We start from the raw sequence: 57,671 nt of genomic DNA, 5'->3' as shown, positions 1-57,671 counted from the left end.
AAGATCGTTTCTTGGAAACTGCAGCGCGACAATTTGAGGAACAGCATAAGGATATTCATATCGAAATGAAGGAATATAAAGCGTCGGATCCAGTTGCAGAAGGTGGCATGGGGGTAGAGTCCATCTCGCTGGGAGACGTAGAAAAGTACGTGCAATCGGTGACGACACAAGTCATTTCCGGTAAAGGGGCCGATCTTATTCTCATGAGCGAATTACCCCAGGACAAATTCGTCGCCAAAAAACTGCTGGTGGACTTGAATGATCTATTGGCCAAAGACAGCTCGTTCGATCGAAAAGCTCTATTCTCTAATATTTTGCAGGCATCCCAAGACGGAGATGGTTTGTATGCCATGCCACTCTCTTTTTCGCTCTCCCTGTTTCAGGGAAATACAGAGTTATTGAAGAAGTCGAATATTTCAGTTGACGTCAATAAATCGTGGAGCTGGAGCGAGTTCAAGGATCTTGCCCAAAAACTGAAGGAGCAAGGTGATGCCGAAAAGCTTATTAGCCTGGATCCCTTGTCGCTGCTCTTTGATTTCATCGAGGACAATTACGCTCAGCTCGTAGGGCAGGGCCAGCCGAACTTCGACTCTGATTTATTCCGCAATATGATGACAGATATCAAATCGATGTATGACGAAGGCTTGCTCAGTGACGGAATGTCGTTCGATAACAGTAATGCGGCATTTCAAATGGTGAATGTATTCAGTCCGGAGCAGGCACTGACGAAGCCTCAGGGTATGAATTATTACCAGAAGCCGAACGTGAGCGGGCAAAAGGTTGGTGCACCGTTCCAGCCTACGTATAGTTTAGGGATAAATAGCAAATCCGACGTTCAGCAGGAAGCATGGGCATTCATCAAGTTTTTGCTTTCTGATGAAATGCAAGCTTCCCCGAATCTCACGGGAATACCAATGAATAAAGGGATCACAGATAAGAAATTTAAGGAAACTCTCCAAAAAATCGAGAACGGAACGCTGGAAACCATGATCCCACTAGACATGCTGCCGGATGGCGAAACGGTAAAAAAACGGATTGAAGCGGTAGAGAAGCTGATCTCGGAAACCAATTTTCGAAGATCTAGCGATATGAAAGTGATAACGATCGTCATGGAAGAGTTCAATAGCTTCATGAGCGGACAGAAATCGGCAGAAGAAGTAAGTAAACTTATCCAAAACCGAGTGAAAACGTATTTGAACGAGTAACGGAAGAGGGGGAGATCGTTAGTCGATCTTTCCCTATCATGAGTTATAGAGGCAGTGAAGAAATGGGGGAGCAGCAGATGTTACTGCAGGGAAAACAACGCTGGGCAAGTATAGGGCTAATCCTATTCTTTGTGCTGCTGGCCGGTCTAACATTATTCAGTAATACCCTAGAGACGGCAATGCTGCCGAAAGTGACCACCGAGAATCCTTCAAGTAAGCGTCTGGTGCATCATATTAAAGGCAGCGGCATCCTCACACCCAAGAAGCTGAAGACATTGAACAGTGATAACGGCTGGCTAATCAGCGAAGTGCATGTGAAGGAGAATGATCGCGTAAAAAAGGGCCAGCTGCTAGTGACTTTCGACAGCACCAAGTCACAAGAAGAGCTGCTTGAAGCGGAATACCAACTCAAGAAACATGACTTGAACCGGGAAAAGCTGAAAGAGCAGTACATTGTCGCTGGAAATGCCGGAGACGAAGAAGGGATGATCAGTGCCAAACGGGAACTGGATATCAACACCTTGGATCGGAACAGTCTCCAGCGCAATATAGAACGGCTAAAACGTGAGCTAAGTAAAAGCCGGACCATACATGCTCCGTTTGATGGAAGGATTATTGAATTACCGGCAGAGCGAGGAATGATGATTGGACAGGGACAAAAACTCATGACAATCGTCCAGCTAAGTGAAGGATATGAATTTTCTTTCACATTAGACAAGGATGCGGCAGCAATGCTGCAGCAAGGTGAGAAGATTCCTGTTCAATTGAAAGGAAAAGAAAACAAGAAATTCACCGGTACACTATCCAAAATAACAATCGCCACTTCAGGCCCAGGACCAAATGACGGGGGAGAGGGCGAGCGAAACGCGCCTGAGAGCTCGGATAAGCGGAAAATTGTTATATCGTTGCCGGCGGAAGGAACGGAGGGAGATGAAGAGGCAGCAGTAGTTGTACAGAAGGAGCCTGCAGAGCAAGGATTGGTGATCCGGAGTGAGCTGATCAAAAGTGATGGAGAAAGCAGCTATGTATGGGTGGTCCGTGAAAATAGAGGCACGCTTGGAACGACCTACAGGGTTCAAAAGGCTTATGTTGTCAAGGGTGACACCGTGGATAAAGAAACGATTATTTTGGGCGGGCTTTTGAAGGATGAGCAATTGATTGCAGAATCAAGTGAGCCCTTGCAGGAGGGCAATCGGATAAGACTAAAATGAGAAAGACTGAAAGCGGGAGGGAGTGTAATGAACAAACTTAGAACGACTGGTGCGGCCATACTGCTCTGTACAACTCTTTTCATCCAGACAGCGGGCTATGGGGGTTACACGACTACTGCAAGTGCTGCTCCAACTGCACCTCAAGGTTTTACACTGGATCAGTTAGGGACAATCGCCCTGAAAAACGGGGTTAGCGTCAAATTGACCGATGTCAATCTGATGGAACAGGACAACGGTAATATATTGACCTACTCATTGAGTTATACCAATGGTACCAATAACAGTGTTCTTTTAAAAGACTATTTCAATAAAGTGACTACTCCGGGAGGTACCGTTGTCCAGGGCAATACAGTGACCAGCAGTACCTATGCTAAATCTATTCCCGCTAAATCTACCCAGAACGTCACTTATTATGTGAATATCGGCAAGGCTAATAAGATTAACGGGATGAAGATATCCTTATATACTTGGGATTTCAACAGTGCAGATTTCCGGAGACAGCTGGGGACCTTTACCGTTCCTGCTGCCTATTCTATCATCGTTCCCCAAGATCAGAGTAAAAATCTTACACTGAACAACCAGCCGGTTAGCACCAAGGCCGAGAGCTTGCAAATCTACAAATATAATGGGAAAGTATATGCAAAAGTAGGCATCAGCTTCTCCAATCTTGGAACGAAGGCCCTTGAGGACTTGAATTTAAAAGGATACCTCGCCTCGGCGGGAGGCTCGATCTTTAAGCTGTCCTTGGATGATACGGCAGGAGCGAATCATAAAGTGCAGCCCAAGGAGAAGAAAACAATCTTTTTCCTGACAGAAATGCCTTCCTATATTAAAACAGATAAAATGCGCCTACAGTTCTCCCAGGAGGACAGTGCGCTGAAGATTGAGCTACCGGTGGCCAGCTATAATCTTCCGGCAGCTACTACGCCAAATCTCGTGGTCCCAAGTACCGTGGTGAAGAAGATTCTGATTAGCAATAACACTGTAGAAACTGAGCTGAAAAGTGCAAAAGTAGCTGCAAGCGGCAATTCGGCCAAGTGGGCGCTAAAATTCCGGGTGAAAAATAGCGGCAATAAATCCGTTACGCTGCCTGCATATAAGCTTGAAGTGAAAGCGTCGGAAGGCTTCAGCTTCCCGGTAGATTCCAAGGCATTCGCAAGTCTGACGCTAAAGCCACTGGAAGAGAAGACTATCGACCTGACTGCTGAGGTACCATTATCAGTAGATCAGGCTAAGCTACAGTTACAGTTGGTAGAGCCTGCTGCGGAGGGGAAGATTATTTTCCCGACTGCTTACTATCAGATTCCGTATTCGTTGCAAAGTAACCAGTGGCAGGATTCAGAATATATGGTAGATAACAATCATGGCAAGTTCGGTGTGAAGTTTGTAAATATTCAACGGCTGCCATGGCTTGATAAAGATCAAATGGTGGTCAAAATCAACATTCGCAACCTGCAACCGACTTCCGTGCAGCTCCCTACCCTTAAAGGGATTGTCATGGCTGAGGACAACAATGTCAGTGGTACTTCGCAGGTGGTGACGGAGGATACCCAAACGATTCTGGCTCCGAATGAGACGGTGGCCGTCTATGTGCTGTTCACAGTTCCTTATGCGTATACATTTAATCATTTAAAGATTGAACTCCAGGAAACAGTAGGAGAGGAGAAGGAGAACTTCCTGACCTTGAACACTACCCAACTGTATAACCAGGTAAAAGAGATCGAACCTCTTAGCCCCTTCAAGCTAGAGTTAGTAGGGAAGAAAGCAGAGGTCGTTGAGCTACTTACCACTGTCTATCCGGGCACGGGCTCCAATATTATGTATACAGAGCTGGTTATGACAAATGAGGAGAAGCGCAGAGCCGATCAGGCGCAGCTTGTGGCGTACTACAAAACGCAGGACAATTACTACTATGAAGCCAAGGTCAGCCAGTCGGAAACGCCACCGGGTCCTAACGGGAAAAGCTTGGTGACCGTCTGGAGCAAGATTCCCGCGAATGTGGACCCATCAAAGCTGGTACTCTATCTGGGCGAAGGGGTGGCTGATGGCAAGCTAACCTCTCCTGGTGGCAAACCGACCGGTTTTATCAACACGGTGTCGCTAGGACTGAACATGGTTACTGAGGAGCCGCAAAACAATCTGCTGGGCATAAATATGTCTCCATATACGTTATCCATTACGGATGCGAATGCCACAGTTACTGTTGGCAGCGATACACTGAATGCGGTGTTGAATTATAATCTTGAAGTCAGCAATTTGTATGAAGCCGGTCCATATGAGCATAAGCTTGTGCTGGAACTCGTTGATCCACTGGGGCAGTCGATGTCTCAGACGCTGAATTTTGGTACAGATCTTCAGGTAGGGAGCTTCAAACGATATGCGATGACGTTAACTAGTAATGGATATAAGACGCTGGATGGAGGAGCAATCCGGTTGAATGTATACGATGAGTTCCAAGGACAGCGGAAGCTGTTGGCGACACAAACGTATAAGCTTACTACATTAAGAAAGAAAACCGACCAGCTATAATGAAATGGTGTTATTAAAAAAGATAGAGAAGAAGCCGTGAGGGAAGTCTCACGGCTTCTTTACGTGCTATATAAGATGAATAAAAAAGCACTAATTAGCTCTATTATTGATACGGAAAGTGCGTGGGGTCAGACCGATCTCCCGTTTGAACATGTTGCAGAACTGGGCGTCATTCACAAAGCCTGAAGCAGCAGAGACTTCAGAGATGTGCATTTGTGTGTGCTTGAGCAATGATTTGGCATAGTCCAGACGCTTTAAAAGAAGATAACGCAGCGGCGAACAGCCATAGCGTTCTTTGAATAAATGGCGGAACCGATCATAGCTATAGCCGGACATCTCTGCCAGGGAGCCAATCGGCAGTTTTTGCCGATAATGCTCGTCCATATAATTCATAACATATTGTACACGGTCCTCCGAAAGCGAGGGTGATCCTGTAGCTCCCAGCAAGCGGAGTAAGTGAACAGTGATTTCGCTCATCTGAAGATTCAGCAGCTCCGCGAAACCGTCACGCTTCCGGCAAAACTCCTCTTTCATCCGGAGCAAGTTCTGCAATACAGTCTGTTCTTTATCATCTTCATAAACCCCGGCCAGCGCATTCATCTGCGGGTTATCGCAATGAAAACCTACGAATAAAATATCGGCCTCAGGCTGATGGTTCTCGTCATGCTTGGTATTTGGCGGGATCAGTGAGAAGGATGAGTTACGAAAATGATAGCTTCGCGTCCCAACGTTACAGGTTCCCAATCCTTTTATATAGTAAACCAGTTCGTAGCATTCATGCTGATGCGGGGGGATATAAGTTCCAGATTCATGCTCTGCGCTTACAATATATAGAACACGTACCATGTTGATCCTCCTTGTTGAGTCTTTTAGCCGAATCGTACAAAAATATGACCGAAACTATATAATTATTTGTAATGATATTTGTTATGATCGTATCAGTTAAACCGAATATTCGCAACCTGACCGGCCATCTCGTTCGGAAATTGATTCGGTTTATGCAGGAGAATATCATGAAAACATCCATTTTGTAATGAAAAAAGGAAAAATTCATGATTATCATTATTTGGTTTACATTTTCAAACTAGAAATAGACTGACGTAAATTGTGCAAATCTTTGACTATCGGAAAAGACGGGTCCTGACAGAACGACCAACTACAAACAGGGGTGTGACTAGGGAAATGAAAAAGAAGGTTCTGGCATTAATGCTACTGACAGTAATGGTACTGGTAACGGCATGTGGTAGCGGTGCATCCAATAATGGGACGTCCACAACGAATGGAAACCAGACGGCAGAAGGCGGAGAAACGGCTTCGGCTGGTAAACTGAAGGTCGTATTGATTATTCCAGGCACGCTGGGAGATAAATCTTTTTTTGATGCGGCGAATAACGGTCTCCAGAAAGTGAAGGAAGAGCTCGGTGCAGAAACCAAGGTCGTTGAGATGGGTACAGATAAAACCAAATGGGAGCCTACGTTCAATGACATCGCGGCTGGGGACTGGGACGTAATCATCTCCGGTGGCTCTGAGATTACAGAAATGTTCAACGCTACAGCAGAGGCTAATCCGGATAAAAAATTCATCAACTATGATACGGACATCGATGAGGCTCCGGCTAATATGTACAACATGTCTTACGCGACTAACGAGGTGTCTTTCCTTGCAGGCGCAGTTGCAGCTTTGGCAACACAGTCTGGTATGCCGAATGCCAACAAAGATAATGTAATTGGTTTTGTAGGTGGTATGGACATCCCTGGGATCAATGCTTTCCTGGTAGGATACATTCAAGGTGCACAGTATGTTGACCCAAGTGTAAAAGTAGCAGTGTCCTATGCAGGTGACTTCGTCAACCCGGCCAAAGGCAAGGAACTTTCGCTGATTCAATACAACTCCGGTGTAGACGTGATTTTTAATGTAGCTGGTGGTACAGGCCTCGGCATCTTCGATGCAGCTAAAGAGAAGAAGAAATATGCGATTGGTGTCGATTCCGACCAAGCGGCGCTGATTAAAGATACTGACGCTGAAAAAGCCAATCTTATCATTACTTCGGCAATCAAAAAAATTGATATGGCGATTCTAGGGGCAGTGAAAAAGCTCCAGAACGGTACCCTTGAAATGGGTAAACGAGATGTACTGAGCTTCGTGGATGACGGTGTGGGAATTGCCGAGAACGATATCTACAAAAATGTTCTGCCAGCGGACCTCCAAGCCAAAGCGGATGAAGTGAAGCAAAAACTCATTAACAAAGAAATCAAGGTAGATAACGCAATGGGGATGGAAACCTCGGAAGTAGAAGCGATCCGTAATGCGGTTAAACCTTAATTCTATAAAAGATCAATATTCCAAAATATAAGTTTCGACACTGATTGTCATGACTTCCAAGTTGAAAGGCGTTGAGACCTATGCAAACCGCTCTGCTGGAGATGCGGGGAATTACCAAAGTATATCCAAACGGCGTTGTTGCGAACAAAGATGTTCATTTTTCGCTTCGTGCAGGCGAGATTCATGCGATTGCCGGTGAAAATGGGGCGGGCAAGTCAACACTCATGAAAATCATTTTCGGTATGGAAGAGCCGAGCGAGGGCGAGATTTTTATCAAAGGCGAGAAGGTGCGGCTGCAATCTCCTCAGGATGCTATTGATCGCGGGATCGGCATGGTGCACCAGCATTTTATGCTGGTGCCTTCATTCACCGTGGCCGAGAACATGGTGCTGGGGATGGAGCCGCGCCGGGGTGTTGGCATCAACTACGCCGAAGCTGTACGGATGACCGAGGAGACGGCGCGCAAATACAACCTCGCCGTGAATCCCAAGGCGAAGGTGGAAGATCTGACCGTCGGCATGAAGCAGAAGGTCGAAATTCTGAAAGCCTTGCTGCGCGGCGCCAAGATCTTGATCTTGGACGAGCCTACGGCGGTGCTGATGCCACAGGAGACAGAGGAGCTGTTCCGCGAGCTGACGCAGCTTAAGGAGCAGGGCCATACGATTGTTTTTATCTCGCATAAGTTGAAAGAGGTCAAAGCCATTTGTGACCGGATTACGATTATGCGCAGCGGACGGAGTGAAGGGGTATTTCAGACGGCTGATGTTACCGAGCAGGAGATCTCACGGCTGATGGTTGGCCGGGATGTGGTGCTGAAATACGATAAAGAAACAGCTCCGGATGGTGGTCCGGTACTGACAGTTGAGCAATTGAACGTCAACGATCAGCAAGGTAAGACATTACTCACAGATATCAGCTTCGCGGTACATGGCGGTCAGATTGTCGGGATTGCCGGAGTCGAGGGCAATGGGCAGACACAACTGGTTGAAGCCTTGACCGGTGGACTTACCGGGGTGTCCAGCAGTGGGGCTGTGAAGGTAAAAGGAAAGGACATCCTTAATTCGAGCCTGTTGGATATCCGTCAGCAGGGCGTCGCTTATATCCCTGAAGATCGGATGCGCCAGGGTGCCGCGGGAGAGGCTAGCATTTCCGATAACCTGATCTCTACTCGCTACCGCTCCAAAGAGATGAACCGGGGCCCGTTTCTGAATGGATCAAAGATTGCCGCACTGGCAGCTTCGCTCGTTGAGGAATTCAAGGTGCGCTGTTCTGGTCCTGCTCAGCAGATCGGAATGTTATCGGGAGGCAATATGCAGAAGGTGGTTGTTGCCAGAGAATGTTCAACAGGTCCTGATTTATTGATTGCTGAGCAGCCTACTCGGGGTGTTGACATTGGCGCCGCTCAATTCATTCATAAGAAGCTCTTGGAGCTGCGGCAAGCTGGCAGTGCTGTCCTGCTCGTGTCGGCAGACTTGAACGAAATCCTGGAGATCAGTGATGTTCTCTTGGTCATGTATGAGGGGCAGATTGTCGCTTCCTTCGAGAAGCCTTCTGCAGTAAGTGAAGAGGAGCTTGGATTATATATGCTGGGAATCAAGCGGCAAAATGAGCGGCAGACCGGGGAGGCCACAGAACATGTTTAAATCCAAATATTTCGAGGTCATCCGGACAACCGCAGTCATTGTGATCTCACTGGCGATTGCCTTTCTAATCATTTCGCTCGTCAGCGACCATCCGGTCAAGACCATCGGGATTTTTCTGCTGGAGCCGCTTTCAACTAAAGGACATATCGGCAATGTCGTTGAGATGGCCATCCCGCTCATGTTTACGGGGCTAGCGGTATCGCTGCTGTTCCGTGCGAACATGTTCAACTTGGGTGCGGAAGGTATTTTCTATTTCTCGGGCGTCGTAACTTCTGTGCTGGCGATCCACTTGACCCTGAACAGTTGGCTGCATCCGCTGGTGGCGATTGCCGCCGGATCAATTGTCGGAGCGCTGCTGTCGGCGATTCCGGGGATACTTAAGGCCAAATGGAATGCCAATGAGCTGGTGACCTCTTTGATGTTCAACAATATTTTATTCGGCATCGGATTGTATCTGTTGAACTATCATTTGCGGGATGCCAAGGCCTTCGCCAACGTTTCTTACAAATTCGAGAAAACGGCGCAGCTGAGCAAAATTTTTCAGGGCACACGCATTCATACCGGACTCATTATCGTGGTCGTGCTGATTGTGCTGGCACATCTGTTTCTTTATAAAACCAAATGGGGCTATGAGCTGCGCATGACGGGAATCAACCGGGAGTTTGCCCGCTACTCCGGCATGAAGACAGCCAAAGTTATTATTATGGTCCACCTGATCGCCGGATTTATCGCAGGTATGGGCGGATCGGTGGAGGTGCTCGGGATGTATAGCCGCTTCCAATGGACGTCTTTGCCGGGTTACGGACTGGATGGGGCGCTGGTGGCGATGCTGGCTAAGAACAATCCGTTGTCTGTCATCGCATCAGCGCTCTTCCTGGCTTATATCCGGATCGGTGCGGATCTGATGTCCCGCCTGTCAGATGTCCCGTCAGAGATGATCTCGATCATCCAAGCGGTAATTATTCTATTGATCTCGGCGGAGCAGTTCCTGAAGTTCTGGAAGAACCGGATGCTGCTGAAGGAGGCCAAGGAAGCATGAACAGCCTGCTTAATGTTATTTTGACAACAGACTTTGCGTTCTCGGTTCTCCGGGTGACCACCCCGATTCTGTTCGCGGCCCTGGGGGCCCTGATCTCCAATCGTGCAGGCATCATTAACATCGGGATGGAGGGCATCATGCTTGTCTCGGCCCTGGCCGGTGTTATTGTCAGCTCCTATAGCGGGAGCGCTTGGGTAGGACTACTGGGTGCGGTACTGGCAGGAACGCTGATTGCGGGAATTCTGGCTTTTTTCACCCTCCAATTCAAAACCCATATTATTCTCGGCGGGGTAGCGATCAACATGTTCGCCTCGGGCGGTACGGTGTTTCTACTGTATCTGCTTAGCGGAGACAAGGGTTCATCTACTTCGCTGCCAAGCAAGGTGCTGCCAAGTATCGATATCCCTGTTCTAAAAAATATTCCTGTGCTGGGCCCGATCCTGTCGGGACATCACATTCTGACTTACTTATCCATCGTAGCGGTCTTCGTCGTCTACTATCTGCTCAACCGTACGCCGCTGGGGCTGCGTATCCGTTCGGTCGGAGAGAATCCGCATGCGGCGCAGTCGGTCGGTGTCAGTGTCGTGAAAATCCAGTATATGGCGCTGCTGCTCAGCGGATTTTTTGCCGGACTGGGCGGGGCCTACATGTCGATGGGCTATCTTTCACTCTTCACACGGGACATGGTGGCTGGACGCGGCTGGATTGCCATTGCGGCAGAGTCGATGGGGCGAAGCACAACGGTAGGCACGGCGCTGACGTCATTGTTGTTCGGGGCAGCGGATGCCCTTTCGAATGCCTTGCAAGTTCTTAAAATTCCAGCCGAGCTGATTGCTACACTGCCTTATGTAGCGACAGTCATCGGACTGGTCATCTATGCGGTCTCCGAGACGCGGAAGAAGAACCGCAAAGTGAAAAGTCCGGTCGTTAAGTAGAAATAGTGGAGAGAGCATATACAGACAGACTTACAAGATGAGGAGCGAGACAATATGGCTACACCTATTATTATCGATTGTGATCCGGGTCATGATGATGCGATTGCCATTCTGCTAGCCTATGCACACCGGGATCAGCTGGATATCCGGGGAATTACGACGGTGGGCGGCAATCAGATTCTGGATAAAATCACGGATAACACGCTGAAGCTGCTCAGCTTTATCAACGCCGATATCCCGGTGGCCAAAGGTGCTGCTGCACCGCTGCTTGGCAAGCTTGTAACCGGAGAAGCAGCGCATGGTGAGTCAGGCATGGATGGTCCGTTGCTGCCACCTAGCAAATTCCGTCCGGTAGAGCAAGGTGCGGTGGAATTCATGCTGAATATCATTCGTTCTTCCGAAGAGAAAATTACACTGGTGCCTACCGCACCCTTAACGAATATCGCCCTGCTGCTTACGGCTTACCCTGAAGTGAAGGAGAAGATCGAGAAGATCTCCCTCATGGGCGGGGGCTTGGCCTACGGCAATGTTACCGCAACTGCGGAGTTCAATATTTATGTAGACCCGGAAGCGGCACGCATCGTGTTCGAATCCGGTATTCCGATTACGATGAGTGGCCTGGACGTGACGGATAAGGCGGCTATCTTTGAAGAAGAGATCGAGGCACTGAAACAGCGGGGGCCGGTCTCGGTTATGGTAGGTGAACTGCTCGACTTCTATTCTATCTTCGGTAAAAAAATGGGCTTTGTGGGCAGCGCCCTGCATGATCCTTGTGCCATTGCCTGGCTGCTGCATCCGGAGCTATTCACCTCTGAGAAGCTCTATGTAACCGTGGAGACAGAGGGCAAATTGACCCGGGGGATGACTGTTGCGGACAGACGCAAGAAGCCTGACCGTCCAGCCAACACGGAGGTACTGCTGGGTGTGGACCGCGAGGCATTCATGAAGCTGCTGTTCGACTCACTGGAGCGCCTGGATCAAGAGCTTCTGCGTTCTGCGGAAGGGAACTAGCTTATGGCAGGTTGGGAGACACTGCGCGAGACCGTGCGTTTGGAGCTGATTCAGCGCGGGGAAGAAGGCTGCCGCACGGATGGTTTCGCCGGTAAGCTGGAAGCAGCCGGAGACGATGAAGATAAGCTGATGCAGGTCTACGAGGAACTGATGCAACTGGAAGTAGCTGAGGATTTCCCTTATCAGGAGCCTTCCGGGCTGGAGGACATTCGCGCGCTTCGTCCAGAGGGTCCGCGTAAGCTGGACACCGGGTGGAGCGAGTCGGAATGGCGCGATAAATTCTACGGCGCTTGGCTCGGGCGCAGCATCGGCTGCGCACTTGGCAAGCCGCTGGAATACTGGGATTATCTCTATGGCAAGGACGGTCGTCCCGGCTGGGAGAATGTCGAGCTGTGGTTCCGCGGGGCCGATGCCTGGCCAATTAAGGGCTACACGCCGGGACATTCGCGGGCTGCCGCAGAGTATGGACTTGGCTTAAGCGAATGGACTTTTGCGAGCACAGCCGAGACTATCTCATACATGGAGAGCGATGATGATATCCGCTATACGGTGCTTGGCCTCCTGCTGCTGGAGCAAAAGGGGCTGGATTGGGATTCATGGGATGTCGGCAAGCTGTGGCATCGCCACTTGACGTATAGCCAGGTCTGCACGGCGGAGACGCAGGCCTATATGAACTTCATGCAGGAGACGAGTCACCTGCATGGCGGGAAGCCGGCGGATTGGAGCCGGCGGCAGGAGCGGGTACGGATGCATCTGAATCCGTACCGCGAATGGATCGGCGCCGCCATTCGCGCCGATGGGCTGGCCTACGGCGCAGCGGGCCACCCGGAGCTCGCGGCGGAGCTGGGCTGGCGGGATGCCTCCTTCTCCCATGAGAAGAACGGCATCTACGGCGAGATGTTCAACGCGGCGATGATTGCCGCCGCGTTCGCTGAAAGCGATAACGAGCGGATCATTGAGATCGGCTTGAGCGAGATTCCACACACTAGCCGCCTCGCCAGCGATGTGCGGCGCGGTGTAGAAATTGCCCGTTCTGCTAAGAGCGAACGGGAGTTGGTCAGCACCATTTGGGATACCTTCAGCCATTATGATGCGGTGCACACGAACAACAATGCGGCTCTGGTGGCCGCGTCGCTGGTGTATGGCGGGGACGACTTCGAGAAGGCTGTCGTGACTTCCGTGTATGGCGGAATGGACACCGACTGCAACGGTGCGACGGTCGGCTCCATTATGGGCGCGAAGCTAGGGGCGAGTCAGTTGCCGCAGCACTGGACCGGACCACTGAACGATACGCTGTACGCGGATCTGCCCGGCTTCCATCCGATTGCGATCTCGGAATGTGCCGAACGGAGTTATCAGGTGTTCCTGAAGCTGCGCGGGGAATTTGAGGCGTCTGCTAAGGCATAAATCGTTGAGGACTTGGAGACTATCTGGCTTCGAGGAGTAATTCTAAAGACTGCTGTTCAATTGCAGTCTCTAGAATTACTCTTTTTTTCATAGGGAATGGTGGAATAGATAGAGCCCATTAAAAAAACAAACATAGCTAAGAAAAGAGAGAGCTTATAAGAAGGATCAAAGTGTAATTAACGGCATTTTCGTACCTTAAATCCTTTGGAGCTAGGGGATAGTAGAGATTAAGTGCAATATTGTACCTTAAATCTTCCAGAATACCCCGTCCAGTGTGTTTTTTCGAAAAATAAGATACAATAATGCTCTTATTTCCCTCATTTTCCTATTTTGAAGAAAAATAAGGTGCAAAAATGCTGTTAGTTGGGCAGATGGCTCTCTTTTTCATTGTTAAGACGATGGCGGGTGAAGGGGAATATACTGCTTCTAATGATATCGCTGGGTTTGAACAGCCATGGTTAGAGGTCTTGCTGAAGACGATCTATGTTCCGGTGCCAACTTTCCTATGGAAGGGTGAAGGCTGCTTTCATACGCTTTTTCCACTTACACAGTTCCAAACTTCCTCGTCCGTTCATCTTCGCTTTTTGTTAATTTCTTTTGTTCGGTTTATATAGGTTGTTTTATGTAAAATACTTGCCAGGTACCTGCAACTTGAATATGATAGGAGTAAGAAAACTATTGATCTACAGGTTCATACTGTCATTAAACATTATAACGTTATAATGAATGAGGTGGGAGAGTTGGAAGAAAGGCTCGTGCTTCGTAATTTAAAAAGCATCAATGGGCAGGCCCTGGATATCATCATAGAAAATGGCCGAATTGCAGACATTACGGAGCCTGGGGCAGGTTGTGGACAGCAAGAGTGGGATGGGGCTGGAGCATTTGTGACCAGTGGGTGGATTGATATGCATGTGCATGCTTTTCCCGAATTTCATCCTTATGGTGACGAGATTGATGCAATAGGCGTGAGACAGGGCGTCACCACGATTGTCGATGCCGGGAGCTGTGGGGGTGACCGGATCGCTGAACTGGCTGCCAGCGCGAGTACCGCCAAGACCCGTCTGTTTGCTTTTCTGAACATTTCCCGAATTGGGTTGCAGCGAGTGGATGAATTGTCCCAACTGGAATGGATCGACAAGATTAGAGTTCAGGAAGCCGTGCTGAAGAACCGCTCATTCATCGTCGGATTAAAGGCAAGAATCAGTCAAAGCGTTGTGGGAGATCAGGGTATTGAACCGCTGCGCAGAGCCCGGGAATTGTCTGACGAGACCGGGTTACGACTCATGGTGCATATCGGTTCCGGTCCCCCGGAGATCGAGGAGGTAGTGCCGCTGCTAGAGCGCGGAGATATCATCACGCATTACCTGAATGGAAAGAGCAATAATCTGTTCGACGAAGAAGGTCAACCACTGAAGGTGCTGCAAGAGGCGATTACACGAGGCGTTCATCTGGATGTGGGTCATGGGACAGCAAGCTTTTCCTTCAAAATCGCTGAAGCGGCGAAGCGTCACGGCATTCCGCCTGATACCATCAGCACCGATATTTATCGCGGCAACCGGCTGAACGGTCCGGTCTACAGCTTGGCGAACGTGTTGTCCAAGTTTTTGTATCTGGGCTATTCACTAGAGGATACGCTTGCGGCAGTCACTACACGGGCAGCGGATTGGCTTGGCAAGCCGGAGCTGGGCCGGATAAGGATCGGAGAACCTGCCAACCTTACATTGTTCACCGTAGAGAGCGGGCCAGCCGTACTGGTGGATTCCGAAGGAGAGCAAAGAAATACAGATCAACTCATCCAGGTTAAAGGAGCTGTTGCACATGGTGAATTCATTGAATGCGAAGTACGGGCTTAAGCGTGTTATTAATGCCAGCGGACGAATGAGCATACTGGGGGTATCGGCACCCACTAATACCGTTATGGAGGCTATGAAAAAAGGCGGGCAGAGCTATGTGGAAGTTGCCGATCTGGTCGATAAGGGGGGCGATTATATTGCACGTATTCTCGGCTCCGAAGCCGCAGTGATCGTGAACTCTGCTTCCAGCGGAATCGCGCTGTCGGTAGCCGCCTTGGTAACGCAAGGCAACCGCCGTATCAGCGAGCGTCTGCATCAGGATAAGATTCTGCGAAATGAGATCATTATTCTGAAAGGCCACAATGTGCAATACGGTGCGCCTGTGGAAACGATGGTGTACCTGGGCGGAGGCAAACTGGTCGAGGTTGGCTATGCCAACGAAGGCCGAGGCGAGCATATTGAGGATGCTATCAGCGATACCACCGCAGCGATTCTCTATGTGAAATCACATCATGCGGTTCAGAAAAACATGATTTCTGTGGAAGAAGCCTGGGAAATCGCCCAGCGGCGGGGTGTTCCTCTCATTGTCGATGCGGCAGCCGAGGAAGATATCCACAAGTACGTGAAATGTTCTGACCTAGCCATCTATAGCGGCTCTAAAGCGATTGAAGGTCCGACCTCCGGCATCGTTGCCGGGCGCCGAACGTACGTTGAATGGCTGAAGGTACAGTTGCATGGCATAGGGCGGAGCATGAAGGTGGGCAAGGAGACAGCCTTTGGACTGCTACAGGCGCTGGACGAATACATCGTTAAGGAAGACCGCAGCGAACAGGAAAAAGCGGTACTCCAAATCCTGCTTACACTGAATGAAGTGCCTGGTGTAAAGGTGACCATTGTGCAGGACGAGGCGGGACGTGAGATCTATCGGGGACGTGTGCACCTGGATCAGAGGCAAACTGGAATTAGCGCTGTGACAGCGGTGGAGAAGCTGAGAGAGGGCGATATCGCCATATATACACGGGACTATGGTGCAAGGCAGGGCTATTTTGACATTGATCCGCGTCCGCTGCTGGGCGATGACATACAGGTTATCCAATCGGAAATTTATAAATTGGCAGGAGGAAAATAACATGTCCAATATTGCAAAGCGTTTTTATAACAACCGGGTGGCATTAAATGTACTAGCTAAGGATATTGAGAACGCCAAAGATATTTATGAAGCGGCGGAAGGATATGTTCTGGTAGGCGTCCTCTCCAAAAGCTATAAGACAGCAGAAGAAGCTGTAACGGCGATGCGCGAATACGGCAAAGAGATTGATGATGCCGTGTCGATTGGACTTGGTGCCGGAGATAACCGCCAAGCGGCCGTAGTTGCCGAGATTGCCAAGCATTACGGGGGCAGTCATATCAATCAGGTGTTCCCCGCCGTGGGAGCTACCCGTGCCAATCTTGGGGGAACAGATAGCTGGATTAACAGTCTGGTATCGCCTACCGGCCGTCCGGGCTATGTGAATATTTCGACAGGTCCGCTGAGTGCAGCGGGAGAGGAACACGCCATTGTACCGGTTAAGGCAGCGATTGCACTGATCCGGGATATGGGCGGAAATGCGATCAAGTATTTCCCGATGCAAGGTCTGGAGCTTGAAGAGGAATATCGTGCTGTAGCCAAGGCCTGCGCCGAGGAGAACTTTGCGCTGGAGCCAACAGGCGGCATTGATATGGAGAATTTTGAAGCCATTTTGCGCATCGCTCTGGAAGCCGGAGTGCAGCAGGTTATCCCCCATGTGTATTCTTCGATTATCGACAAGGCATCCGGCAAGACGAATATAGAAGACGTGCGGACTTTGCTGCAAATGATGAAAAAGCTGGCTAACGCCTATGCCTAAAAAGATTGCCGCCTTCGGCGAGGTTATGATGCGCCTGCAGGTACCGGGTCATGATCTGCTGTCCCAGAGCAATATGCTGCGCTACTCTTTTTCCGGGACGGGTGTGAATGTACTGTCAGCGCTGGCCAACTTCGGACATACGGGCTGTCTGATCTCACGCTTGCCACATAACCCGGTCGGAGACGCTGCGGCTACCGAATTGCGTGGACTGGGAATCTCTACGGAGTTCCTCCAGCGCGGAGGAGATTATATGGGGATGTATTTTCTCGAAAATGGATTCGGAGTACGCCCCGGCCGGGTAACCTATACCAACCGTTTGGAGAGCAGCTTTAATACAGCACCTGAAGGCACATACGATTACGGTGGGATAGCCCAGTCCATCGCTGCCATTCATTTCTGCGGCATTACGCTGGCTATGAACGATGCTGTCCGAAGCCATATGAAAGCACTGGCCTTGGCGGTGAAAGCGCAGGGAGGTCTGGTGATTTTCGATTCCAACTACCGCGCTTCGCTCTGGGGAGCAGAAGGTCATACCCGGGCTAAGCCATACTATGAGGACATGCTGAAGCTGGCGGACATCGTTATGATGACTGAAAAAGACGCCTTGTGGACACTAGGGATGAGCACGGACAAAGAGGGACGTAAGGCGCAGCTTGAAGAACTCATTCCGGCTGTAGCCGACGAATATGGCATTAAGGTCATTGCCGGAACCCACCGGGAAATCCACGGCGACAATTCACATTCATTGCTCGGCTACATATACAAGGATCAAAGTTTGGTGTTCGCTGATCCCCTAAGGTTCTCTGTATATGATAGAATCGGTGCAGGAGATGCCTACGCGAGTGGAATTATCCATGGGGAATTAGAGGGCTGGCCCGCAGAGCAAACCGTCCGGTTCGCGGCGGTGGCGGGTATGCTCGCCCATACGATCTCCGGCGATACGCCGAAGGCTTCGGAAGGAGATATTCTCCGTGCGATGACGGAAGCCGTAGGCGATGTGGAAAGGTAGTGGAATTTGACATGAGTTTGTCGAGGCAAGACAGACCGTTGTACCTGCAAATCAAGCATATTTTAAAAGAACGGATTCTTTACGGCGTATACCCGCTAGGGTCCATCATTCCTTCCGAGCCGAAGCTGGAAAAGGAGTTTGCCGTCAGTAAAATTACCGTTCGGGGTGCCGTTCAAGAGCTGGTTCAGGAAGGTTTTCTGGAAAAAGGCAGCGGGAGAGGCACCAAGGTCATCCGCAACAAGGAGACCTCCCGGCTGTCCAAGTGGAAGCATTTCACGGAAATTCTCGTGGAGGCAGGGCATACCATCCGCAAGGAGTGGTTGCGTGCAGAAGTGCATCCATGTGCAGAGGGCACTGAGCCATATCGGCTGTTCGGCGGGCGTTGTCTGAAGCTGGAGCGTATTTTTTTCCTTAACGATGCTCCCTACATTTATTATACGCATTATCTGAGCATGACCGTGGAGGACTTAGAGCTATCCAGCTTTAGCGGACGATCTCTCTATGAATGGCTTGAGGAGCAGGGCATTTCACCTGACAGGCTGCGGGATGAATTCTCTGTTGCCCTCGCCCCGCCAGAGGTGGAGCAGAATCTGTGTCTGCCCAGCAATAGCCATGTGCTGAAGAGAACGCGGTATTCCTTTAACGAGCAGGGAACAGCTATGGAATGGAGCATCGGTTATTACAATACAGAATTGCAGAGCTATGTAGCTGACTATGACGTATAGATCTACAAGCTGTGCAGGTGTGTAATTGTGCAGACGTTGTTTAAGTATGTGGTATATCAGTAAGCAGTTCGGGTTATAATCAGTAAAATCCTCTTCGCGATTCATTCTCGCGGCGGGGATTTTTTTGTATTCGTGGTGCTTTTCCAAAAGAGGATATATCATTTTTAGAAAATTAATGACACAGACGATAAAATACCTTATTATTTAAGGAGATTTTGAATAAAACAGTTTTTGAATATTTATAGTACAATATTTACCTGATCACTTGCTGCTGCCGTAAGGCATGGGAAGGAGGGGATTCATATGCTGTCACTGAGCCGTATAAGCAAGAGCTTTGAAGTCAAGGATGGCGTGTATCAGGCGGTAGATTCGGTGACGCTTGAGGTTGAAAAGGGTTCTATACACGGAATTATCGGGGCAAGCGGGGCGGGAAAGTCCACTTTGCTGCGATTGATTAACCTGCTGGAACGGCCGGATGAAGGCAGCGTTAGCCTCAATGGCCGAGAGATGACCGTGCTGCCGGAGAAGCTGCTGCGACAGGAACGACAGAAGATCGGGATGATTTTTCAACAGTTCAATCTTGTAGCGAATGTGTCGGTCAGCCGGAATGTCTCCATCCCTCTGGAACTGGCTGGTGTCCCGAAGCGTGAGCGAACGGAGCGGGTGGAGGAATGCTTGCGCTTTGTTGGACTGGCAGATAAAGCCGGGCAGTATCCTGCCCAGCTGAGTGGTGGACAGCGGCAGCGGGTTGCCATTGCCCGTGCACTGGCGAATCATCCGGGGCTGCTGCTATGCGATGAGCCAACATCATCGCTTGATCCGGCAACGACTGCGGAGATTCTTGGGGTGCTGAAGCATATCAACGAGAAGCTTGGGGTCACGATTGTCATCGTCACGCATGAGATGGATGTCGTCAAAAGACTGTGCAGCCATGTCTCCGTGATGGAGGATGGACGAATAGTAGATACCTTCTCCCGGGCGGACGGAGAGTTCCTTCCTGCGGCAAGCAGCTCCGGTTCCTACCGGGAGCAGATTCTTGGCAAAGCGAGGGAAGATCATGCTTGAGAATGCCTTCAAATACCAGGAACAAATGTGGCAGTCTATCGGGGAGACCTTCGTCATGGTCGGCATTTCCGTGGGAGCGGCGGTGCTGCTGGGTCTCCCGCTGGGAACGCTGCTCTATTTTTGCCGGAAGGGTCAGCTGTATGAGAATAAGAAGTTGTCTCTGGTGCTGAACACGCTGGTGAACATCGTGCGCTCCTTCCCATTCTTGCTGCTCGTTGTTGCAATGATTCCTGTGACTCGTCTGATTGTGGGAACGGCTATTGGAACGATTGCGGCCACAGTTCCGTTGTCCATTGTCGCCATTGCCTATTACTCCCGTCTGGTGGAGCAGGCATTGCTGGAGATTCCGCGCGGAACTACGGAGGCGGCGTTATCGATGGGAGCTTCGAGGCTGGGACTGATTTTTAAATTTCTGTATGTCGAGGCCCGTTCAGGGCTGGTGCTGGGATTAACCACCTCAACCATCAGCTTCATCTCGTTCTCCACAGTGATGGGTGTGGTTGGAGGCGGCGGGGTTGGTGACTTTGCGATCCGCTACGGTTACCAGCGTTATGAGACCGAAGTGATGGCCTACGCGATCGTGGTCATGATTGTACTGGTACAGATCGTCCAGTTCAGCGGAAGCACTATAGCGCGGCTGCTGGACAAGAAATAAAGCTTGTATCTATATACAAATATTAAACTGGGGGTAATCAAACTAATGAAGAAGTCTATAATTGCGCTGTTTGCAGTAATGGTATTGATCGTGGCAGGTTGTGGTAACAAAAATACATCCGTGAATGATGCAGCACCGGCACCGACAAGCGCCGAGCCTGTAAAAATTAAAGTGGCCTCGCTTATTCCACCGATGACGGATATTCTGGATATCGTTAAACCGCTGTTGAAAGAAGAAGGCGTGGACATGGAAGTTGTGGTGCTGTCGGATAACGTACAACCGAACGAAGCCCTGGCGAACAAGGAAGTGGATGCGAACTTCTTCCAGCACGTTCCTTACATGAAGCAATTCAATGACAGCAAGGGTGCACATCTGGTCCCTGTTCAACCGGTGTACAATGCGATCTATGGCGGTTATTCCAAACGGTACAAGAACATCGCTGATCTGCCTGAAGGTGCTACACTCGTCATGGCGAATGACCCGTCCAACATCGGCCGCTCCCTGGTGATGTTCGAAGCTGCCGGACTGATCAAACTGAAAGAAGGCGTAGGTATTCAGGCTACACAGGCTGATATTACCGAGAATCCGAAGAACTTCAAGTTCAAGGAAGTAGATCTTCTGATGCTGTCCCGTATGCTGGATGATGCCGATCTGGTAGCGATGACTCCGGCCTATGCCAAACCACTGGGATTAACGCCGACAAAGGATGCGCTGATTACAGAGAGCGAGGATTCCGAGTTCGCGATTACCTTGGTAGCACGTGAAGACAACAAGGACTCCGACGCCATCCAGAAGCTGGCCAAGGCGATCAGCGGCCCTGAAGTGAAGAAATTCCTTGAGGACAACTACGCGGATATCGCGCTGCCTGCTTTTAAATAAGATCTGTATATTAAAAAGATGATGTGAAAAAGATGATATGAAAAAGGGCCAGCCCGGTGTATTCCGGGTTGGCCCTTTTGTGTGGAACAGAACTATAGGACGCTGTTGTCCCCACCTCTTAATCAGCTTCGCGCAGCCGCTCCACAATCGTAGATTGGGATAATGTTTTATATGCTCTCAGGGTTACTGTGTAAGCGATGATTAGCAGCACCGGCACGGTGAGTATAAAGGGCAGCCAGCTCATTCTAAATACAGTAAAGGCCATAGCATTGGTAATGCTTTTAGCAACGGTATGGGTCAGCAGTACACCTAATGTTGAGGTTATAAGTACAGTGAAAAGCACGTTGTACAGCCCTTCATAAATCAGAACGCGCTTAAGCTGCTTTTTAGTCATGCCGATGCTCTCCAGAACGGCAAACTCGTTTCTACGCGAGAGGACACCTGTAAGCACGGTATTAATATAATTCAGGACGCCGATCAGAGCGATGACGAAGCTGAGACCATATCCTATCGTTTTGAAAATAGTGATGAATCCGCCAAGCTCGGTTTTGTAATCCTCTCTTGATTTTAAGCTCAGCTCATCTGTAGATTGGACGATAGCTTTGGCAGCTTGCTTCACGGCGCCCAACTTGGCTGGATTGACATGAAGTGTGGCGGAAACGATCATAGCCGGATCGCTGTCCGTGGCTGGATTCTCCAGTAGCTCCGAAGACGGTAGGAAGGCGTTGAAGCCATACGCAGAATAATGTTTTGTTGTGGCCGCATAAATACCTTCCTGCTTCAACAAGGCCATCACTTCGTAGCTTTTGCCTAGATCCGGGAAGGATAGGATATCTCCTGGATGGTAATAGGTATTTATCTCGGAATCATCCGAAAGATCAGCGTTTGAAATGAGTATATATTTGCCGGAATCGAACTTCATCTGGTCAAATTCGCCTGCGATCATATCTTTATCTACCAGCGTATACCAACCCGGGTCTATTCCGTACAAATCAACAGGTATCTTCCCGGTCTTCATCGTCCAAGCGATAGGGGAATCAGGGGCAGCACCAACAGCCAGCGGCTCCAGTACAGCACGGGAGGTATCATCAAAAGGAATACGCTGATACCTGTAATAAACTTTATCCACGGATTCAACGCCGTCAATGCTACCAAGCTGATCAGAGAATGCTTCCGTAAGTCTATAGGGATCACCATTATGTCCACCTGTGATGCTGGTCAATACTTCATTCTGAATAAGCAAATCACCGGATATAAAGGTTGCCAGATATTTGTTCACATCCAGCGAAGAGATTACCGTGAAAATCGTACTGAACAAGACGATGCTGAGAAAGAGTGAAGAGAGCATCAACCCTAATTTCTTTTTACTTCTGAACAAATTAGAGAAAGCCATATGATGCAGCTTCGCTCCATGTTTGGACTTCTTGGTCCTAGTCTTTCTACCACTGTTGATTCCGGCAAATTTCACAGCTTCTACTGGAGAAATACGCGAGGCCATTCGGCCTGGCTTGCTTGACGCAATCCGTACCGTTAGATAGGAGAAGACGGCTGCTCCTACAAATATCCAAGGACTTGAAGAATATACGGTCCCGACAGAGCTGCTTGAAAAGCTATTGCCCATGGGTGTAATCAGGCGGCCTAATAGGTAGCCAAGTCCAAGCCCGAACGGTAGGGAGACCAGATAGAGCCAATGGGCCTGAGTGTGAATTATTTTTCTGAGTTGCCGGGGTGTGGTGCCTATGGTCTTCAGGAGTCCGTAAAATTTCACATCACGCACTACGGAAATATAAAAGATATTGTAAATCAGCAAATAACCACTGAACATGGTGATCAGAATAACTATGATATAAGGAATGGTATTCAAGAGATTGTCAAAAAGAGATACACTGGCATACGCAGGATTCACACCATATTCTACTTTTAATCCAGTGTCAGCTAAGATCCCCTTGATCTTCTCTTCGATATGGAATGAGTTGTCCAGCATGACGCCCAGATCGGATGTGTTAACATAAGAACCTGTTGCTTCAGAGTGGTCAGGATCAATTCCGGAAATGTTTTTGTCCGTAAAAGCTTTGGATACGAAAGCCAATCCGGACATCGCCAGATTCTTATCTGTTTCGTAGTATCCTGAGACTGTGAAGTTCTGGCTAATGACCTTCTCATCGGTATCAATGTCTAGCCGCACCACTGCACCCAATTGATGTTTCGCCCCAAGCATGTCCAGCTCCCAGGTGTTCAAGACAATCTCGTTCTCGCCTGACGGCAGTCCACCCTCTATAAAATCGACAAAGGTATGCTTGGCATAGCTGTCGTCAACATGCAGCACCTCAACACGGTTATTTTTGAAAAGAGGGCTGCTAACTTCACCCACCTTAAGAGATACTCCATACTCTTTAATAGAAGGATGTATACGAAGCTGCTCCAGTTCAGCAGGATTTAAATATTTAAAGCCTCCATGAAAATCACCGCCGGTGGTCTGCATCTGTGCGCGTTCAATTGATTCATTGATGCTGAGGGCCATGGTGAACACGGCCGTAATCAAAATCGTCGTCAACACGATCGCACAGATGATGGCCCAATTGCGTGCCGGGTTAGCTCGCAGGCTTTTTCGGGCCAAGCGGGAGATCACTTTGCGATTATTCGTGACGATCATACGCCGCTCACCTCTGGATTTCCCGTAGAACCGGAGGCGATCATACCATCCTCAATTCGCATAATTCGATCCGCAGTCTGGGCAATTTGCTCGTTATGCGTGATCATCACAATAGTCTGGTTAAATTTCTCACTCATCTGCTTCAACAGAATCAGCACTTCCTGACTGGTCTTGCTATCCAGATTGCCTGTCGGCTCGTCCGCCAGAATGATTGACGGTTTGGTCGCTAGTGCTCTGGCAATGGCCACTCGCTGCTGCTGTCCACCTGACAGTTGAGAGGGGAGTTGCTGAAGTTTCGCTTGTAAACCCAACGTACGGACAACCAGATCAAAATAAGGTTCATCTACACGGCCCCCGTCGAGCTCAATCGGCAACACGATATTCTCCCGGACGTTCAGAATAGGCACCAGGTTATAACTCTGGAATACGAAGCCTACCGATCTGCGCCTGAAAATCGTCAGCTTCTCATCGTTCATGGCAAAAAGATCATGACCGTCCACATAGACTTTGCCCTCAGTAGCCCGATCCAGACCGCCCAGCATATGCAGGAGCGTGCTTTTGCCGCTGCCGCTGGTGCCTACAATGGCGAGAAACTCGCCTTTTTCTACGGTGAGAGATATACCGTCCAGCGCTTTAACTGTATTTTCACCCTTGCCATAATGCTTCTTCAGATGCTCCATTCTTAAAATCGGCATGCTTATTCCTCCCAAGTTAAGTAAAGGTGTTCACTCTCTAGAGAGTAGCAAACAAATCTGACAGGACCGTGACTGGAATCTGTCGGTTCTGACACATTCACCTATGGGGAAGGAATATGGAGAACGTTGTGCCTTGGCCTGGAGTAGAACTCACCTTGATGTAGCCGCCCTGTGCGGAGATAATTTCCCTCGCTAAAAACAATCCGATCCCTACACCCTCTGCATCCCGGGCATTTTTACCACGGTAGAAGCGCTTAAAAATATGAGGTATATCCACAGGGTTGATGCCACTGCCTGTATCTGAAATCTTGATGACTGTGAACATCTCGTTGCTTTCGGCTGCCACGTGGATTTTCCCTTCCGGTGCTGTGTACTTTACGGCGTTCTCCAGCAGGTTGAATAGGGCTTCGCTGGTCCACTTCGTATCGTGGCGGGCTGCAATCCCGGAATCACAGTTAATGCTGATAGTGATCCTTTTACTTTCTGCATGATTAAACACTTGCGCTACCGCTGCGGTGATGGACGAAAGGATGCCATTAACTTCTGGATGAAGGGCAATCATGCCCGACTCCAGCCGGGACATTTTGATTAACGATTGAATAAGCCAATCCAGCTTGGCTGACTGTGTCTTGATTTGGCTGGCGAAATGCCGCGGCTCTGCAGCTAGTAGGGGCGTCTCCTCAAGAAGCTGGCTGTAGACCATAATGTTGGAGAGCGGGGTTTTGGTTTGATGAGAAATGTCAGAGAGCAACTCCTTGATGATGTTCTTCTCGGCAGCCATATTCTGTTCGCTTGCTTTAGAGGTCTCTATGTATCGGATTAGTTTATGTTCCAGCGAAGATAAAGAAGTCTCTTCATATAGTGTTAGCTGGTCATGTCCATGAATGGCCCCGTCGACAATATCGTCCACCTTTTGGATGTGAGCAGTGAATTGATGCTTCAGGAACCACACCCAGGCAGCACCAAAGAGAATTATTAACACCATGAACAGAAAAGAGACATATAAGAGCTTAAGATTCATCCCATAGAACGAGAGAAGGATGCCTGTATAGACGGATACGATGATAATGAAGAGAACGAAGAAAAAGAGGTAGATCACTTTGCTCTGCAGCACGTATTTCTTCATCCTGGAGTCTGTCCTTTCATCCACATATAGCCCAGACCATAAACAGTTTTAATATAAAAAGGAGAGGAGGCATCGTCTTCAATCTTGCTCCGCAGTCGCTTAATCGCTACAGTCAGCGCGTTCTCGTCCACGAAGTCGGCGTCCTCGCTCCAGATTCTATTGATCAGCTGTTCCCTCGTCAAAATGTTCCCGGGGTTAGCGACCAGCACCTTCAGCAGCTTTTGCTCCGTTCTGCTCAGACTCAACGGCTGATTGTGCTTATAATATTGCAGCTTTCCAAAATCGAAGGATAGTGGACCCATTGTTATTTGTTCTTCATTGCCGGGGGCTGTTCTTCTCAGTACAGCAAGCACTCTGGCACGCAGGATCATTAAGCTGAACGGCTTGGTGATGTAATCGTCTCCCCCGAGCTCAAATCCGGTGACAATATCAGGCTCAAGATCATTGGCGGTTAAAAAGATAATCGGCACTTTGGATACCGTGCGAATGCTCTCGCAAAAGTCCAGCCCGCTTCCATCGGGCAGATTAATATCCAGAATAAGCAGATCAATACTGGCGGAAGCCATGATGGCTTCCGCTGTTGCTATATCATAAGCCTGTTTGATGATAAATCCGCTTCGGGAGAGCGTCAGCGCAATTCCCTTGTTCAGACTGAGGTCGTCCTCAACTATCAATAACGTTGTCATTTTTATTCCCCTTTGAGTGCCTGAGATTAATCCAATGGACAAGAAGTAGATGATTAATTATATCTTTCCATAATTTTCTTGTGAAGCTGTAAAATTGGCCTAAACCCGCATTTTTCCGCGTAAATGAGCGCACTTTTAAGCCTGTCCAGCCCTCTAACAGCCTGCAGTCCCATACCTTCCCCGACTAAGGTCCAGTACCAAAAACCGTCTCCGGTCTGTTTTGAAAGAACGCAGATTGCCCTAGAATAAGAGCATAAGGTTAAGGAGAACGAAAGGCGGTGAGAAAAAATGCAAAGAAGACAAGGAAACGGGCTGGCGATTGTACTGATCGTAATTGGTGCCCTCATGCTGATGGGAATTGCGCTTCCTCTGATTCACGGGATATTCAGATTATTGTTCCCGGTATTGCTGGTTGTTCTCGGGTACTACGGAATCAAGAGAGGTCACAAGCTTATTGGTTGGGTAGTATTGTTCGTCGGTGTCATGTCCCTGATCGCGAAGCTTTCCTGGATCATTGGACCGCTTCTGGGAATCGCTTTGGTAGTCTGGGGCATCTCGGTATTGAAGGGAAAGAGATCTGGTACCTACTAATAAATAAATTTACTTAATGAATATAAGCAGGGAGGGAGCAGGAAATCATGAGTGTTTTTCGCCGCATGAGAGATATCACTGTAGCTAACTTAAATGAACGTCTGGAGCAAAGCCAGGATCCCGTGAAGCTGATCGATCAATTTCTACATTCAACCCGGGAGGAAATCAGCGAAGCGGAAAGACTTTACCAGCAATATGCCTCGCACACGAAGCAACTGCAGAATCAGGTAAATCAGGCGACTGGCATGAGAGACAAACGTGAGGAACAAGCACTTCTGGCACTCAAAGCCGGTGAGGACCACCTCGCGAAGCTCGCTTTGCAGGAAAAGATCATTCACGAAGAAAAGCTGGAGCAATACAGCGGACTTTTGGAGCAAAGCAAGGAATCCCTGTATGAGCTTGAAGCGCAGCTGAATGAATTGAAACTGGAATATCAGACCGTATATAGCAAACGTCAATATTACTCCGCAAGGATGGAGTCACTGCGCTTGCAGCAACGGATGAATCAAAGAGCCAGTGCTTATGGCAATGGCGGTGATGTTCCCAAGATGTTCGGACGTCTGGATGACCGGTTGAATGATTGGGAGCTGGAAGCTAAAAGCCTGCGTGATCTCCGGCGCATGGGTCAGGAATATGCAGTGCAAGCCGGTGAGACGGTAGCCACTGTGCTCGAAAGGGAAATGGCCCGCTTAAAGGAGAAGCTGAACAATGACGGAAAGGAGTAGTACTATGACCCGATTGTATCGTTCAAGAAGAGACAAAGTCGTAACCGGGCTAGCCGGCGGTTTATCGGAAACCATAGGTATTGACTCCACTTTATTCCGAATTCTGCTGCTGATCAGCATTCCGTTCACAGGCGGAACGGTCATTCCGGTATATATCATCGCTGCACTGATCATTCCGAAAGAGCATTACCAGAGTCCATTCGGTCCTGGTGGCCCATTCGGAGGTCCATACGGCGGACCACACTCCGGCAGACCGGAACATGGCCCGCACGGACATGGAGGATATGGTGGTCATGGAGGCCAAGGTGGAAATGGCGGGAACGGCGGATACGGCCACTACGGAAGTCAGTCGAGCTACAACCCTAATTTTGAAAAAAACCAAGCGTATTCTGCTCCAGACTCCGGCCTGGATGCCATGATGAAGGATATTGAGAAGAAAGCCCTGCAAAAAGAAGTGGAAGAGCTTAAACAAAAACTGTCTAAATATGAGAAGGGAGAAGTGTAATCATGGGAGTATTTCAAAGAATTAAGGATATGACTAAGGCGTCGGTAAACGACTTGTTGGATAAGGTAGAGGACCCAATCGTAATGCTCAATCAATACCTGCGCGATATGGAGGCTGAGATTCACGAAGCGGAAGTAACGGTTGCCAAACAAATGGCCAATGAGCGCCGCATGAAACAACGTGTAGAGGAAGCCGCTAAAATGTCCGCACAACGCGGAGCCCAAGCTGAACTGGCGCTGAAGAACGGCCAAGAGGAAGTGGCCCGCAAGCTGTTGGAAGAAAAAATCTACTTCGATCAAAAAGAAGCCGAGTACAGCCAGCTTCACGGTCAAGCTGAAGTTCAAGCCAAAGATCTTGTACGTCAGCTGCATGACATGAAGGATGAGTTCTACAAGCTGCGTAACAAACGCAATGAACTGGTATCCCGTGCCCAAATGGCTAAAGCCAAGAAGCAAATGTCGCAAATCAGCAGTGTGCATTCCATTGAGAGCGGCAGCGCATCCCTTGGATTCCACCGCATGGAAGAGAAGATCATGCAGCTCGAAGCGGAAGCGGATGTCCTGCGTGCACCATACAGCCCATCTACAGCCTACAGTCCGGTTGATGCTGAGAAGCAACTGAAGGTTGAAGAACAACTCGCCGCACTTAAAAACAAGCTGAATGGCCCATCCTCGGCGCCTTCCATCAGCAAAAAAGAAGATTAAAGCCTGTTCCCCAAATATAGGCTGATATGATATGCTGAACTAGGAAAAGCCATACGGTATGGAGTCCCCATACCGGTATGGCTTTTGTAGCGGTTATCCGCTTACAGAAATTTGGTTACTGGCAGAAGGCTTTGCAGGCTTTAATTCCCGATGCAATTAGAATTATTTTGCAGCTAGGCGGGCGGATCAGGGGATGCGGGAAGTACAGCGGATGTTGGTCTAGCTACTTTAGAGGGAGAACACTACTATTAGCAATAATGAGCTGTGCTTCGCAAATCCAATTATTATTTATCGGTTAACGTGAATTCAAGATTAGATATAAGATTTAGATAATGAATCGTACGATTTTGGCATGGTATTTGTAATTAAGAGCATTTTTGTACCTTATATTCCTCGTTGTCGGGGGAAATGAGCAAATAAGAGCATTTTTGTACCTTATTTTCTGGAAAATCCGCTGTAACCGGTAAATCAGAAAAATTAACGTACAAAATTGCCCTTAATCTATGCTGATCCTCAGTTACAGCCAATTTAAGGTACAAAAATGCCTTTATTTACACTTTGGAGATGCTCTGGAGGAATCTTTTTATTCAATTAGTTTTGCTTCGCAAAACTTAAGTCTATGCTTACGAAGCTATATAAGTTGAACTAAAGAAAGAAACGAAAAGGGGAGAAGGAGTGGAGGGGAAGATTGGAACTGTAGGAGCGCTAGCGATCGCCTTTGTCTCCGGATTTCAACCGCTACAAGCGGTTAAATAGAAGAAATCTGGAGACAACAGCGACCGGAAGGCCAAGCTTCACCGGAACGACGCCGATCCTTATGTTAATATCTTAAGTTCAATATATAGTTTTGCTACGCAAAACTTTTAGGAGGTGCAAAAATGGATAAGCGGAGCCGTTTGATTGCCATAGGTCTCATCGGCGTTGGCTGTATAATGATATTTGGCAGATGGATTGGCTTTTTCTCCATTGTGGCCCTCCTGTTCCTGCTGCTGGGTATTTACCGCACGACGACAGGCAAAGTGAAGCAAGGTTATACCTTGCTTGGCATCGGCGCGGTCATGCTGCTACTGGATCATCTGGTGTTGGTGCTCGGCATATGTCTGATCTCGCTGGTCATCTTTTTTAGAAAATCCAAGAAGCTCCAGCACCAGACAAGGTTTATGCAGAAGCAAAACTTTTCCTCCAGATTTGAATGGGATCGTGTGCCTTGGGTGATGCAGAGTCTTAGTGCCTGGCATGTGCTGGGAGAGGCGGATCTGGATCTTTCTCTTGCTATGGCGGATGACCGGGAGACGATCATGCTCTTTCACGGGATTTTCGGCGATATTGACCTTCATCTGTCAGAAGGCTATGGGGTGGAGATTGAGGCCTTTGTCCTGTTCGGATCGATAGACCTTGGCCTTCAGCGGGATACGGGCATGCTCAACCGGCTGAACTGGAAATCACCCAATTATGAGACCAGCGAACATAAAGTGAAATTTAACGTATCCTATTTAATAGGGGATTTGGATATCAGATTGTCTTGATCATAAGGAAGGGGGCCCCCGGGTGGGAAAGAAGAACACGAATATGATTTCGCGCAGCATGGGTGAGGGGGCTCTGTTCTCCCTTGTCATGCTGCTCGTTATTCTGTATATCATGTATACATATGGTTATTTGAAGCCGTTCGAGAATTGGACGGTTGGGGTACGAACGGCGATTACGATGGTTCTGCTCCCTGTAGGTTTCGGTATGGGCTTCGGGTTCTATCAAGGTTTTCGCGTGAAGCGTAAGCTTGAGCGCCTTCGGGAGACCTTGGTCCTGTGGGAAAAAGGCAACCTGACGCTGTCCATGCCGCAACTTGGCGACGATGAACTCGGCAGGCTCGGTGAACAGCTGAGCCGGATCAGCGTCAAATGGGAAAATCAGGTGAACACCCTCCAGCGGCTGTCCACCAACAATGCGCAGCTTGCTGAGCAGGCGCGTGTCTCAGCGATTATCGAGGAGCGGCAGCGGCTTGCACGGGAGCTGCATGATGCGGTTTCGCAGCAGCTTTTTGCCATCTCTATGACGGCTACTGCGGTGGGGCGTACGCTTGAGAAGGATTTTGACAAAGCTCAGCGTCAGATTGCCTTGATCGAAGAGATGTCGGCAGTGGCCCAGTCGGAAATGCGGGCTTTGCTGCTGCACTTAAGGCCAGTATATCTGGAGGGCAAGGGATTGGAGCAGGGCCTGCGGGAGCTAGTCCGTGAGCTGCAAGAGAAAATGCCCATCGAGATTGTGTTCGAGATGGACCCTGATGTGCATCTGATGAAGGGGATCGAGAACCATTTGTTCCGCATTGTGCAGGAAGCCATCTCCAACACGCTAAGGCATGCCAAAGCTTCCAAGATGGAGATTCGATTACACCGCCGCGGAGATACGGTGCGGTTAACGCTGCGAGATGATGGTGTGGGCTTTGAGTTGGATGAGAACAAGCAGACCTCTTATGGTCTGTCGAATATGCAGGAGCGTATTATAGAGACTGGAGGTTCCATTCAGTTCATCACCGCGCCGGGCAAAGGAACACGCATTGAGATTACTGTACCGGTAGTCAATGAATAGGAGGGAAGGGTAGCAATGGAGGAAATGGAGACATCCATCAAGGTACTGCTAGTCGATGATCATGAGATGGTCCGGATCGGATTGGCTGCGGTCCTGGGTACCGAAGACGGTATTGAAGTAGTTGGAGAAGCAGGGAGCGGGGAGGAAGGCATACGCCTTGCCCATGAATACAATCCCGATGTTGTGTTGATGGATCTTGTTATGGACGGTATGGACGGTATTGAAACGACGAGGCAGTTGATGAAGACATTTCCCGATTGTAAAGTCATTGTACTCACCAGCTATTTGGATGATGAAAAAATGTACCCTGTAATCGAGGCAGGAGCCTTCAGCTATCTGCTCAAAACCTCACGGGCGACTGAAGTCGCGGATGCTATCCGCGCTGCGGCCCGGGGACAGTCTGTATTGGAATCCCAGGTGGCTTCCAAGATGATGAATCGCTTCCGCAACGATGCGAAAGTAGAAGCACCGGCGTATAAAGAGCTGACGGAACGTGAGATGGAAGTGCTACGTCTGCTGGCTCAGGGTAAATCCAATCAGGATATCGCCGACCAGCTTATTATTGGAATCAAGACTGTGAAATTCCATGTGACGAATATTCTCGCCAAGCTGGATGTGGAGGACCGCACCCAGGCGGCCATTTATGCATATAAAAACGGACTTGCGGAGTAATCCGCAGGTTTTTTTTATTGCAGGTGAATCAATTTCATAAATCCATAAGTGAGCGTCTCATCATCGATATCAAGTTGTACATGGTTTAGGTATGACTTGATATTGTACCTATTCGGATTGAAATCCGAATTATGAAATGGATTCAGGTTTAAAATCTCTCATCCCCGGCCATCCTGTTTAGTAGATTGCTAGACCGGATGGAGAGGAAGATGGACGATGGGGAACGGGAACAAGGGAGCAGGGAAAGCGACACTGTTGGTGCTATGTTTGAGTCTTGCGGCGATCCTGGTGGCAGGATTCATTAATGAAGCGGAGGCTCAACCGCTTAAGGAAGTGGCCTCAGTACGCGCTGCTGTTGAAGGCGCTGATGTGACAGACATTGGCGGAGTTAGCGGCATGGAAGAGTCTCTTTCTCTATTATCATTGCTAGGCCAGCAGGCTACACAACCTGGCACCCCTATTCGTCTTGTTCTGAAATGGCAAGGTGAGTACAGTGAGGGGGATGACGTCCGTGCCGCAGGTCCTCTTACTGCTGTGGAGTTGGCCGAAGACCTTGGGCTAACCATTCCTACTGCTGTTGAAGAACATGGACATCTGATCTACCGTGCTACGTCCTCGCTGACAGAGGATACTTCGATTTCGCTCTTCTGGAGTGAGCTGGGTGAGGGCCACAGCTATGTGATAGCCACTTTGGAGACAGCAGATTTGACTAAGGCAGGAGATTGGCAGAATAAAGCTATACAGGTGGGTAAACACATGCTGAAGAGTGGGATTGAAGCTGAATGGAATGCCTCCCTGCAAGGGACGGCCAAAGAGCAAGGGGAGCCTAAAGAGGCGTTAATAGTGACTGAAAAGAACTTTGCTACCCGGGTTGCGGGGCTGGCTGAAGCAGAGAGTTACGAAGACGAAGCTACCTACAGTCGTTCTTACAAGGTGCCAGGGTTGCAACGCTTTGTCGTCAGCGGCAATCACAACCTGGCGATGCAGGCGGCTGTCCATAGAGATGGTATCAACAATGAGAACAGAATAACCATCGGTTTTCCCCTGATTACGATAGAATATTAAGAACGACATCATATAAGTTGAATTATAGTCCATAATAAGAAAAGGTGATCGCTTTTGTCGATATCCCGAGGGTAATTGTCAGGAATGTGATAGCATCCTTTTTCGGAATATGATAAAATGGCATCACGCCGTTAAAGTGTTAATGCATGTATCCGGCGTTGAGAATGATTGTCAACTAAATTACATACAGAGAGATGAGGAGCCATGGCTGAAAATCAAACCCTTGATGCACTGCGTACACCCGGTGCTGTATTTTTTATCTTTGGGGCTACCGGAGACTTAGCCCGGCGTAAGCTGTTCCCGGCTATTTACAGTTTGTACCGTGAAGGCAAGCTGGCACATGATTTTGCGGTAATCGGCGTGGCGCGTCGTCCGCGTACTCAAGATGAATTCAGAGAAGACGTGAAAGAATCGATCGGTGAATTCTGCCGTTACCAGGCAGAAGACGAGAGCGAATGGAACGGCTTCGTCCAGCATTTTGAATACAAATCTCTGGACATCAATAATATTGACGGGTTCCGCGAGCTGAGTGCCCAGACAGAAGTGCTTGAAGGCAAGTTTGAAATTCCGGGCAACCGAATTTTCTATCTCGCGCTTGCACCTGAGCTGTTCGGCAGCGTGTCTAACAACTTGAAAACCGGCGGTATGCTGGATAGCAGAGGCTGGAATCGCCTTGTCATCGAGAAGCCGTTTGGATATGATCTGGAATCAGCAGAGCAACTTAATGAGCAGATTCGTCAGGTCTTCAAGGAAGAAGAGATCTACCGGATCGACCATTATCTCGGTAAGGAAATGGTGCAGAACATTGAAGTGATCCGTTTTGCGAATGCCTTTTTTGAACCACTTTGGAACAACAAGCATATTGCCAATATCCAGATCACACTCGGTGAGACCGTGGGTGTCGAAGAGCGCGGCGGATACTATGATCATGCCGGCGCTCTGCGGGATATGGGGCAGAATCACATATTGCAACTCCTGACCATGATCGCCATGGAGCCACCTAGCCGCTTGCTGGCTGAGGATATCCGTGACGAGAAGGTCAAGGTACTCCGTTCACTCCGTCCTTACGCTAACTCCGAAGAGGTACGTGAGAACGTTGTACGTGGCCAGTACACAGAAGGCTCGCATAAAGGTAAGACCCTGCCGGCATACCGTCAGGAAGATAAGGTAGATCCGGAGTCCAAGACGGAAACGTATTTCGCTGCCCGCGTATTCGTGGACAATTTCCGCTGGGCTGGAGTTCCGTTCTATATCCGTACAGGCAAACGCCTTCCGGTGAAGACGACGGAAGTGGTTGTAGAGTTCAAGGGCATGCCGACCAACGTCTATCTGGGTCAAAAGCATAAACTGGAACCAAACCTGCTCGTAATCCGTGTAAACCCGATGGAAGGCATCTATGTGAAGATCAATGCCAAGAAACCGGGCTCGGAATCCGAAATTCAGCCACTGGCAATGGATTTCTGCCAAAGCTGTATGGTGGGTATCAACTCACCGGAAGCTTATGAGCGTCTGCTACATGATGCAGCTCGCGGCGATTCCACTTACTTTACGCGCTGGGACGAAGTATCGTCGGCGTGGTCGTTCGTGGACCGTATCGCCAAGGCTTGGAAGGAAGAGTCCAGCGAACTGGCCTCCTACCCAGCAGGCTCATGGGGCCCTGTCGAAGCGGATCAACTGCTGGAACAGGAAGGCTTCCACTGGTGGCCGGTGAACGGCCAAGAAGAAGACAATGTAGTATGGCGGCTGAATAACTAAGTAACGAAGCTGCACATATGTGTATAAATCTCCCTGCGGAAGCTCGCAGGGAGATTTTTTGAAAATATAAGAATTTATATGTTTTACGCTATAAATTATCCTTATAATTCTCGCTGAAACGGATACCGTCCCTTAGAGGACGGCAGAGACGTTTCTATTTGAATAACAGGAGTAATCGCTTGGGTGCAAGACATCAGACGCATATTTTCACAAGAAACGGATACTTGTCCTTGTTCAAAGGTTAAAGTAGTCGTTTCTTTTTACAAAGAGGGCTTTTATGTAGATAATCTCTGCCCGATTTTGTTATACTTTAAAGGATGCTTGCATTTCATTAATTCTCCAAGTGAAGGGAAATGTAAAATGAGCAAATCACCGATTTGATGCAAACCTGGGGCAATTGAAAAAGCACCATGAATTTTATATATGAAGGGATATGTGCAATGAGTAAAGCTACGAATCAGGATCTGCAGAAGGAAGTGGATAAGCGCAGAACGTTTGCGATTATTTCCCACCCGGATGCCGGTAAAACGACTTTAACGGAGAAGCTGCTGTTGTTCGGCGGCGCGATCCGGCTGGCAGGAACGGTTAAAGCACGGAAGGCCAGCAAGCATGCGACAAGTGACTGGATGGAAATCGAGAAGCAGCGGGGGATTTCCGTTACTTCCTCTGTTATGCAATTTGATTATATGGATCATCGGGTGAACATTCTGGATACCCCTGGTCACCAGGATTTCAGTGAGGACACCTACCGTACCCTGACGGCAGCAGATAGCGCGGTCATGCTGATGGACGTGGCGAAGGGTGTGGAGGCACAGACGATCAAGCTGTTCCAAGTCTGTGCCAAACGTGGCATTCCGATCTTTACCTTCATCAATAAGCTGGACCGTGAAGGCCGCAGTCCGTTTGACCTTATGGAAGAGCTGGAGCAAGTGCTGGGTATCCGTTCTGTGCCGATGAACTGGCCGATCGGTTCCGGACGTGAGCTGTGCGGAGTATATGACCGGATGAAGAATCAGGTGGAGCTGTTCCAAGGCGATGATCACTCTGTGATCAAGGTGCAGAAGGTTGAGAGTTACCGTGATCCGATTATTCGCGAAATGGCCGGAGAATATTTGCATGATCAACTGTGCCAGGATCTGGAGCTGCTGGATATAGCGGGCGATGCTTTTGACTATGAGAAAGTATTGCGGGGAGAACTTACACCTGTATTCTTCGGTAGTGCGATCAACAATTTCGGGGTACAGACCTTCCTGGATAACTTCCTTGAGCTCGCACCAAAGCCGGAACCACGCCGTAGTAATGCGGGTACCGTCGATCCAACGAGCGAGAAGTTCACGGGTTATGTATTCAAAATTCAAGCCAATATGAACCCGGCTCACCGTGACCGGATTGCCTTCCTGCGTATTGTGTCCGGTAAGTTTGAGCGTGGCATGAGCGTGAAGCATGTGCGGGCAGGCAAGGATATCAAGTTGTCCCAGCCGCAGCAATTTTTAGCACAAGACCGTGATATTGTCGAAGAAGCCTATCCGGGCGATATCATTGGTTTGTTCGATCCCGGGATTTTCCGGATCGGGGATTCGCTCAGCCAAGCCGGTGATATTGAGTTCGATGAGCTGCCAACGTTCTCACCGGAGATTTTTGCCAAGGTAAGTATTAAGAATGCCCTTAAATCGAAGCAGTTCCAGAAGGGTGTCGACCAATTGACCGAAGAGGGCATGATTCAAGTGTTCCGTACGGTTAGCTTTGACGATATCATTCTGGGCGTAGTTGGACAACTGCAGTTCGAGGTGTTCGATTACCGTATGAAGGGTGAGTATGGCGTGGACGTACAGCTGCAGCGGATGACTTATCAGTTCGCTCGCTGGATCGTGGACGAGAATGAGCCGGACCCAAGTAAATTCCGGATTAACTCGACGCTGGTCAAAGACAAGAAGGGTAACTACGTGGTGTTGTTCGAGAATGAGTACGCGATGCGTACAGCTATGGAAAAGAATCCGACAGCGAAGTTCTTGGAGACCGCCCCTTAACTTTTAGCAAGAAACTGCATTTCCCATAATCATCTGCTGTGATATTGATGAAAAACCTCCGCGCTCAGGTTGCTGGCTAGCATCCTGATGTTGCGGAGGTTTTTGGCTGATGGCACTCCAGATCAGGAAGTGGTCAGAGATCCGGGAGTCATCGACTTGAGATTTTCGTGCAGCAGCTCGATGACCTTATCTTGCTTGGCAGCGTCGAGGTGCTTCCAAGTGATCTCGAACATCACACCGAGGCCGGGAAGCGCAGCTTCAGGACCGTCGATAGAACCTTCGATCATGTTGCGGAGATCACCTTCGGATTGTCCGTGCACTTTATGAATAACCGCCTGCCGCAAATCAAGTGTAATTGGCATCATACAACCTCCTTAATAATTGAGCAAAGGGTTACAGGATATAATGTACCCTGTCTGGGAGCTGAAAATTCAAGTTTTTAAGGCCTTATGCTATACTGTGGGGAGATGCAGACAGCAACGGGAGGTACATGGATATGGCCAAAAAACAATATGCCATCATCGGCATGGGGCGTTTCGGCTCAAGTGTAGCCAAGGCGCTTAGCGGCATGGGGTTTGATGTGCTGGCAATTGATGCGGACGAGCAGCGGACACAGGAAATATCGACCATCGTGACCCACGCGGTGACCGCGGATTCCACGGATGAAGAGGCGCTGCGGGCGCTTGGCATTCGTAATTTTGATGTGGTTGTGGTCGCGATCGGGGAGGATATCCAGTCCAGTATTTTGACCACACTGATCCTGAAGGATCTGGGGGTTCCGGCGATTCTGGTCAAAGCCAAAAGCGAGCTACACGGTAAGGTGCTGAGCAAAATTGGAGCGGACAAGGTTATCTATCCAGAGCGGGATATGGGGATGCGTGTGGCGCATCATCTGGCTTCCCCGAACATTCTGGATTATATTGAGCTGTCCCCGGATTACAGCATTCTGGATATGAAGGTGTCTGGGCCCATGCTGGGCAAAAACCTGCTGGAGCTCGACATCCGAGCAAAATATGGCTGTAACGTCATGGCAATCCGCAAGGGTGAGGAAATGAATATCTCTCCTCGTGCGGAGGATCGTTTGGCTGAAGGCGATATTCTTGTTATCGTTGGCCGGAAAGATAATTTGGCGAAGCTGGAAATGGCTTATTTGTAGAGGAGCTGGAGGCGTGGGGATCTTAGAACCTTTGGGGCTATTCCGAGGAAGGTTTGGATTTACGATCGCTGTTGTCTCCAGATTATATGATTAACCGCTCTTCGGTTGAAAGTTGGAATAACGGGAATATCTCCTGTTATTTTCATTAAATTATCTTCTATTCTAAAAATAACTGGAAAAACTCCTGCTAATCAACTTATTCTGCTCAATTAAGGGATGCAAGAGGCGGATTAACAGGATAAATTCCCGTTATTTATGATCAAAGCCTTGAAAGGGAAGAATTAACGGTAGATTTTCCCGTTATCACAGCCCTTTGGATTCTGGAGAAACGGTAGTGTTCGCCTCTAAAGCCCGATCTCAACCTCAAATTCTCTTACGATTAAAAATAGGGCTTAATAAGCGCCTACTACTGATTTTGCTGTTGATTCGAAAATGAAAGGAAGACCTTATGGAAATCATGTCTCCGCAAAATACGCGGGTAAAAGAATGGGCCGGGCTGCAGGAGAAAAAGCACCGTGACAAGGCTCATAAATATATCGTTGAGGGCGTTCATCTGGTACAGGAGGCACTTCTGGCGGAAGCTGATGTGGAGATTCTGGCTTTTGACCTCGACAAGGGAATGCCAGCCGAGCTGAAGGATCACCTTCAGGCTGTGCAGGGCATGGAGGTGGTCGGTGTATCGGCTGCGGTCATCGCCAAATGCAGCAGCACTAATACACCGCAGCCGGTGTTCGCCATCGTGCGGAAGGAACAGCACGGGGCGGAAGCTATCCTGTCTGTGAAGGATAGCTTCGTTGTGGTCCTTGACGGCGTCCAGGACCCTGGCAACGTCGGCACGATTATCCGCAGCGCCGATGCCGCCGGTGCGGATGGGGTGATACTCGGTCAAGGCTGCGCCGACCTGTACAATCCGAAGACCATCCGGTCTACGATGGGCTCGATGTTCCATCTCCCGATTATAGAGGGAGATCTCGCAGATATCCTGCCGCAAGCGCGCGAGCGGGGGGCGCTGCTGGTAAGCACTTCGCTGCAGGGCGAAGAATCGTGCTACAGTCACGATTTTCGCGGCAGCCAGTGGCTGCTGATCGGCAGCGAAGGCAAGGGTATATCGCCACAGACTGCGCAGCTTGTGGACAAGAGTATCATCATCCCGATGGCTGGCCGGGCTGAATCGCTAAATGCAGCGATGGCAGCCACGATTCTGCTGTTTGAGGGGATGCGGCAGCGGGGGAATAGACAATAATTCCTGTCCACTGTGAGTAACGGTTATACTTGAGACTGATTTGGTCGATAAATAAGACATTTTTGGGTATATGGTTGAGACAAATATTAAAACCAGTATTAGCAAACCCCTTGCTATTACTGGTTTTTTTGTTTTTCTATAGTATATGAGTACAAAATTTGTTGGTAATAGATAGATATGAGAATAGAATAGTGAAAATTCGGGTTACTATTGATACTTTTCGGAAATGAGGGATGTTCTTGGAATGGGAAAACCGCACTTGGGTCAATGAAGATGTTTTATACAGTCCGAAGCGTAAGGTAAATAATCGTAGAAGTCATTTTTACCCACATATTATTGGGAGCTTTTACAGTACCAAAAATTTAAAGCCGGTGGCGTATGAATCTTTGTCTGAACGAATGTTTTATTACTACTTAGAAATAGATACAGAGGTAAAAAGATATTATGTACAGCCTATAGAAGTGCCTGTCTTCGATGGTAAAGAAGAGTGGATCCATGTTCCAGACGTTCTAGTGTATAAACAACGCTTCAATCCGTTACTGTATCAAGTAAAACTTGAGCCTGAAACAACTCAAAATGATAATGTAGAACTCTGTAATAGATACTGCAGAGCAGTAGCACTAGAACAAAATTGGGAATATGATGTTGTCTATCCAATGCAACTTCCCAAAGATGTACAATACAATCTCAAACTTCTTAAAAGCTTTCTGAAAGAAAGAAAATATTACCCACAATGGACTGAAAAAGTAACCTATAGACTGCGCTGCATTGAATCCTGCTCCATAGAATATCTTGCCTCTAGTTTCATTAATACTATTGATCCTCTTTTTATTAAACCGCTGATATTTAATCTCATAGCCAAAGGAATATTTTTTGCTGACATAACGGAGAGAATTAGTTCGCAAAGCATTATTATATTAAATTCTCAAAACCTTTCTTCTTTGAAAAGCTTAGAGGGAGGAAACATGTATGGCGTTTAGCCAACTCAGGCTTTATTCTGAATGTCACCTATACGGAAAAATATTTAAGATAGTTAGGATAGAACATCCAAATCTTTGGATAAGACGACAAGATGGAGAAGATCTCCAAATAGCTTTTGCTGATCTTGTGAATCATCCCACATTCGTGCCTGAAGGGACCATGAAGTTCGAAAAGAAGAAAGAAAAGAAAGCATATGATAATGTAATAGCAAAATTAGATGATAGCAAAAGAGATGAAGTTACTAGGCGATATGAATTGATTCAACCGTTAATTGTTCTTGAAAAAATAAAAGCTGGTGATATTCAGGCAATAGCCAAATTTCACGATAGGTGGAAGGAACTGCTGCTTGAGGATGAAGAGGTAAATAGCTTAAACCAAGAGACGTTAATTGACCGAATAGAAAAACTTAATAAAAAACGTATAGAACAAGAGATCAGGATGGGAATTGAACCAAAACGTGGTGTATCAAGAGCAAGTATAATGCGCTACTTATCGGAGTATCGCCGTGCAGAATCAGAAGCTGAGTCACAGGGATTGGCGGGGCTAATATCTAATCAAGGAAGAGGATATACTGGCCGGAAAGATAATAAAAGTATGACCATTTGTCATCCTGATAATCCTGAAGTCATACTGGATACAATCTTTGTTCGACTAGCAGATAAACAAATTGAAATTCTTAAAGAAACTATAGAAAGAGATTATTTAAATAAGTATCGTGTTTCCAAAGCAACCATTCATAGGTATGTAGAACGAAGATGCGGCAAGGTAAACGAACCTGAAGTGAGTTATAGTACAATATCGGATATTATCGATCGTATTGATAAAAAGGCCGTTGAGCGACTTCGATATATGAAAAGAGCTAAGCAAATATATGATGAAGTAGCTCGGGGTTATGCGGATCGTGATGCTATTTGTCGTTTAGATGTTATTCAAATGGACCATACCCGTTTAGATATGCAAGTCATTGATGATGCAACTGGTTTAGTTATTGATCGTCCGTGGCTAACAATAGGAATTAGTGTTTATGATCGAGGCGTTTGGTGTTTGTATTTATCTCACGAAGGTCCGTCAATAAACGTGGTAAGAAAAGCGATTCAACATGGAGTTTTTGCTAAAAACACAAAAAAAGAGTATGGAACAGAACTAGAGTGGGAAGTATTTGACATCCCAAATATTATATATGTTGATAACGGAATGGATTTTAAAAGTAATGATATTAAAAGGTTAGTAAACGAAACTCTTGAGTCGGAAATTATGCATAGACCAATTAAGATTCCTCATTATGGTGCAGTCGTGGAAAGATTGATCGGTACGATTAACAGTGAGCTTATCCACAATATTATGGGGACAACGAAGAGTAATATTTTTGATAAAGGGGAGTTAAACCCTGAAAAGGATGCGTTCTTAACTTTAAGCCTGCTTCGTAAAATTCTTGTCCACTATTTTGTTGATATTTATCCTTTGCGTCCACATAAAGGCCTGGTTAACAATATGTCGCCAATGGCGAAGTATAGAGAAAGTGTCAGCGAAGTAGGGTATCCTGATTGGATTGATAAAAGTGACGAAGAAAGGTATAAAATTGATTTCTTGTTAACAGACCAAAAACCATATACAAGAGATGGAGTACGTTGGGACAACAAAATATATAAATCTGAAAAATGTAGCGACATTATTGGGACTAAAACAACAAAGTATACAGTGAAATACGATATTGATGATGTATCGAAAATATATTTATTGCATCCAAAAACAAAAGAGTTTAATGAGCTTTATTGTGAAACTCCGCCTTACGAAACAGTAGCGGGGGTTAATCAATATACCTACAAAAAATTACAACAGTTCATACGGGAGGAAGGAAAAGAAAAGTTAAAGCTCTTACCTGATAAAGCTCATATGAACAGGGCTTGGGAGAGATTAGCACAATATATTAGCGAGGGATTGAAAGACAAGAAGAAGATTAGACAGGTAGTTGCCAGAATGGAAGGAGTAAAAGTAGAAGTTACTACTGCATTTGAGGCTCAGCAAGCTGTTCAAATTCAACAAGTGCAAATTGCTCAAAACATCGAAGAAGAACTTTATTTAATTGCAAAGAAAGCAGAAGAGTCTAGTAAAGGGGCATGTTAAATGGAACGAAAACAAATCAGGGCATTAGGCCGTCGAGTCAAAAAAATATTTATTGAACATGACGAAGTAAAACGCATCTGGAGCCGATTCGACGGTATGAGAACATACATTAAATTAGATCAATTTGAGGATGAAGATGAAGAAGAAAATGACGATGACGATAAAAGAAATCTGTTTCTTACTGGATTATCCGGTGTTGGAAAATCACAGATCGGAAAAAGGTATGCTAAAAGTGTTCCTAGATACACAGAAATAATAGATGATGAAGAAATCGATATTATACCTGTTATCTATGTAGAGCTCCCCTATCCATTTACCCAAGCAGAATTCTATAAAGAAATACTAAAAGCCTTAGGGACTGAAAATTTTAAAAAGGAACCTACGGTTAATGAGTTGAGAAATCGAGTGTTTCACTTGTTAACGAAGCAAAGGGTTGAAATGATTATCTTTGATGAAATGAATTTTATAATGCGGACTAAAAACTTTGACAACCAGTCAGCAATGGAAATGCTGAAAAAGTTATCTAATCAACTTCAACTATGCATTGTTTGCATGGGTACTCCACAAATTGAGAAACTTCATACGATGGAGGATGAATATGTTCGACGATTTGGTAGAGATCGTATTGAGCGTTTTGAGAAATGTGATGAGAAATTCTGTGAGTTATTAGAACGTATCGAAAAAGCTATCGAATCGCCAAATCCTATAGGTCTGCATGATCAATCCACAGGTTTGCCACAGCTGTTGCATTACTATTGCCAAGGTCGAATTGGATATTTGCATTTAATTTTAAAGGAAAGTTTTAGATTACTTAACGTATATGAAGAAAATGTACAGGTTGAATATTCAGAAATTCGATTAACGGTCGACATAATAAAGCAAGCGAAATTTAATTTATTCCGCAAGAATGATCACTTAATTACACCGGACAATGTGGATAAGAAAGAATACATGGTTTAAGGGAGATGATTTGTATAGGCCACCTTACTATTCGTCCAATACCTAGGGAAGGCGAATCCTTAAACAGTTATTTGATGAGAATATGTAAGGCAAATATGATATCTTACATGGATTTATTAAGGTATGTTCAACCTGTTGAAAATAAAGATGTATTTTACAGACGTTCTATTCGAATAGATATCATGCCGCAGCAAAAACATGATATGAGCAAACTGGCAATTCTCCTTCGACTATCTGAAAATAAGTTGTTTGAAATGACCTATGATTCTTTGAGGTTAAAATTAAATCAATATGGATTGTACTTAGGAGATGACTTTCTCACGTTGATGCCTTTATTGTTAGAATCAAAACTACGAAAGTTTTGCCCTCTCTGCCTAAAAGAAAACTTTGGATTTCAATTGTTATGGCAAGTAAAAAATATTGATTGCTGTATAAAACATAATATCAAGCTAAGTACTAATTGCCCATCCTGTAATCAAAAACAGAATTACTTCCATAATAATTTAGGATCATATCGTTGTAATCATTGCGATAGTGCTTTGTTTTTTGAAAATGAAACATTTGAAAGAATCGATGATTATTTCGCTATGCGAAAATTTTTGGACTGGCAGTATATATTAGATCCTCAAACGCAATTGTTTCCAGAATCAGATATTGGAGTGGAAAAAATGCTATGTATTTCTTTTATTTATTTTCTGCAGTTTCAATTGGAAGAATTTCCAACCAACTACAACTACAATCTTGTTAAAAAAAAATTAAGACATGATTATCTGCATAGCATTATTAGATATATCAATGATAAAAGTTCTCCTCAAAAAGTAACCTTCTCCTATTTAATGAATGTGCTTAGTAAAGAAAATTTAAGATTGGAGGATTTTGCAAAGGTAAAGGTACCGAAAAGCTATACTAATTCATTATTTTACCAGGAGGAGATATCCGATAAATTTAAATGTCTAACTCCATGGTGCGTTAGTTATCAAGAATCTGATAGTTTAGTAGAAATTCCATTTCTTTCTTACTCTTATCATAAAAAAGAGAAGTATTCAAAGAATTGTATCTGTAAAAATGTAGCATTAGATATGGATATAATCAGAGTACTAAACAGTGGGAAGAAAAAGAAGGAAGATTAGTTTGGATTGATAAAATAATTCATATGTTGTGGTTTAACAAGAGTCGAAAGGAAATATTGAAAAATTTAAATATTTCTAGTAAAAAAATTTAATGAGGCAGTTGGTTATGCTTTGCGATACAATTTAATACCAGATTTCATGAGAGAGAAATATAAAAAACATATCCAATCAATTTTTAATATAATCGAATGCTTCTTCCCAGAGGGAGTTATGACCCCATCATATAGAGTAATACAGCAGTATGGTTGGCACGAAATTGAGTACTTTTATCACTATTATAATCCTGCAGTTCAAAGATTTCGCTGGGTTGAATACGTACAAAAAACTAATTATCAAAACAAACAGAAAGTAAAGGAACTCCAACCTCAGATAGAAGAAGCGATAACAAATATTATTCTGAACGAAGAAATCACTAACAAAGAAATTGCAGCTTCGCTTGATATTGTATTCACCAAGTTTCGACAGCATGGCCTTTTAAAAAAGACAAATGATATTAAAAGAAAGTTTAAAAATGATACTACTCAAATTGAATTACTTGAGAAAGTAAACCAGTTTGTTGTTTTTACTGAAGAGAAGAATTTACCCGTAAAATGCAAGGATGTTTACGAATATTTAGGGAAAAGCTCTAATGCAATTAAGACTGTTATGCCATCGCTAGCAGTTTATATTACAGAACAATCTGAGTTAAGTAAAAGGAAATACCAAGAATATAAAATGAAAGAACTTATGATTGCTGTGGACGAGTATATACTGGATGAATACAATAATATAGGAAAAATACCTTCAATACGTAAAATATCTAAAGAGTTTAAGGTTAATGGAAAACTTCATACTAAGTACCGCCTTGTATTAGAGCACATTCAGCAAACCATTTATTCTCTAAAACAGAAACATAAGTTTTAGATGTTTTAGATTGAAAATTTCTATCAAAAATGGGGTTAAAATACACTCCACGAGTGAATACTAGTAAAAAACTCTTGGAGTGAGTCTAATGTCCAAAAAAAATAGATTTACAGTAAGACCTCTATTACAAGAAGAGGAGTCATTATTTGGTTTCTTACTACGTTATAGTACAGCAAACTCAATTAGTCTCTGTGATATTTTAAATAAATATAAAATTAGTAAATATAATCTGCATTCTGGTGACTTTCATAAAATAGATAGTATCCCTGAAAGTATCATTGACTTGGAAAAACTCAGTTTTGATACTAAGACTCCCAGGGAAAAACTAAGAGCATGTAGCTTTTATAATATCGTACTCAAATTTAAAGGTAGTAGTAAAGACTATCATAGTCAATTTTTAAAAGGCTATTTTCGGAGCATTCTCCACTACTGTCCGGATTGTTTTAAGGACAAGCGTATTTTGAGGCTTGCTTGGAAATTTGATTCGATTATAATTTGCGAAAGACATCAAAGGCCGCTTTTAGAAGCGTGTCATTCTTGTCAAAATACAATCCAATATAAAGATATGCAAAAAGTGAGTTTATGCCCACATTGTTTAAATGATTTAAGCAAAAGTAAAGATATAGAACCCGTTAGTAGTATTCCTGATCAAATAAAATCAGATCAAGAGTGGTATAAGTCAGCTCTTTTAAACCTTTCAAAAAATCATTTAGATATTCAATTGCATCAAAGTGAACTCGCCATGAAAATATTGTATATCCTTAATGGTTGCAAACTTGAATTTAATAGAAAAGAAACTAGAAATAAAGTTAAAGAGGCGACTTTGATTCATTATTTGCAATGTGCGAGAGGAACAACTCAAAAAAGCACACTCCATTTGAGAAGTATATTAAGCATTTTAAAAGTTCATAGCGTGGAGGTAGGTACTTTTTTAGAATTGGAGGTACCAACTGAGTTTGTAGCTTCTATCTTGAATCCTAATAAAGTAGAGAAAAAAATATATACATGTATTGCTCCTTGGTGTTTGAGCTACGGATTAGAGGGAAGGTTACTTACAACTCCATCGAAAAATATTCAGCAGCATGGCCAAATATTAAAACAGTACTATGTTTGTTCGGATTGTGGTTGTGAATATGCATCAGATGTAAACAATAGTATGATCGAACGGACTAATTTTATTAAAGGCTATGAGATCCTTTCGAAAAGAAATGTGAAAAACTTAACTTGGCCGGAAAGAGAAAATTTATTTGGAATAAAAAGAAATAAAATACTCAGGATTCTTTCCTATTTTTCATCGCGGGAGATTTTCAGTGATCAATTTAAGTATGGTGAAGAAGATATAAGTGATGAAAGAATAATGGAGTTTATTGAAAGCATACATTCGGGTGAGAAGATTTATGATATCCGGTACTGGAAATGCTGGGGAAATTATGAGTTGTATTTACTTCATAGATATCACCCCAAGGTAATTAAAGCAATAATTAAAAATATTAATTTGCCAAGTGCGAATTCAGTATGCGATGAAAATTTGGCTAAACAGATTAATAACATATTTAGTCGAATGATTGAAGAAAGTGAAGAAATCAAACTGTTTAGTGTTGCAAAAGCAGTCGGATGTTGCGCTACAACTATTAGAAACAAGGGTTGTTCGGAAATTGTAAGCGAATTTAGAAAGATGCAGCAGAGACTTTTTAGAAAAGAAATAATTAATAAAGTAGAACGCAACATTGACGAATTTTTTATCCAACATGAAGGAGGGAAAATACTCTCAAAAGAATTGTTCAATAATCTTGATGTCTGCCGCGGAACAATCAGGAAAATTCAACCTGATTTCTGTAAAGAAATAGATAGAAGAAGAACAGAATGGAATGGGATAGAGGAATTAAAGGAAGATAAAAGGATTATTTAAATCGGCTAAATATAATCGGTTTATTTATTTACAACTTAAAAATAATATCCCGCGGAATATGTTTATAGTAGAATAATCTAAATGGTAAAGGATTATGTTTTTTGTATTATAATAAACTTCTAATAATACATAAGCAAATAAGAAAACGAATGACAAAAAAAATTCTAAGTTGTACTTTAATTTTAAAAGTATGTTTGTTTGCAGTTAAGTTTTAATCATGATTACTCCCTAAGAATTTTTTGGGGGGCAAGTCATCGATGATGACATCAATTAGTGTGTTCTCTCCATCTCTGGGATTAGTGAGCATGTTGATCAAGGTGATGGCACGCTCTAACCCGGATAGTTTACCTTTATCGAATTCAGTGAGTTGATGTTTCTTTTTTCATGTTCTACTAAATTGTGTAGGGCGAATAGTATATCCTCCTTTTGAATTAACTCGTTACTCATATATCATCAATACCCCTTTCAATTAAATTTAGTTGAATTCAAAAAAGAAACCTATAAATATCAAGTGTTGTTACATTTATTGTCTTTAAAGTCAATGCGGGATTTTGTTGTAAAATAACGGCTCAACCCAATAATCAGTGCTTGACAGAAAATAGAGCCCTGCGGAGAGACAAAAGGTTTCTAGAGAAACGTTAATGTTCGCCTTTAAAGACCGATTTCAACCAAAACCTCAATTATAATAGAGGGAATCGAACTTAAACAACGATCAGAAGTACCCTTTGTCCTGAGGGCTATGCCTCAGTTTAAGTCGAGCGCTGGTTTATAGTTTGAGCCTTTAAAATTTAATCAATTTATTTAAAGGAGTATAAATTAAATAATGAAAAAAACCAGAGCACATAATCTTGAAGAAATCTCTCAAAATCATTTGGAAAAAATAACGATAGAAAGAAATTGGATATATAGAAAAAAAGATAAAGACTACGGCATAGATGGGGAAATTCAATTTGTAGACTCTGAAAATAATGTGACGGAAAGAATAATGTTAATACAATTAAAAGCAACAGACACTCCAGTTAGAAATAACGTTGTAAAAAAGGCAATTAACGTGAAGAATTTATTGAGCTATGAAAAACAATGGTTACCAGTATTTATAATGTTTTGGATTAACCCAATTCAAAAATTTTATTATGTTTTCGTGCAGAAATATATCAAAGAAGTTTTAGATCAGAAAACGCCAGGCTGGAGAAGTAAGAAAAGTATTACCTTATCTGAATTTGAAAGCTTGGTTGACCCTGATGATTTAAATACTTTAGCGTTAGATGGACAACTGTATATTATAAAGAACAAAATGGGTATTTCCGATGAAAAAGCAGTTTTTTACTGGAATGAAGGCATACTATCTTCTGATAAACAAATTGTGAAAGAAACTGCAGTTGAAATTATAAGTATGGCTAAAAAAAGAAAATTTAAAGAAGCTAGAGAGTTAATTAGAAAAACGAGAATGAAATATAATTTAAGTGTCAAAGAAAATATATCTTTGTATACATATGAAGGGGTGATACACAGTGATTTATGTGAGTATGAAAAAGCAATAGAAGTTCATAAAGAAATTTTGGAAATTATAGATGAGAAATCAAGTGAAGAATTACTTGAAATAAAAATAATTACATTTGGTAATATAGGAATCGCATATAGGCTTACTGGGAAAATAAAAAAAGCTGAAAAATATTTTTTGAAGGTTTTAGAGAATCATGAACATGTAGATAAATTATTCTTGGCTAATGCACAAAATAATTTAGCAGTTTTGTATAAGAATACTGGTCAATTTGAGGATTCTTTGAGACTATATATGCTTGCTTTGGAATTATACGAAATAATGGATAGTAAATTTAATATAGGCATAGTATTAGGTAATATTGGTGTATTGTATAGGCGTTTAAAAGATTATGAAACTGCTATGAAATATGCTGACATGTCTATAAATATAAGTTTAGAAATAGATGATAAGAATAATATTTCTAATCAATATGGTAATAAGGCTTTAATTTTTGACGAATTAAAGTTTTACGAAGAAGCTATTTATTGGCACGAAAAAACTTTGAAGATAAAGGAAGAAATACAGGATAAAAAAGGAATTTATTTATGTCATGGGAATATAGGCAAGGCTAATATGAATAAAGGTGAATATTTAATAGCTGAAAGAGAAACGCTGAAATCGATCTCTGGTTTTAATGAGATTGGGTATATACAAGGGGCTAGTGAAATGTCAGTAAACCTTGCATTGATTAAAGCTAAATTAGGAAAAAAACAAGAGGCGGTAACTTTATTGAAGCAAGTAATTTCACTTTCTATTGATTTAAACCATGAACTATTGAAAAAATATGCAGAAACAGAGTTACGTAATTTAAATGGTTGAAAAATGGATCGAAACAGAAATCAGTGCTTGACTAGATAATCTAAGTATACAAATGGAAAAACATCTGCTAATCCTGTATTGTTGAAAGTCCTACCCAACAACAAAAAGGAATAAACAGATGCAAAACCAGTATATCAACGAAATGCTCGATTTGCCAGAACTAAAGATACATCAGATATTATCCATTGATGCTGAAGAACTTCACATCGAAGCCATACCCTTTGACGACAAACAATGTTGCCCCTTTTGCCATTCTCACCAAAACGTCATTCGTAAGGGGACAAATGGCAAGCGGATCGTGCGACATCTCCCCGCGTTTGAGAAGAAAGCCTTCCTGCATGTGCCGTCCATTCGCCTGTTTTGCACGCGCTGTGAAGTTGGGTTTGTTTGGGTATATGAATTTGTCGGACCTAAGCAACGCTACAGTAGGCGCTTTCGCGCCCATACGTTTGAACTAGCGCTTGGTTCTACAGCCGCACATAGCGCCCGGCTGCAACAAGCGCCGGCTAGCACGGTCCAACATATGCATAATGAAGCGATCCCATTGGAGAGTGAGCGGATCATCGAGCAAGTGTGGGAAGAAGCAAAAGAAACGCTTGAGCTAGTTTTGGGTGTCGATGACTTTGCCATCAAGAAAGGTAATACGTACAACACGGGCATTCACAATCTCAAAGGCGAAGCGATGCTGGACCTGCTACCAGGTCGAAAACTGGAGGATCTTCGAAAGTACGCTAAAGAGCATCCCGCCTTCCTGTTGCTCCATCCCAAAGCCGTCGTCATGGTTTTGGCTAAAGCTTACCATACCTGGATCCGTGAATGTTTTCCGAGTGCGATTCGCATCGCAGATCGGTTTCATGTTCACGGTTATGTGGTCGAAAGCGTACAAGAAGTTCGGAAATCCGTTCAGCAAACGCTATCACCGAGAGCAAAGGCTAACTTGAAAGCTAACCATCGCTTGCTCAATCCGCCTGTGGAATCGCTGGATGAGGAAAGTAGATCGCGGTTGGATCTGCTACTGAACTACTCGTCACTTCTTCGTGATATGTGGGAATGGAAAGAAGCGTTTACGACTTGGTATAACTGTTCGCCCAACTTTGCTGTTGCTAGACTGGGATTCGAACGTTGGTGTGAGAAAGGCAATCAAATCGATCACTCCGCCGTCCGAAGCACCCTGGAGACGATGCGAAATTGGAAAGAAGAGATCATGAACTACCATCAATGCCGTTGGACAAACGCTACAGTAGAAGGTCGCCATAATCGTATTAAAGCCTTTCAGCGCCGACATTACTTCATACGGAATCGCAGTCGCTATAAAGCGGGTATTCTCATTGAATGCAATCACCACCGAATGTTGAGCTAGCAGTCAAGCACTGATTTTGAGGTTGAGCCAAAATAACCTGATGGTTTTATTTATTTCATTAAATTATTTAATAAATATACATATAATTCAAATAAATTATCCAATAGTAGCTCGGATTACAGCCCACCACGATAAATATGTGGTGGGCTGTCAGTAGATTAAACTTTAGAATCATGCAATGCTTTATCTTTTCTATAAAGAAGTTGTAAAGAGCCGTATAGATTAGCTTCACTTCTGAAGGTACATACAGTAATATTTGGATTTGCATTGTGAAATGGATTTGCCTGTTTAATCTTTTGAATAGCCCACTTGAGCCGCTCAATTAGAATGGGCTGAACACTGATTCCTCCGCCAATTGCAAATAGCTCAGGGTCCAAGATATACTGAAGGTTCAAAATTTGTGTAGCTACGTTTAAACAGTAATGATCAAATACTGCACATGCTCCCAGATCACCGGCATTAATAAACTCGAAAACAGCCTCCACATTCGTTGAATCCTCCAAGCCTTTTATACTGGCAATCTTCTGCACCATATTTACAGCAGAGCATTCAAGTCCGAAAAAAGTTGCATCATGGGCTAACGGATCAATCCGGCTCATGACATAACTAACTTCACCAGCTGACAGATTTATTCCGCGTTGCAAGCTTCCATTCATGATAATGCCTGCACCTACAGCGGTTCCGAGTACGAGTACAACGGCGCTTTTGGCATTTTCAATGCTACCCAGCTATAGCACAGCAAGAGCAGCGCATTTGCCGTCATTTTCTATTGCAACTTCCTTGCCATAACGTTTCTTGATTAGGTGTGCCAGATTTACTTCATGCAAGAATGGGAACGATCCTCCGTGATACACCATGCCGGTTTCTATATCTATTGTGCATGGACAACTAATCGCAATTCCTTTAATATTATCGAGAATCTGGTCATCAATGATAGAGTATAAAACATTTTCCATATCACTAAGGCTTTCCTTACCCACTGGCCGCTTATCTTTGCTTACAATTTCTCCGCCTGAGCTCATTAATGCATATTTCACAAAGGTTCCTCCAATATCCAATACCAAATACATAAAACCTACTCCTACTGTTAATAAATTTAGACTAAGCAACTACACTGGCAGTTCTATATAATTGCAAAATTCACTACCCATATATACCGTTTGTCCAGCAATACGATAATCCTTTTTTTGAAGCCCATAGATAAAGTTTGGAAACAATAATTCATACAACACGAAGTTCTATAATAAACGTAATAATCCAAAAAAATGTGCTGATATGTAGGAAGACAAGAACTTGATCCCTTTGCCGATATTGGACAAGAACAGCCGATTTGATAAATATCATTACATAAAACACTGTGCCCAAAGAAAATAAATTCTAGACTGACGATGAATCATTAAGCTCTAATGGGAAATAATAGTTTCATACAAAATGTAGATTAAAACCTCTCTACTTGACTGACAAACACATTCAAGGATTCACCCGGAACATTATAAGCATACGCTTTACTGCACAAGATGCTAATACGAATGCACTTACAACTAAATCTAGGATTTCGCCCTACCACTGCAAAAGATCACAAAGAATTGAAAAAAAAGTAATCCGGATTGAGCAGAGACAGAAGGCTCTTTCCGGATTATTTCATTTTCTATGCTTCGAAACCAATGCTTCTCCGAATTAGATCGATTTTAGCTTTCGAGTAACCAAACTCGTACGTAATATCCATGCTTCAGTCGTTTAATTTCACTTTTCTTAACTCGTTCACTTAGCCATTTCTATACGTGACTGCCCGTTGGAATCGGACTTATCAACTTGAAGTAATCTGCAACCATGGCAGGGTAAACTTCGCCTTACGCCCATTTACATACCCGCACAAAGACTCTTCTTCCTTCAGAGAAATAAAAAATTGAACAGCTCCTTTGGAAAGAATGCTTCAACTCCTCACCGCACTTCTGGATCCCGTTTTCAACTCCTGCAGCTATAAAGACCACTGCGGTGGAATTGATTCTTAAACGCCAGTGGGCTCCCTGTGGCTAAAATGAGGTGTTACCGGTGCAATCGACAGGAATACCCGGCTCAGATTTAAAGCGCTCAATCAGAGCGCTGGCACGCGGCTCCAGAAAAACTACTACAACTGCTACTCTACAGATCAATTAACCTACGCTGCCGGGTGTTGCACTCCTAGAGCACGGTTGGCAGCTGGCCAGCTGAATCATCCTACTGTGCGCCAGTATGCGGACCCGGAAGAACTACTACAGCAGTTTCTTTGTAGATTAATCAACCGGCACTACGGAGATCCGCACTCTTTGAGCTCGCCTGCAACCCAGCAGATGGCAGCTCAAACTCCAGCGCTGCCATCTGCTGGTTCCGGAAGAACGCCTGCAGCTGTTGATGTGCAGATCGATCAACCGGATACATGGTTATCTGGACTCTTGGAGTTCAGATGCACGTCGGCAGTCGGATTGCTATCCTGAAGATAACCGTAGCCGGTTCCAGAAGAACTCCTGTAGCTGATGCTCATCTGTTTGATTAACTATGGCTATAGGAATCCGGATTGCGAAGCCAGGCCAACCATTAAAAGTGCATAGGCTGCAAGCTGACAAGCGTATACGGAAGAGCTCCTACAACAGTTGCTCTGCAGATCAACAGAGCCGCGGGCCATCCTCTACCACCGGTCACCGCTTGGCAGCTCCAGCACGCGCCCAACTACAGCTAAATCGCCTGGCTGCCGCGGTCGCCCGTTCGGGAGTATCAGTATCAAAGGAAGAACGGCAGGGCTGCTGGGGTAGGGAACCTGAAAGGTCGGTGGGAACCGTGGGGTGGACCGTTCAGCGGAGGAGCAGTTTCCTTAACAGTCAGTGGCACCTTGCGGCTCATATGAGTGCAGGTATTTCCGGTACAATACACTATAAATCTGTGTATCTCACTAATTTTTTTAGATTCTTACATTCCATCAGATATAAAGTGGTAACCATTGGATTTATCCTGTGATGATATACTTTCATTTACATAAAACTCTATGATACACTCGAAAAATACAATTAAGTATTTATTTTGGTATATTATAGGAGATTTGCCTCATGATAGCATCCAATTAATTCATTATAATTGCAATAAATACTATGAAAGGAGAGATTTTTGTCATATATATTTATAAAAAGTTGTTTTCACCAATTAAATAGGAGGTTAATAATTTGAAAAAACATTTTAAATTGGTACTTACTTTTTTATTCACTCTAATCTTTCTAAGTCCTACTTCAGTTTATGCCGAAAGACAAATGCCACTTGAAATTAAAACCTTTAATCAATCTATAGAACTAACAGTAAATAACCACAACAGCAAGTTTACAGTTACAGATCTAGATCGAGATAATAAAGTTTTATATGAAGGTTCCGATCAGACGATTGAATTAAATAATTTAGAACCAAATAGCTTATACCGATTCAAAGTAAGTTTATTAAATGACTCTGGATTAGAACAGGAAGCTTACTATTTTTCAACACAAACTAAATCAGATGATACTCAAAATCTACGTACAACAGAAAACTTTAAACTAAGTGTTGATGCAATCGTATCAAGTGACCAAGTAATTCTTTCTTGGGAGCGTTTTCCCAATATTGAAAAGTATGAAGTATATAAAGACAATAAACTAGTAGCCGAAGTTGAAGAATCTTTATTTGTCGATAAGACAGAGACGGTTACACCCTATAGCACTTATGAAATTCGGTTTGAAATTCCTCTATCACCTAACGAAAAACAAGAATTAAAATCTTATTATAAGGCTATTGGAAAGTCATTGACTGAAGATGAGTTAAACAATATTGCAAAAAAACCATACAGTATTATTAAAGTTGTGGATGCCTCTATTGTAAACCCAACATTACAACTTGCAGCCATTAATAATTCTTTTAAATGGACTTATAAAACATTTATTCCAATGGATTATGCAGAGGATCCTTGGTATAATGCAGCAACATGGGGACAAAATATTAAATTTTTCAAAGGTGATAATAGAGGATTTAGTTCTACAGCAGAAACGTATCGAACTAAAACTGTTGGTGATAGCGTTTTCTATACTGATTCAACCGTAGCTACCGAGGATTTCTTTAAAAATGTTTCGTCAACAAATGCTTACGATGCAAATAAAAATTTTGTGAGTTCAAAGACCGACTCAGGGGCATATATTAATCGACTGGTGAATAATATTTCATCAAGCAAAGTTGATGTAACTGTTTATCATAAATCAGGTAATCCTTATGCTGTTCAAGGAAATGAAATAGATTATCAAATGAGAGTTGTTACACAAAAAGGGGGCGCTTATAGTTTTGATGGAGTTCATGACAGAGCTCCTTCTCATGAATTATATGTTAGACTAAGTAATGGTACTACATTGACTATATTTAATCATGCTCATGAAGGATTTCAATATTTAGGGGCACCCAGTACATTAGCCAGAACATTTAATGTTTCAAATTAAATAAATTAAGACCGCCTATTGATATACATGAATTTCTTTAGGCGGTCGCTAATAATAATTATACAAAAAAAGGAGGAACTACTGGCCTTGACTAGACTCCTCTCTTCATTATTTTCCGCTTTACTTCTGTCAATCGTTTTCACAATGGTCAGCCAAAACAATAATACTGATGATAATGTTTTATACTATTCATTCATGACTGAATTTTTAAATGGTTTTTTAATACTGTTTAGCATTTATTTATTTTTTGTAACCCCTGTTTCACTGTATATAGATAAAACACTCAGAAATCGCAGTATTATATTACATCTCCTTCTATATTTTTTTATTGGCGGTCTAATGGGTTCATTAATTCTTTTGATCAATTCTGCAAATGATATAAAGGCATCGTTACAGTTAATATTACTTTTCGGATTGGGTGCATCTGTATTCTCCTTATTTTTACACCTGTTTGCATCGATTATAAAAAAAAGAAAATGACGTTGATTATATTGTAGTAGTAAAAAAGCTACTAGTGAAATTCATACTCTTGGGCTTTCTTTCACTTGCTTTACCAGTTAAATAAGCGAGAAAGAGGGAAGACGAATTTTCGGCCAACTATTGATATAAATATGATGGTTTAACCAGCTTAAACAAGTAACCCGCAACGGCTGACAACAAGCTATAAATACGATGGTGAGAGTTTAATGCTGATGGCATTCAACGATTTTAAGTTTCAGGGCTTCGTCTTCAAGTTGCTTCGGTGAAACGAACGATTGACGGTTCAACCACTTGTAAAAACCACTTCTAGATACCCCAGCCAGATTGCAAGCAGGGTAAGGTTGTATCCCTTATGAAGCAATTCCTTAATGACGACAAACTTTTTGCTGCTCGGAACAGCATCCATTCCTCCTTTCACATCTGTAAAAGCTTGTTTAACATTTCATTTTCTGCCTCGAGACGCTTAATCTTGGCCTCTGGATCTTCAGGACGTGTTCGGGGTCTGACTATTCCGGGTCCTTTGGCCTTCCCTCTTTTTTCTTCAAGACCCTCTAATCCCTCTGTCTTAAAGTGCTTCACCCATCGTCGAACCAGCGTATCATCGATTTCTATTTCACGCGCTACACTCTTATATCCCAACCCCTTTTTGAGATAGAGGTCAACTGCCTTTTTCTTGAACTTCTCATCGTACGTTCTTCTCATTTCGCCCATAAAAAATCCCCTCCATAGTAGACAGATTAAATGGCTTGCTTTTTTCTGTCTACTATAGGGGGATCATAACATCGGCCGATAGTATCCAAAGAAAATAAAGTATTAGAATGAAAAATAAAGTTTTAGACTCGGAAAATAAAGTTCTAGACTGAGGAAATAAAGTATTAGACTGCCACTGCTTCATTAAGCTAACGGGCAGTCTAGTTTAATAACAAAATCCATTATTTTCTTGCACATAAAGCTGAGCGTGTTATCCTTAAGAAGGAACATATTTTCAAGTCGTTGGACCTATATAAAAATAAGGTGGGAGTCTTTTTTGTGAAAAAAATCGTACTTAATAAGATAAAGAATATTTTAAAACTTGAGTTTGAAATACCAACTCAAGGTGTTAAACTTCTGACGGGGACAAACGGGATCGGGAAAACAACATTATTAACTGCTCTAGCCAAGATCGGAATCGGATCAGCCTTGGGTGATAATTTTAATAAAATAAATTCTTCAAATGCTGAAATTATTGATCCTTATCTTCACTCTAAATTGAGTTATCATGTTAATAATGAATCAGTTACTTACTCAAAAAATGCCCAAAATAGATGGATGCCTGATAAACTTGAAAATGCTAAGGTACTTACTAAGTTTGGATATGAATCCGTTCTCTATATTAAAGCTGATAGTTTAAGGTTGAAACCGGTAAAAAAGGATATTTATCATAGCAAGGTTTCGGCGGTAGACGTAAGACTAGTTTCTGCAATTTGCGAGGTTTTTGAAAACAA

Annotated in this window: 47 protein-coding genes and 2 pseudogenes (2 of these 49 running past the window's edge); 40 read left to right on the top strand and 9 right to left on the bottom strand. The window is 44.9% G+C overall.

The genetic code is table 11. The features are described 5' to 3' along the window. The 3 genes from ACFVU8_RS23480 to ACFVU8_RS23470 form a co-directional block, all read left to right on the top strand. On the top strand, window positions 1–1,205 hold the 3' portion of the coding sequence (locus tag ACFVU8_RS23480; protein ID WP_387430517.1) for an ABC transporter substrate-binding protein. Its footprint begins 133 nt before the window's first position; only the last 1,205 of its 1,338 coding nucleotides appear in the window; its start codon lies off the left edge, out of view; the stop codon is at window positions 1,203–1,205. Window positions 1,206–1,282: 77 nt separating this feature from the next. Next, complete coding sequence (locus tag ACFVU8_RS23475) at window positions 1,283–2,416, top strand: efflux RND transporter periplasmic adaptor subunit (RefSeq protein WP_387430515.1); 1,134 nt, start codon at window positions 1,283–1,285, stop codon at window positions 2,414–2,416. Window positions 2,417–2,443: 27 nt separating this feature from the next. Beyond that, entirely contained in the window at window positions 2,444–4,945 is a 2,502-nt protein-coding gene (locus ACFVU8_RS23470; protein ID WP_387430513.1) for a hypothetical protein, read from the top strand. A 90-nt stretch (window positions 4,946–5,035) separates the two neighbouring features. Here ACFVU8_RS23470 and ACFVU8_RS23465 read toward each other — a convergent pair whose 3' ends face one another. Further along, on the bottom strand, window positions 5,036–5,791 hold the full coding sequence (locus tag ACFVU8_RS23465; protein WP_379467784.1) for a helix-turn-helix domain-containing protein: 756 nt from the start codon (window positions 5,789–5,791) through the stop codon (window positions 5,036–5,038). A gap of 336 nt (window positions 5,792–6,127) precedes the next feature. Here ACFVU8_RS23465 and ACFVU8_RS23460 point away from each other — a divergent pair, with 336 nt between their 5' ends. The 14 genes from ACFVU8_RS23460 to ACFVU8_RS23395 all read left to right on the top strand — a co-directional run bounded on the left by ACFVU8_RS23460 (window position 6,128) and on the right by ACFVU8_RS23395 (window position 21,314). Continuing rightward, a complete protein-coding gene (locus tag ACFVU8_RS23460) occupies window positions 6,128–7,267 on the top strand; it encodes a BMP family ABC transporter substrate-binding protein (RefSeq protein ID WP_387430511.1) in 1,140 nt (379 codons plus the stop codon). Window positions 7,268–7,347: 80 nt separating this feature from the next. Next, the gene (locus ACFVU8_RS23455) at window positions 7,348–8,910 is read left to right on the top strand and encodes an ABC transporter ATP-binding protein (RefSeq protein WP_387430509.1); all 1,563 of its coding nucleotides are present in this window, start codon (window positions 7,348–7,350) and stop codon (window positions 8,908–8,910) included. Continuing rightward, entirely contained in the window at window positions 8,903–9,949 is a 1,047-nt protein-coding gene (locus ACFVU8_RS23450; RefSeq protein ID WP_066376011.1) for an ABC transporter permease, read from the top strand. The genes ACFVU8_RS23455 and ACFVU8_RS23450 overlap by 8 nt, the downstream gene beginning before the upstream one ends. Beyond that, window positions 9,946–10,884: an ABC transporter permease gene (locus ACFVU8_RS23445; protein ID WP_175369887.1), complete on the top strand. Its 939-nt coding sequence runs from the start codon at window positions 9,946–9,948 to the stop codon at window positions 10,882–10,884. Before ACFVU8_RS23450 ends, ACFVU8_RS23445 begins: the two co-directional genes overlap by 4 nt. A 54-nt stretch (window positions 10,885–10,938) precedes the next feature. After that, window positions 10,939–11,895 carry a nucleoside hydrolase gene (locus ACFVU8_RS23440; protein WP_387430507.1) on the top strand — a complete coding sequence of 319 codons (957 nt, stop codon included), beginning with the start codon at window positions 10,939–10,941 and terminating at the stop codon, window positions 11,893–11,895. A gap of 3 nt (window positions 11,896–11,898) precedes the next feature. After that, entirely contained in the window at window positions 11,899–13,302 is a 1,404-nt protein-coding gene (locus ACFVU8_RS23435) for an ADP-ribosylglycohydrolase family protein (protein ID WP_387430505.1), read from the top strand. A gap of 740 nt (window positions 13,303–14,042) precedes the next feature. Next, window positions 14,043–15,155 carry an amidohydrolase/deacetylase family metallohydrolase gene (locus ACFVU8_RS23430; protein ID WP_387430503.1) on the top strand — a complete coding sequence of 371 codons (1,113 nt, stop codon included), beginning with the start codon at window positions 14,043–14,045 and terminating at the stop codon, window positions 15,153–15,155. Next, on the top strand, window positions 15,121–16,224 hold the full coding sequence (locus tag ACFVU8_RS23425; RefSeq protein WP_387430501.1) for a DgaE family pyridoxal phosphate-dependent ammonia lyase: 1,104 nt from the start codon (window positions 15,121–15,123) through the stop codon (window positions 16,222–16,224). The genes ACFVU8_RS23430 and ACFVU8_RS23425 overlap by 35 nt, the downstream gene beginning before the upstream one ends. A 1-nt stretch (window position 16,225) precedes the next feature. Then, window positions 16,226–16,981: a 2-dehydro-3-deoxy-phosphogluconate aldolase gene (gene dagF / locus ACFVU8_RS23420; RefSeq protein WP_175369882.1), complete on the top strand. Its 756-nt coding sequence runs from the start codon at window positions 16,226–16,228 to the stop codon at window positions 16,979–16,981. After that, window positions 16,974–17,990, top strand: a complete 1,017-nt coding sequence (locus ACFVU8_RS23415; protein WP_387430499.1) for a sugar kinase — start codon at window positions 16,974–16,976, stop codon at window positions 17,988–17,990. The genes dagF and ACFVU8_RS23415 overlap by 8 nt, the downstream gene beginning before the upstream one ends. Before the next feature lie 11 nt (window positions 17,991–18,001). Further along, window positions 18,002–18,715, top strand: a complete 714-nt coding sequence (locus ACFVU8_RS23410) for a GntR family transcriptional regulator (RefSeq protein ID WP_387430497.1) — start codon at window positions 18,002–18,004, stop codon at window positions 18,713–18,715. A 303-nt stretch (window positions 18,716–19,018) separates the two neighbouring features. Next, the gene (locus ACFVU8_RS23405) at window positions 19,019–19,780 is read left to right on the top strand and encodes a methionine ABC transporter ATP-binding protein (RefSeq protein ID WP_387430495.1); all 762 of its coding nucleotides are present in this window, start codon (window positions 19,019–19,021) and stop codon (window positions 19,778–19,780) included. After that, complete coding sequence (locus ACFVU8_RS23400) at window positions 19,773–20,435, top strand: methionine ABC transporter permease (protein ID WP_175369897.1); 663 nt, start codon at window positions 19,773–19,775, stop codon at window positions 20,433–20,435. The genes ACFVU8_RS23405 and ACFVU8_RS23400 overlap by 8 nt, the downstream gene beginning before the upstream one ends. Window positions 20,436–20,480: 45 nt before the next feature. Continuing rightward, on the top strand, window positions 20,481–21,314 hold the full coding sequence (locus ACFVU8_RS23395; RefSeq protein ID WP_387430493.1) for a MetQ/NlpA family ABC transporter substrate-binding protein: 834 nt from the start codon (window positions 20,481–20,483) through the stop codon (window positions 21,312–21,314). 118 nt (window positions 21,315–21,432) lie between these two features. On the opposite strand, the gene ACFVU8_RS23390 is transcribed toward ACFVU8_RS23395, so the two are convergent. The 4 genes from ACFVU8_RS23390 to ACFVU8_RS23375 all read right to left on the bottom strand — a co-directional run bounded on the left by ACFVU8_RS23390 (window position 21,433) and on the right by ACFVU8_RS23375 (window position 26,474). Next, window positions 21,433–23,967 (bottom strand): FtsX-like permease family protein, encoded by a 2,535-nt coding sequence (locus ACFVU8_RS23390; protein ID WP_387430491.1) that lies wholly within the window; start codon window positions 23,965–23,967, stop codon window positions 21,433–21,435. After that, entirely contained in the window at window positions 23,964–24,662 is a 699-nt protein-coding gene (locus tag ACFVU8_RS23385; protein WP_387430489.1) for an ABC transporter ATP-binding protein, read from the bottom strand. Before ACFVU8_RS23385 ends, ACFVU8_RS23390 begins: the two co-directional genes overlap by 4 nt. 97 nt (window positions 24,663–24,759) lie before the next feature. Next, on the bottom strand, window positions 24,760–25,788 hold the full coding sequence (locus tag ACFVU8_RS23380; RefSeq protein WP_387430487.1) for a sensor histidine kinase: 1,029 nt from the start codon (window positions 25,786–25,788) through the stop codon (window positions 24,760–24,762). Further along, on the bottom strand, window positions 25,785–26,474 hold the full coding sequence (locus tag ACFVU8_RS23375; RefSeq protein ID WP_387430485.1) for a response regulator transcription factor: 690 nt from the start codon (window positions 26,472–26,474) through the stop codon (window positions 25,785–25,787). Before ACFVU8_RS23375 ends, ACFVU8_RS23380 begins: the two co-directional genes overlap by 4 nt. Window positions 26,475–26,762: 288 nt before the next feature. Between ACFVU8_RS23375 and ACFVU8_RS23370 the strand changes: the two genes are divergently transcribed. From ACFVU8_RS23370 to ACFVU8_RS23325, 10 genes and pseudogenes are all read left to right on the top strand, one after another. Continuing rightward, window positions 26,763–27,065, top strand: a complete 303-nt coding sequence (locus ACFVU8_RS23370; protein WP_066376085.1) for a hypothetical protein — start codon at window positions 26,763–26,765, stop codon at window positions 27,063–27,065. 47 nt (window positions 27,066–27,112) lie between these two features. Next, window positions 27,113–27,790: a PspA/IM30 family protein gene (locus ACFVU8_RS23365; RefSeq protein WP_175369872.1), complete on the top strand. Its 678-nt coding sequence runs from the start codon at window positions 27,113–27,115 to the stop codon at window positions 27,788–27,790. Beyond that, window positions 27,774–28,295, top strand: coding sequence for a PspC domain-containing protein (locus ACFVU8_RS23360; protein WP_246316887.1), 522 nt, complete (start codon window positions 27,774–27,776; stop codon window positions 28,293–28,295). Before ACFVU8_RS23365 ends, ACFVU8_RS23360 begins: the two co-directional genes overlap by 17 nt. Window positions 28,296–28,297: 2 nt before the next feature. Then, window positions 28,298–28,999 carry a PspA/IM30 family protein gene (locus tag ACFVU8_RS23355; RefSeq protein ID WP_066376094.1) on the top strand — a complete coding sequence of 234 codons (702 nt, stop codon included), beginning with the start codon at window positions 28,298–28,300 and terminating at the stop codon, window positions 28,997–28,999. Window positions 29,000–29,877: 878 nt separating this feature from the next. Further along, a complete protein-coding gene (gene liaF, locus ACFVU8_RS23350) occupies window positions 29,878–30,525 on the top strand; it encodes a cell wall-active antibiotics response protein LiaF (RefSeq protein ID WP_066376095.1) in 648 nt (215 codons plus the stop codon). 43 nt (window positions 30,526–30,568) lie between these two features. Continuing rightward, window positions 30,569–31,641 (top strand): annotated as a pseudogene (locus ACFVU8_RS23345) (sensor histidine kinase). Beyond that, window positions 31,607–32,254: a response regulator gene (locus ACFVU8_RS23340; RefSeq protein WP_175369894.1), complete on the top strand. Its 648-nt coding sequence runs from the start codon at window positions 31,607–31,609 to the stop codon at window positions 32,252–32,254. Before ACFVU8_RS23345 ends, ACFVU8_RS23340 begins: the two are co-directional and overlap by 35 nt. Before the next feature lie 216 nt (window positions 32,255–32,470). Beyond that, window positions 32,471–33,319 (top strand): YwmB family TATA-box binding protein, encoded by an 849-nt coding sequence (locus ACFVU8_RS23335; RefSeq protein WP_387430483.1) that lies wholly within the window; start codon window positions 32,471–32,473, stop codon window positions 33,317–33,319. A 204-nt stretch (window positions 33,320–33,523) separates the two neighbouring features. Next, window positions 33,524–35,074 (top strand): glucose-6-phosphate dehydrogenase, encoded by a 1,551-nt coding sequence (zwf, locus tag ACFVU8_RS23330; RefSeq protein WP_387430481.1) that lies wholly within the window; start codon window positions 33,524–33,526, stop codon window positions 35,072–35,074. A 440-nt stretch (window positions 35,075–35,514) separates the two neighbouring features. Next, window positions 35,515–37,101: a peptide chain release factor 3 gene (locus ACFVU8_RS23325; protein ID WP_379467825.1), complete on the top strand. Its 1,587-nt coding sequence runs from the start codon at window positions 35,515–35,517 to the stop codon at window positions 37,099–37,101. Between the two features lie 122 nt (window positions 37,102–37,223). Here ACFVU8_RS23325 and sspI read toward each other — a convergent pair whose 3' ends face one another. Next, a complete protein-coding gene (sspI, locus tag ACFVU8_RS23320; protein WP_387430538.1) occupies window positions 37,224–37,463 on the bottom strand; it encodes a small acid-soluble spore protein SspI in 240 nt (79 codons plus the stop codon). A 95-nt stretch (window positions 37,464–37,558) separates the two neighbouring features. Here sspI and ACFVU8_RS23315 point away from each other — a divergent pair, with 95 nt between their 5' ends. The 10 genes from ACFVU8_RS23315 (at window position 37,559) to ACFVU8_RS23270 (ending at window position 51,229) form a co-directional block, all read left to right on the top strand. After that, window positions 37,559–38,257 (top strand): potassium channel family protein, encoded by a 699-nt coding sequence (locus ACFVU8_RS23315; protein ID WP_286155114.1) that lies wholly within the window; start codon window positions 37,559–37,561, stop codon window positions 38,255–38,257. A 448-nt stretch (window positions 38,258–38,705) separates the two neighbouring features. Next, a complete protein-coding gene (locus ACFVU8_RS23310) occupies window positions 38,706–39,500 on the top strand; it encodes a TrmH family RNA methyltransferase (RefSeq protein WP_066376110.1) in 795 nt (264 codons plus the stop codon). A 239-nt stretch (window positions 39,501–39,739) separates the two neighbouring features. Further along, a complete protein-coding gene (locus ACFVU8_RS23305; RefSeq protein ID WP_387430480.1) occupies window positions 39,740–40,480 on the top strand; it encodes a hypothetical protein in 741 nt (246 codons plus the stop codon). Then, window positions 40,470–42,605: a Mu transposase C-terminal domain-containing protein gene (locus tag ACFVU8_RS23300; protein WP_387430478.1), complete on the top strand. Its 2,136-nt coding sequence runs from the start codon at window positions 40,470–40,472 to the stop codon at window positions 42,603–42,605. Before ACFVU8_RS23305 ends, ACFVU8_RS23300 begins: the two co-directional genes overlap by 11 nt. Then, entirely contained in the window at window positions 42,606–43,565 is a 960-nt protein-coding gene (locus ACFVU8_RS23295; RefSeq protein ID WP_387430476.1) for a TniB family NTP-binding protein, read from the top strand. A 5-nt stretch (window positions 43,566–43,570) separates the two neighbouring features. Further along, window positions 43,571–44,695 (top strand): TniQ family protein, encoded by a 1,125-nt coding sequence (locus ACFVU8_RS23290; protein WP_387430474.1) that lies wholly within the window; start codon window positions 43,571–43,573, stop codon window positions 44,693–44,695. Window positions 44,696–44,905: 210 nt separating this feature from the next. Beyond that, a complete protein-coding gene (locus ACFVU8_RS23285) occupies window positions 44,906–45,598 on the top strand; it encodes a hypothetical protein (protein ID WP_387430472.1) in 693 nt (230 codons plus the stop codon). 88 nt (window positions 45,599–45,686) lie between these two features. After that, window positions 45,687–47,507: a TniQ family protein gene (locus ACFVU8_RS23280; protein WP_387430470.1), complete on the top strand. Its 1,821-nt coding sequence runs from the start codon at window positions 45,687–45,689 to the stop codon at window positions 47,505–47,507. Between the two features lie 823 nt (window positions 47,508–48,330). Then, entirely contained in the window at window positions 48,331–49,869 is a 1,539-nt protein-coding gene (locus ACFVU8_RS23275; RefSeq protein WP_387430468.1) for a tetratricopeptide repeat protein, read from the top strand. A gap of 118 nt (window positions 49,870–49,987) precedes the next feature. Then, window positions 49,988–51,229: an ISL3 family transposase gene (locus ACFVU8_RS23270; protein WP_387430466.1), complete on the top strand. Its 1,242-nt coding sequence runs from the start codon at window positions 49,988–49,990 to the stop codon at window positions 51,227–51,229. 158 nt (window positions 51,230–51,387) lie between these two features. Here the strand turns inward: ACFVU8_RS23270 and ACFVU8_RS23265 are convergent. Beyond that, window positions 51,388–52,251 (bottom strand): annotated as a pseudogene (locus ACFVU8_RS23265) (ROK family protein). A 1,170-nt stretch (window positions 52,252–53,421) separates the two neighbouring features. On the opposite strand from ACFVU8_RS23265, the gene ACFVU8_RS23260 reads away from it, so the two are divergent. Next, window positions 53,422–53,703 carry a hypothetical protein gene (locus ACFVU8_RS23260; RefSeq protein ID WP_387430464.1) on the top strand — a complete coding sequence of 94 codons (282 nt, stop codon included), beginning with the start codon at window positions 53,422–53,424 and terminating at the stop codon, window positions 53,701–53,703. A 720-nt stretch (window positions 53,704–54,423) separates the two neighbouring features. Beyond that, on the top strand, window positions 54,424–55,707 hold the full coding sequence (locus ACFVU8_RS23255; RefSeq protein WP_387430462.1) for a DUF3238 domain-containing protein: 1,284 nt from the start codon (window positions 54,424–54,426) through the stop codon (window positions 55,705–55,707). Window positions 55,708–56,470: 763 nt separating this feature from the next. On the opposite strand, the gene ACFVU8_RS23250 is transcribed toward ACFVU8_RS23255, so the two are convergent. Continuing rightward, complete coding sequence (locus tag ACFVU8_RS23250) at window positions 56,471–56,593, bottom strand: hypothetical protein (RefSeq protein ID WP_387430461.1); 123 nt, start codon at window positions 56,591–56,593, stop codon at window positions 56,471–56,473. Window positions 56,594–56,601: 8 nt separating this feature from the next. Next, window positions 56,602–56,898: a transposase gene (locus ACFVU8_RS23245; protein ID WP_387430459.1), complete on the bottom strand. Its 297-nt coding sequence runs from the start codon at window positions 56,896–56,898 to the stop codon at window positions 56,602–56,604. A 318-nt stretch (window positions 56,899–57,216) separates the two neighbouring features. On the opposite strand from ACFVU8_RS23245, the gene ACFVU8_RS23240 reads away from it, so the two are divergent. Then, on the top strand, window positions 57,217–57,671 hold the beginning of the coding sequence (locus ACFVU8_RS23240) for an AAA family ATPase (RefSeq protein WP_387430457.1). 1,024 nt of this gene lie beyond the right edge of the window; only the first 455 of its 1,479 coding nucleotides appear in the window; it begins with the start codon at window positions 57,217–57,219; the stop codon falls past the right edge of the window.

It is taken from the genome of Paenibacillus sp. NPDC058177, assembly GCF_042883835.1.
Taxonomy (GTDB): Bacteria; Bacillota; Bacilli; order Paenibacillales; family Paenibacillaceae; genus Paenibacillus_AQ; species Paenibacillus_AQ agri.
This window is presented reverse-complemented; position numbering and strand designations above follow the sequence as displayed.

Excerpts from the sequence above, each read along its gene's own strand:
- ACFVU8_RS23475 (WP_387430515.1), top strand. The coding sequence starts at position 1,283 with ATGTTACTGCAGGGAAAACAACGCTGGGCAAGTATAGGGCTAATCCTA.
- ACFVU8_RS23470 (WP_387430513.1), top strand. The coding sequence starts at position 2,444 with ATGAACAAACTTAGAACGACTGGTGCGGCCATACTGCTCTGTACAACT.
- ACFVU8_RS23465 (WP_379467784.1), bottom strand. The coding sequence starts at position 5,791 with ATGGTACGTGTTCTATATATTGTAAGCGCAGAGCATGAATCTGGAACT.
- ACFVU8_RS23460 (WP_387430511.1), top strand. The coding sequence starts at position 6,128 with ATGAAAAAGAAGGTTCTGGCATTAATGCTACTGACAGTAATGGTACTG.
- ACFVU8_RS23455 (WP_387430509.1), top strand. The coding sequence starts at position 7,348 with ATGCAAACCGCTCTGCTGGAGATGCGGGGAATTACCAAAGTATATCCA.
- ACFVU8_RS23450 (WP_066376011.1), top strand. The coding sequence starts at position 8,903 with ATGTTTAAATCCAAATATTTCGAGGTCATCCGGACAACCGCAGTCATT.
- ACFVU8_RS23445 (WP_175369887.1), top strand. The coding sequence starts at position 9,946 with ATGAACAGCCTGCTTAATGTTATTTTGACAACAGACTTTGCGTTCTCG.
- ACFVU8_RS23440 (WP_387430507.1), top strand. The coding sequence starts at position 10,939 with ATGGCTACACCTATTATTATCGATTGTGATCCGGGTCATGATGATGCG.
- ACFVU8_RS23435 (WP_387430505.1), top strand. The coding sequence starts at position 11,899 with ATGGCAGGTTGGGAGACACTGCGCGAGACCGTGCGTTTGGAGCTGATT.
- ACFVU8_RS23425 (WP_387430501.1), top strand. The coding sequence starts at position 15,121 with ATGGTGAATTCATTGAATGCGAAGTACGGGCTTAAGCGTGTTATTAAT.
- dagF (WP_175369882.1), top strand. The coding sequence starts at position 16,226 with ATGTCCAATATTGCAAAGCGTTTTTATAACAACCGGGTGGCATTAAAT.
- ACFVU8_RS23415 (WP_387430499.1), top strand. The coding sequence starts at position 16,974 with ATGCCTAAAAAGATTGCCGCCTTCGGCGAGGTTATGATGCGCCTGCAG.
- ACFVU8_RS23410 (WP_387430497.1), top strand. The coding sequence starts at position 18,002 with ATGAGTTTGTCGAGGCAAGACAGACCGTTGTACCTGCAAATCAAGCAT.
- ACFVU8_RS23405 (WP_387430495.1), top strand. The coding sequence starts at position 19,019 with ATGCTGTCACTGAGCCGTATAAGCAAGAGCTTTGAAGTCAAGGATGGC.
- ACFVU8_RS23400 (WP_175369897.1), top strand. The coding sequence starts at position 19,773 with ATGCTTGAGAATGCCTTCAAATACCAGGAACAAATGTGGCAGTCTATC.
- ACFVU8_RS23395 (WP_387430493.1), top strand. The coding sequence starts at position 20,481 with ATGAAGAAGTCTATAATTGCGCTGTTTGCAGTAATGGTATTGATCGTG.
- ACFVU8_RS23390 (WP_387430491.1), bottom strand. The coding sequence starts at position 23,967 with ATGATCGTCACGAATAATCGCAAAGTGATCTCCCGCTTGGCCCGAAAA.
- ACFVU8_RS23385 (WP_387430489.1), bottom strand. The coding sequence starts at position 24,662 with ATGCCGATTTTAAGAATGGAGCATCTGAAGAAGCATTATGGCAAGGGT.
- ACFVU8_RS23380 (WP_387430487.1), bottom strand. The coding sequence starts at position 25,788 with ATGAAGAAATACGTGCTGCAGAGCAAAGTGATCTACCTCTTTTTCTTC.
- ACFVU8_RS23375 (WP_387430485.1), bottom strand. The coding sequence starts at position 26,474 with ATGACAACGTTATTGATAGTTGAGGACGACCTCAGTCTGAACAAGGGA.
- ACFVU8_RS23370 (WP_066376085.1), top strand. The coding sequence starts at position 26,763 with ATGCAAAGAAGACAAGGAAACGGGCTGGCGATTGTACTGATCGTAATT.
- ACFVU8_RS23365 (WP_175369872.1), top strand. The coding sequence starts at position 27,113 with ATGAGTGTTTTTCGCCGCATGAGAGATATCACTGTAGCTAACTTAAAT.
- ACFVU8_RS23360 (WP_246316887.1), top strand. The coding sequence starts at position 27,774 with ATGACGGAAAGGAGTAGTACTATGACCCGATTGTATCGTTCAAGAAGA.
- ACFVU8_RS23355 (WP_066376094.1), top strand. The coding sequence starts at position 28,298 with ATGGGAGTATTTCAAAGAATTAAGGATATGACTAAGGCGTCGGTAAAC.
- liaF (WP_066376095.1), top strand. The coding sequence starts at position 29,878 with ATGGATAAGCGGAGCCGTTTGATTGCCATAGGTCTCATCGGCGTTGGC.
- ACFVU8_RS23340 (WP_175369894.1), top strand. The coding sequence starts at position 31,607 with ATGGAGACATCCATCAAGGTACTGCTAGTCGATGATCATGAGATGGTC.
- ACFVU8_RS23335 (WP_387430483.1), top strand. The coding sequence starts at position 32,471 with ATGGGGAACGGGAACAAGGGAGCAGGGAAAGCGACACTGTTGGTGCTA.
- zwf (WP_387430481.1), top strand. The coding sequence starts at position 33,524 with ATGGCTGAAAATCAAACCCTTGATGCACTGCGTACACCCGGTGCTGTA.
- ACFVU8_RS23325 (WP_379467825.1), top strand. The coding sequence starts at position 35,515 with ATGAGTAAAGCTACGAATCAGGATCTGCAGAAGGAAGTGGATAAGCGC.
- sspI (WP_387430538.1), bottom strand. The coding sequence starts at position 37,463 with ATGCCAATTACACTTGATTTGCGGCAGGCGGTTATTCATAAAGTGCAC.
- ACFVU8_RS23310 (WP_066376110.1), top strand. The coding sequence starts at position 38,706 with ATGGAAATCATGTCTCCGCAAAATACGCGGGTAAAAGAATGGGCCGGG.
- ACFVU8_RS23300 (WP_387430478.1), top strand. The coding sequence starts at position 40,470 with ATGGCGTTTAGCCAACTCAGGCTTTATTCTGAATGTCACCTATACGGA.
- ACFVU8_RS23295 (WP_387430476.1), top strand. The coding sequence starts at position 42,606 with ATGGAACGAAAACAAATCAGGGCATTAGGCCGTCGAGTCAAAAAAATA.
- ACFVU8_RS23290 (WP_387430474.1), top strand. The coding sequence starts at position 43,571 with ATGATTTGTATAGGCCACCTTACTATTCGTCCAATACCTAGGGAAGGC.
- ACFVU8_RS23285 (WP_387430472.1), top strand. The coding sequence starts at position 44,906 with ATGACCCCATCATATAGAGTAATACAGCAGTATGGTTGGCACGAAATT.
- ACFVU8_RS23280 (WP_387430470.1), top strand. The coding sequence starts at position 45,687 with ATGTCCAAAAAAAATAGATTTACAGTAAGACCTCTATTACAAGAAGAG.
- ACFVU8_RS23275 (WP_387430468.1), top strand. The coding sequence starts at position 48,331 with ATGAAAAAAACCAGAGCACATAATCTTGAAGAAATCTCTCAAAATCAT.
- ACFVU8_RS23270 (WP_387430466.1), top strand. The coding sequence starts at position 49,988 with ATGCAAAACCAGTATATCAACGAAATGCTCGATTTGCCAGAACTAAAG.
- ACFVU8_RS23250 (WP_387430461.1), bottom strand. The coding sequence starts at position 56,593 with ATGGATGCTGTTCCGAGCAGCAAAAAGTTTGTCGTCATTAAGGAATTG.
- ACFVU8_RS23245 (WP_387430459.1), bottom strand. The coding sequence starts at position 56,898 with ATGGGCGAAATGAGAAGAACGTACGATGAGAAGTTCAAGAAAAAGGCA.